General features: G+C 71.1%; 43 protein-coding genes and 1 pseudogene. 27 read left to right on the top strand and 17 right to left on the bottom strand.

The genetic code is table 11. The annotated features are described in order from the left end of the window. Positions 1–56: 56 nt before the first annotated feature. From M4J07_RS14850 to M4J07_RS14835, 4 genes are read right to left on the bottom strand one after another with little or no spacing between them, the layout of a single operon-like run. Positions 57–1,988: a hypothetical protein gene (locus tag M4J07_RS14850; protein WP_255971929.1), complete on the bottom strand. Its 1,932-nt coding sequence runs from the start codon at positions 1,986–1,988 to the stop codon at positions 57–59. Between the two features lie 2 nt (positions 1,989–1,990). Beyond that, positions 1,991–2,905 carry a carbohydrate ABC transporter permease gene (locus tag M4J07_RS14845; RefSeq protein ID WP_255971927.1) on the bottom strand — a complete coding sequence of 305 codons (915 nt, stop codon included), beginning with the start codon at positions 2,903–2,905 and terminating at the stop codon, positions 1,991–1,993. Next, positions 2,902–3,852, bottom strand: a complete 951-nt coding sequence (locus M4J07_RS14840) for a carbohydrate ABC transporter permease (protein ID WP_308284751.1) — start codon at positions 3,850–3,852, stop codon at positions 2,902–2,904. The genes M4J07_RS14845 and M4J07_RS14840 overlap by 4 nt, the downstream gene beginning before the upstream one ends. Then, the gene (locus tag M4J07_RS14835; RefSeq protein ID WP_255971926.1) at positions 3,849–5,102 is read right to left on the bottom strand and encodes an ABC transporter substrate-binding protein; all 1,254 of its coding nucleotides are present in this window, start codon (positions 5,100–5,102) and stop codon (positions 3,849–3,851) included. The genes M4J07_RS14840 and M4J07_RS14835 overlap by 4 nt, the downstream gene beginning before the upstream one ends. Before the next feature lie 257 nt (positions 5,103–5,359). Here M4J07_RS14835 and M4J07_RS14830 point away from each other — a divergent pair, with 257 nt between their 5' ends. Then, on the top strand, positions 5,360–6,607 hold the full coding sequence (locus tag M4J07_RS14830; protein ID WP_255971924.1) for an FCD domain-containing protein: 1,248 nt from the start codon (positions 5,360–5,362) through the stop codon (positions 6,605–6,607). 139 nt (positions 6,608–6,746) lie between these two features. Here the strand turns inward: M4J07_RS14830 and M4J07_RS14825 are convergent, their stop codons facing one another. From M4J07_RS14825 to M4J07_RS14810, 4 genes are all read right to left on the bottom strand, one after another. Next, positions 6,747–7,949, bottom strand: coding sequence for a hypothetical protein (locus M4J07_RS14825; protein ID WP_255971922.1), 1,203 nt, complete (start codon positions 7,947–7,949; stop codon positions 6,747–6,749). Positions 7,950–7,958: 9 nt separating this feature from the next. After that, entirely contained in the window at positions 7,959–9,485 is a 1,527-nt protein-coding gene (locus M4J07_RS14820; RefSeq protein ID WP_255971920.1) for a pectinesterase family protein, read from the bottom strand. Positions 9,486–9,690: 205 nt separating this feature from the next. Then, on the bottom strand, positions 9,691–10,614 hold the full coding sequence (gene kdgD, locus M4J07_RS14815; RefSeq protein WP_255971918.1) for a 5-dehydro-4-deoxyglucarate dehydratase: 924 nt from the start codon (positions 10,612–10,614) through the stop codon (positions 9,691–9,693). Between the two features lie 167 nt (positions 10,615–10,781). Beyond that, positions 10,782–11,963: an L-talarate/galactarate dehydratase gene (locus M4J07_RS14810; RefSeq protein WP_255971916.1), complete on the bottom strand. Its 1,182-nt coding sequence runs from the start codon at positions 11,961–11,963 to the stop codon at positions 10,782–10,784. 202 nt (positions 11,964–12,165) lie between these two features. Between M4J07_RS14810 and M4J07_RS14805 the strand changes: the two genes are divergently transcribed. From M4J07_RS14805 to M4J07_RS14795, 3 genes are all read left to right on the top strand, one after another. Continuing rightward, positions 12,166–13,044: a LysR substrate-binding domain-containing protein gene (locus tag M4J07_RS14805; RefSeq protein WP_255971914.1), complete on the top strand. Its 879-nt coding sequence runs from the start codon at positions 12,166–12,168 to the stop codon at positions 13,042–13,044. Between the two features lie 198 nt (positions 13,045–13,242). Continuing rightward, positions 13,243–14,646 carry an MFS transporter gene (locus M4J07_RS14800; RefSeq protein WP_305127717.1) on the top strand — a complete coding sequence of 468 codons (1,404 nt, stop codon included), beginning with the start codon at positions 13,243–13,245 and terminating at the stop codon, positions 14,644–14,646. Positions 14,647–14,795: 149 nt separating this feature from the next. Further along, on the top strand, positions 14,796–15,221 hold the full coding sequence (locus M4J07_RS14795; RefSeq protein ID WP_255971912.1) for a DUF7144 family membrane protein: 426 nt from the start codon (positions 14,796–14,798) through the stop codon (positions 15,219–15,221). A 37-nt stretch (positions 15,222–15,258) separates the two neighbouring features. On the opposite strand, the gene M4J07_RS14790 is transcribed toward M4J07_RS14795, so the two are convergent. Then, entirely contained in the window at positions 15,259–16,854 is a 1,596-nt protein-coding gene (locus M4J07_RS14790; protein ID WP_255971910.1) for an alpha/beta hydrolase, read from the bottom strand. Between the two features lie 257 nt (positions 16,855–17,111). Between M4J07_RS14790 and M4J07_RS14785 the strand changes: the two genes are divergently transcribed. Continuing rightward, positions 17,112–17,840, top strand: a complete 729-nt coding sequence (locus tag M4J07_RS14785; RefSeq protein ID WP_255971908.1) for a CPBP family intramembrane glutamic endopeptidase — start codon at positions 17,112–17,114, stop codon at positions 17,838–17,840. Here M4J07_RS14785 and M4J07_RS14780 read toward each other — a convergent pair. Then, positions 17,827–19,101, bottom strand: a complete 1,275-nt coding sequence (locus M4J07_RS14780; protein WP_374215039.1) for an MFS transporter — start codon at positions 19,099–19,101, stop codon at positions 17,827–17,829. The genes M4J07_RS14785 and M4J07_RS14780 overlap by 14 nt on opposite strands. Positions 19,102–19,506: 405 nt before the next feature. Between M4J07_RS14780 and M4J07_RS14775 the strand changes: the two genes are divergently transcribed. The 16 genes and pseudogenes from M4J07_RS14775 to M4J07_RS14700 all read left to right on the top strand — a co-directional run. Further along, positions 19,507–20,316, top strand: a complete 810-nt coding sequence (locus M4J07_RS14775; RefSeq protein ID WP_255971906.1) for a Rossmann-like domain-containing protein — start codon at positions 19,507–19,509, stop codon at positions 20,314–20,316. Positions 20,317–20,453: 137 nt separating this feature from the next. Beyond that, positions 20,454–21,338 (top strand): GHMP family kinase ATP-binding protein, encoded by an 885-nt coding sequence (locus tag M4J07_RS14770; RefSeq protein ID WP_255971904.1) that lies wholly within the window; start codon positions 20,454–20,456, stop codon positions 21,336–21,338. Then, positions 21,259–22,272: a pyridoxal-phosphate dependent enzyme gene (locus tag M4J07_RS14765; RefSeq protein ID WP_255971902.1), complete on the top strand. Its 1,014-nt coding sequence runs from the start codon at positions 21,259–21,261 to the stop codon at positions 22,270–22,272. Before M4J07_RS14770 ends, M4J07_RS14765 begins: the two co-directional genes overlap by 80 nt. Positions 22,273–22,328: 56 nt before the next feature. Beyond that, positions 22,329–23,483 carry a FecCD family ABC transporter permease gene (locus tag M4J07_RS14760; protein WP_255971878.1) on the top strand — a complete coding sequence of 385 codons (1,155 nt, stop codon included), beginning with the start codon at positions 22,329–22,331 and terminating at the stop codon, positions 23,481–23,483. A 1-nt stretch (position 23,484) separates the two neighbouring features. Beyond that, positions 23,485–24,258 (top strand): ABC transporter ATP-binding protein, encoded by a 774-nt coding sequence (locus tag M4J07_RS14755; protein WP_255971876.1) that lies wholly within the window; start codon positions 23,485–23,487, stop codon positions 24,256–24,258. 66 nt (positions 24,259–24,324) lie between these two features. Beyond that, a complete protein-coding gene (locus M4J07_RS14750; protein ID WP_255971874.1) occupies positions 24,325–25,341 on the top strand; it encodes an ABC transporter substrate-binding protein in 1,017 nt (338 codons plus the stop codon). Positions 25,342–25,504: 163 nt separating this feature from the next. Further along, entirely contained in the window at positions 25,505–26,287 is a 783-nt protein-coding gene (locus M4J07_RS14745; protein ID WP_255971872.1) for a GntR family transcriptional regulator, read from the top strand. Between the two features lie 62 nt (positions 26,288–26,349). Then, entirely contained in the window at positions 26,350–26,577 is a 228-nt protein-coding gene (locus M4J07_RS14740; RefSeq protein WP_255971869.1) for a 4Fe-4S dicluster domain-containing protein, read from the top strand. 15 nt (positions 26,578–26,592) lie between these two features. After that, positions 26,593–27,951, top strand: coding sequence for an ABC transporter substrate-binding protein (locus tag M4J07_RS14735; protein ID WP_255971867.1), 1,359 nt, complete (start codon positions 26,593–26,595; stop codon positions 27,949–27,951). Then, on the top strand, positions 27,948–28,766 hold the full coding sequence (locus tag M4J07_RS14730; protein ID WP_255971865.1) for an ABC transporter permease: 819 nt from the start codon (positions 27,948–27,950) through the stop codon (positions 28,764–28,766). The genes M4J07_RS14735 and M4J07_RS14730 overlap by 4 nt, the downstream gene beginning before the upstream one ends. Then, a complete protein-coding gene (locus M4J07_RS14725) occupies positions 28,747–29,538 on the top strand; it encodes an ABC transporter ATP-binding protein (RefSeq protein ID WP_255971863.1) in 792 nt (263 codons plus the stop codon). Before M4J07_RS14730 ends, M4J07_RS14725 begins: the two co-directional genes overlap by 20 nt. Before the next feature lie 10 nt (positions 29,539–29,548). Beyond that, complete coding sequence (locus tag M4J07_RS14720) at positions 29,549–32,251, top strand: fumarate reductase/succinate dehydrogenase flavoprotein subunit (RefSeq protein WP_255971861.1); 2,703 nt, start codon at positions 29,549–29,551, stop codon at positions 32,249–32,251. 295 nt (positions 32,252–32,546) lie between these two features. Further along, positions 32,547–34,055: an extracellular catalytic domain type 1 short-chain-length polyhydroxyalkanoate depolymerase gene (locus M4J07_RS14715; protein ID WP_255971860.1), complete on the top strand. Its 1,509-nt coding sequence runs from the start codon at positions 32,547–32,549 to the stop codon at positions 34,053–34,055. Positions 34,056–34,308: 253 nt separating this feature from the next. Then, positions 34,309–34,749: an Lrp/AsnC family transcriptional regulator gene (locus M4J07_RS14710; RefSeq protein WP_255971858.1), complete on the top strand. Its 441-nt coding sequence runs from the start codon at positions 34,309–34,311 to the stop codon at positions 34,747–34,749. Between the two features lie 67 nt (positions 34,750–34,816). Continuing rightward, the gene (locus M4J07_RS14705) at positions 34,817–37,774 is read left to right on the top strand and encodes an aminotransferase (protein ID WP_255971856.1); all 2,958 of its coding nucleotides are present in this window, start codon (positions 34,817–34,819) and stop codon (positions 37,772–37,774) included. Positions 37,775–37,799: 25 nt separating this feature from the next. Further along, positions 37,800–39,134: pseudogene (locus M4J07_RS14700) on the top strand (flavin monoamine oxidase family protein); the annotation flags it as partial. A gap of 74 nt (positions 39,135–39,208) precedes the next feature. On the opposite strand, the gene M4J07_RS14695 reads toward M4J07_RS14700, so the two are convergent. The 3 genes from M4J07_RS14695 to M4J07_RS14685 form a co-directional block, all read right to left on the bottom strand. Continuing rightward, the gene (locus M4J07_RS14695; RefSeq protein ID WP_255971854.1) at positions 39,209–43,309 is read right to left on the bottom strand and encodes a discoidin domain-containing protein; all 4,101 of its coding nucleotides are present in this window, start codon (positions 43,307–43,309) and stop codon (positions 39,209–39,211) included. Positions 43,310–43,574: 265 nt separating this feature from the next. Continuing rightward, a complete protein-coding gene (locus M4J07_RS14690; RefSeq protein ID WP_255971852.1) occupies positions 43,575–44,018 on the bottom strand; it encodes a hypothetical protein in 444 nt (147 codons plus the stop codon). 603 nt (positions 44,019–44,621) lie between these two features. After that, positions 44,622–45,200, bottom strand: coding sequence for a dihydrofolate reductase family protein (locus M4J07_RS14685; RefSeq protein ID WP_255971850.1), 579 nt, complete (start codon positions 45,198–45,200; stop codon positions 44,622–44,624). Positions 45,201–45,288: 88 nt separating this feature from the next. Between M4J07_RS14685 and M4J07_RS14680 the strand changes: the two genes are divergently transcribed. Further along, complete coding sequence (locus M4J07_RS14680) at positions 45,289–45,804, top strand: hypothetical protein (RefSeq protein ID WP_255971848.1); 516 nt, start codon at positions 45,289–45,291, stop codon at positions 45,802–45,804. A 107-nt stretch (positions 45,805–45,911) separates the two neighbouring features. Here the strand turns inward: M4J07_RS14680 and M4J07_RS48255 are convergent, their stop codons facing one another. Then, positions 45,912–49,631, bottom strand: coding sequence for a DNRLRE domain-containing protein (locus M4J07_RS48255; RefSeq protein WP_374215038.1), 3,720 nt, complete (start codon positions 49,629–49,631; stop codon positions 45,912–45,914). 425 nt (positions 49,632–50,056) lie between these two features. Between M4J07_RS48255 and M4J07_RS14670 the strand changes: the two genes are divergently transcribed. Both M4J07_RS14670 and M4J07_RS14665 read left to right on the top strand, forming a co-directional pair. Beyond that, entirely contained in the window at positions 50,057–51,217 is a 1,161-nt protein-coding gene (locus tag M4J07_RS14670) for a hypothetical protein (RefSeq protein WP_255971846.1), read from the top strand. After that, positions 51,210–51,362 carry a hypothetical protein gene (locus M4J07_RS14665; protein ID WP_255971845.1) on the top strand — a complete coding sequence of 51 codons (153 nt, stop codon included), beginning with the start codon at positions 51,210–51,212 and terminating at the stop codon, positions 51,360–51,362. The genes M4J07_RS14670 and M4J07_RS14665 overlap by 8 nt, the downstream gene beginning before the upstream one ends. Before the next feature lie 176 nt (positions 51,363–51,538). Here M4J07_RS14665 and M4J07_RS14660 read toward each other — a convergent pair whose 3' ends face one another. After that, complete coding sequence (locus M4J07_RS14660) at positions 51,539–52,000, bottom strand: MarR family winged helix-turn-helix transcriptional regulator (protein ID WP_255971844.1); 462 nt, start codon at positions 51,998–52,000, stop codon at positions 51,539–51,541. Positions 52,001–52,198: 198 nt separating this feature from the next. On the opposite strand from M4J07_RS14660, the gene M4J07_RS14655 reads away from it, so the two are divergent. Further along, positions 52,199–52,852 carry a RusA family crossover junction endodeoxyribonuclease gene (locus M4J07_RS14655; RefSeq protein ID WP_255971842.1) on the top strand — a complete coding sequence of 218 codons (654 nt, stop codon included), beginning with the start codon at positions 52,199–52,201 and terminating at the stop codon, positions 52,850–52,852. A 12-nt stretch (positions 52,853–52,864) separates the two neighbouring features. On the opposite strand, the gene M4J07_RS14650 is transcribed toward M4J07_RS14655, so the two are convergent. Next, positions 52,865–53,365 carry a DUF3592 domain-containing protein gene (locus M4J07_RS14650; RefSeq protein WP_255971840.1) on the bottom strand — a complete coding sequence of 167 codons (501 nt, stop codon included), beginning with the start codon at positions 53,363–53,365 and terminating at the stop codon, positions 52,865–52,867. Positions 53,366–53,447: 82 nt separating this feature from the next. Further along, positions 53,448–53,948, bottom strand: coding sequence for a GNAT family N-acetyltransferase (locus tag M4J07_RS14645; protein WP_255971838.1), 501 nt, complete (start codon positions 53,946–53,948; stop codon positions 53,448–53,450). A 146-nt stretch (positions 53,949–54,094) separates the two neighbouring features. Here M4J07_RS14645 and M4J07_RS14640 point away from each other — a divergent pair, with 146 nt between their 5' ends. After that, complete coding sequence (locus M4J07_RS14640; RefSeq protein WP_308284752.1) at positions 54,095–54,418, top strand: BACON domain-containing protein; 324 nt, start codon at positions 54,095–54,097, stop codon at positions 54,416–54,418. A gap of 268 nt (positions 54,419–54,686) precedes the next feature. After that, on the top strand, positions 54,687–55,418 hold a 732-nt coding region (locus M4J07_RS14635), incomplete at its 3' end, for an aldo/keto reductase (protein WP_255971931.1).

Genomic DNA, 55,418 nt, shown 5'->3' with positions numbered 1-55,418 from the left:
GGGGAACTGCGCGAGCAACCCCTGCCGGCCCGCTGTCGCAACCCCGGCGTGGTGGTCTAGACGGGAGCGGTCTGATGGGACGGCGGCCGGTGCCGCGGCGTCAGCCGGAGATCGAGACGGATGCGACGCCCCGGCGGCAGCTCCACCGTCAGATGACCGGCCTGCACGGCCAGCTCGGCCTTGCTGAGCACGGGTTCGGGCGCCGCATAGGCACGCGGATCCCCGGGATGGCCGGAGGCCGCGCTCTCCGTCACGACCCGCTCGATGCGGGCCTCACCGAATCCGCCGGCCTGGACGACGACCGTGCGCGGATGGCGGTGCCCGGTGTGGACCAGCTCGACCCGCACCCGGTCCGGGGTCACCGTGTCGACGAGCGCCGCGACGTCCGGCGGCAGTCCGGGGCGGCCACGGCCGGCGTCCCAGTAGGCGAGCCGGGTGGGCAACAGTCCCCCGTTGTAGAGGACTTGGGGCGTGCCGGTGGTCAGCTGGAGGAGCGCTTCGGTCAGGACGGGGTTGATCCGCTGCCAGTGGTGGATGTGCATCTCGGACGGGTCGGTGGTGTCGGCGGCGATGAGTTCGAGGCGCCGGGCCGCCTGGCCGAGGGCGACGCGCAGGATCTCGGCCGGGTAGTCCGGGTTGTCGCCGTTCAGGTAGGCGAGCCAGGGCGCCTCGTGTCCGGCCTCCTCCTTGTTGCGGAAGGCCCGGACCGTGCGCCAGTCGTAGCCGCTCGCCTTCCTGATGCGTTCGAGGCGGTCCCGGTCGCTCTCGGCACCCGAGGCGTGCAACAGCCAGAGCGGGAGCCCCAGTTGGGGCGGCTGGTGGTCGAACCAGCCGGAATCGGCGTGCCGGTTGGGAACGAGGAGGGTGGGCCGGTCGGCGTCGTCGCCCAGTTCGGCGAGCCATCGGTCGGAGATGCTCATGTCGGTTCCGGTGACGGGCGCCTCGATGCCGTGGTCGAGGACCGCGTCGAGCGGAGCCCGGCCCAGCGAGAGGAGCTCGTCCCCGCCGCCCAGCAGCACGGAGTTGACGGAGGCGACCACGGCGGCGTTGCCGACGCTGTAGAGGCCGTGCGGCCAGCTCCACCCGTACAGGCCTCCGTACCAGCGGCCGTCGTGCAGTTCGCCCACGGTGCCGCCCGGCCCGACGTTGTCGGGGAGCACTCCCCCGCACGCGACGGCGCGTTCGTGCCAGGCCCCGAGGTAGTCGAGGGCCCAGTCGCGGTAGCGGTCGTCGTGGTCGTACAGCCAGGCGTTGACGGCGAGGCTGGTGGCGGCGAGGTCGACGGCGGTGTCGCCGCGGCCGATCCGGGCGTTCATGGCGTCACCCATGCGGCGGGCGTGGGCGGAGTCGGCCAGGTCGTCCCACCGGGTGATGCCGTCGAGGTCGCGCAGCGGGAGGCCGAAGCGGCTCATGGACGTCAGGTCGGCGCCGTAGGAGGCCCATTCCTTCTGGAGGCCGAAGCGGGGGCCGCCCGCGCCGTTGTGCGGGGCGCGGATGATCCGGGCGACGGGGTCGTAGTTGCCCGACGGTGACCCCGGCAGGTAGAGATCGGCGAACTTCCGTGCCCGGGCGGCGAATTCGGGGTCGGCGGGGTCGGCGGCGCAGATGCCGTAGAACAGGAGCATGGACTCGCCGAGGTGGAACCAGTCGTAGCCGCGCTCGAACTCGTCGACGACCAGGCCGAGTTCGGTGAGCTGGGCGGTGACGCCGCGCCAGTGGTGCTTGCTCGCGTCGAGGAGGTCGTCGGCGCCGCCGAGCCGGTAGAGGACGGGCCAGTTGAAGAACGCCTCGTAGAAGTCGTCGCCGCCGTCGCGTTCCTCGACCCGTCCTGCGTAGCGCAGGCTGCCGTCGGGGGCGCAGTAGCGGTCGGCGAAGGCGCGCCAGGCGTCGTCGAGGACGTCGAACAGGCGGCGCTGGAGCAGTGCCCAGACGGGCGGGGTGCCCACGGGCACGGTGGCGGTCAGGACCACGGATCTGTCGGACGTCACGGTCAGCCTCTCGTCGCACCGGCCGCGAGGCCGCTGATGATGTGGCGTTGCATGAAGACGAAGAAGACGATCAGGGGGGCCACGGCGAGCAGCAGCGTCGGGAAGACCACGGTGTAGTCGGTCTGGTACTGACTGACCGCCGCGTAGACGCCGGTCGTCACCGTGTAGAGGCCGCTGCCGGGGCCGAGAATGATCTGCGGGTTCACGAAGTCGTTCCACACCGAGAAGGTGTTGAGGATGACCATGGTCGCGACGACCGGCCGCATCAGCGGGAACACGATGCGCCAGAAGGTGCGGTTGCGCCCGCAGCCGTCGAGCGCTGCCGCCTCGTCGAGCGCGCGGGGGACGGTGGTGATGTACCCGGCGTACAGGAACACGGAGAACGGGAGCGTGAGCACGGTCTCGAAGAGGACGAAGCCGCGCACGGTGCCCATCAGGCCGACGGTCTTGAGGACGTAGACGACGGGGATCACGAGGACCTGGCTGGGGATGAACGTCCCGGCGAGGAAGAACAGCATCAGCGCCCGGAAGCGGCGGCGCGGGCTGCGGGCGATGACGTAGGCGACGGGTCCGGCGAGGGCGATGGACAGGACGTTGACGCAGACGACGAAGAGGAGGGTGACCGCGTAGCCGCGCACGAGGTCGAACTCCTCGCCCTGCAGAGCTCGTCGGAGCGGTGCCAGGGTGCCGGAGGTGGGCAGTCCGAACGGGTCGGTGAGGATCTGCGACTGCGACTTGAATGCATTCACTACAAGGACGTAGAGCGGCACGAGCATGATCGTGGCGACGATCGCGAGGAACACCAGGCGCACGGTGCGTCCGGGGCGCGGGACCCGGCGCGGTGCCGGGGCCACGGGCTCGGGCGTCTTCGGCGGTGCGGTGGCGGGGGCCCTTTTCGTCAGGTTGTCGAGGCTCATGAGTACACCGCGCTCTCTCCACGCCTGCGCAGCTGGGCGACGGCCACGGCGAGTGCGGCCGTCACGGCCATGAGCACCACGGACTGCGCCGAGCCGAGGCCGAGCCGGCCGTCGTGGAAGGAGTTCCAGAGGATGAGGTAGGCGATGGTCTGGGTCTGTCCGGCCGGTCCTCCGCCGGTGAGCGAGACCACCAGGTCGTACGTCTTCAGGAGCGTGACCAGGGACAGCACGATGTTGACCGTGACGGAGGGGCCGAGCGCCGGGAGCGTGACGTGGCGCAGGACCTGCCACCGGCTCGCGCCGTCGATGCGGGCGGCCTCGGTGAGGGAGCGCGGCACGGCCTGGAGCCCGGCCAGGTACAGCACGACGTTCACTCCGAACGCGGCCCACACCACGACCCCGACCAGGGTGCCGAGCGCCCAGTCCGGATCGGCGAGGAAGGGCAGGACGTCGCCGCCGTGCGAGGTGATCAGTCCGTTGACGGCGCCGGTCGTGCCGAGGATGGCGCTCCACAGGAAGCCGACGACGAGGGCGCTGAGGACGTGCGGGTAGAAGAGCACCATCCGGAAGAAGGTGTTGACGCGTGAGCGGCCGTTGAGGAGGAGGGCGAAGCCGAGCCCGAGGACGTTCAGCCCCACGGTGCCGAAGGCAGCGAGCAGCAGCGTCACGACGAGGGAGCGGCCGAGACTCGGATCGTTCGCCAGGGCGCGGTAGTTGGCGCCTCCGACGAAGGACGGCGCGGCACTGAACCCGTCCCAGTCGGTGAGGCTCAGATAGCAGGCGAGGGCGACCGGCACGGCGAGCAGCGCCGTGTAGAGCACGGTCGCGGGCAGCACCATGACGGTGGTCGCGAGGCCGGCGCGGCGGTCGCGGGCCCGGCGGGTCGGTGCGGCGCCGCGGTGGGTCCGTGCGGCAGGGCGGCGGGGCGGTGCGGCAGACCGGTTCATCGGTGCGCCTCGACCCAGCGGTCGACGGCCTTGGCCACGTCGTCGGGCGAGCGGCCCGTGTACAGGCCCTGCACCTCGGTGTTCCAGGCGGTGTTGAAGCCCTTGGGGAGGGTGTCGTCGCCGTAGCCCTCGCCCTGGGCGACCCGGGCGGGCGCGTCGTCGAGGATCTTCTGGACGTCCCGCTCCAGCGGGGAGAGGTCGCGGTCGACGCCGCTGCGGAAGTTGCCGTCCTGCTTCAGCTGGGCGGTGACGGCCTTCTTGTCGGTGACGAGCCATTCGACGAGCTCGCGCGCGGTGTCCTTGCTGCCGCTCTTCTTGAGGATCATGTAGGGGGCGGCGAGCGTGGCGCCCTGGGGCCCTGGCGCCTTCTGCCCCTTGTCGACCGGGGCGGGGAACGCGCCGACCTCGAAGTCCTTGTCGTCGGCGGCGGCTTCGGTTGCGGTGAACCAGCTGCCCATCACGTACATGGCGGACTTGCCGGAGAGGAAGCTCGTCTCGCCGTCGGCGTACTTGAGTCCCAGGGCGTTCTTGTCGATGTAGCCGCGGTCGATCCACGTCTTGTACTGCTTGAGGTAGGGCCGCATGGTCTCGCCCACGGTGAGGTCGCCCGCCTGGACCTTCTGGTACCAGTCGGGGTGGCGCTGGGCGAGGGAGGGGTCGGTGAGCTGGAGCAGCTGGAGGCCGGTGGTGAAGTCGCCCGCGGTCTGCAGCGGCAGGTAGCCGGCCTTCTTGAGCTTGCCCATGGCGGCGGTGAACTCGTCGGTGGTCTCGGGGAGTTCGTCGATGCCCGCCTTGCGGAAGGCGTCCTTGTTGTAGAAGACCAGGGACTGGGCCTGTTCGCCGACGCCGACGGCGTACACCCGGCCGTCGAGGGACGCCTCCTCGACGAGCGGGGTGTCCTTGGTCCACGGCTCGTCCGTGAGGTCGAGCATCTGGGGGGCGAGGGTCTTGTCGGGCAGCAGTGTCTCCACGACGTCGGGGGCGTCGCCCGCGGCGAGCTGCTGCTGGAGGGTGTCCGCGACGCCCTTGCCGGTGGGAGCCTCGATCTTGACGTCGACGCCGGGGTGCGCCTTCTCGAAGGGGGCGACGAGGTCGTTCCAGAACGTCTTGGTGAGGTTGGGGGTGATGTTGACCAGGACCCGGACGGTGCGGTCGCCGCCGTCACCGCCCTTGCCGCTGTCGCCGTCGCCGCCGTCCGAGAAGCCGCCTCCTCCGCAGGCGGTGAGGCCGAGCAGCAGGGTCGCGGTCACGGACGCCCGGGCGAGCGAGCCGGTTCTTGCACTTGTTGCCGTACGCCGATTCCGCATGGGTTCTCCAGGTCGGCTCGGGGCGCCGGGGCGCGCTGGACCAGCATGGTTTATTGGGTCAATAATCGAGCAACGATTACTTCATAAATGCCTTGTGATACAGCGTCAAGACGGTGTGCTCACCCAAAAGTTGGTGATGTCCCCCGGGCCACCGCCGGTCGAGCGAGTCACAAGTCCGTGGCCTGCAGGGAGGGCAACGCATGACGGAGCAGCCTGAGTTCAGGACCCCGACCGAGGCGGACCTGGCCGTTCTCACCACCTGGACGCGGGACGGTTCCCAGGCTTTGCGGCTGCGCAGCAGCATCGTCCTCGCGCGCGCCGAGGGCCGCGGGGCGGGCGAGGTGGCCCGGGCGCTCGGGGTCAGTGCGGCGACCGTCGCCAAGTGGTCCAGGCGGTTCGCCGAGCGGGGTGTCGATGGACTCGCGGACGCCCCGCGGTCGGGCCGGCCGCGCAGCCAGGCCAGGCCGGACGCGGAGCGCCTGGTGGCCGAGGCCCTGCTCCGGGCGGCAGCCGGCGAACCGGCTCCTTCGACGCGCGTGCTGGCGGAGCGGCTCGGCCTGTCGCAGTCGACGGTGGCGCGGATCTGGCAGGAGCAGGAGCAGTTGCGAGTGCGCAGGCCCGAGGGCGGCGAGAGCGGCGCGCCAGAACCCGGCGCGCCGCAGGACACCCCCACGCCCCACCCCATGGCGCTCACTCCCACCGACCCGGAATTCCCTGTCGCGGAACCGCCCTCGCCGCCCTCCTCCCCCGCTGTGCGCCGCGCTTCCGGATCGGCCCGCACGGCGGCTCCGGCTCCGGCCGTCCCCCGCCGCCTCCTCTCGGACCACGTCTACGCCCTGCTGCGCGACATGATCGTGAGCGGTGAGCTCGCGCCGGGGCAGCGGATCGTGGAGTCGGACATCGCCCGCCGGGTGGGCACGAGCCAGGCCCCCGCCCGCGAGGCGATCAAGCGGCTCGCGCACGAGGGCCTGGTCAACTCCCAGCCTCACCGGGGCACTTACGTCACCGAGGTGTCCGACCAGCAGGCTCAGGACGTGCGGGAGATACGGGTGCTCCTGGAGATGTACGCGGCCCGGCGCACGGCGGGGCGCCTCACGGCCGAGTTCGCCGGGCGGCTCGGCCAGAGCGTGGACGCGATGCGGCGGGCCGCACAGGACGGCAGCATCGGCGACTTCCGGGACGCCGACATGACTTTCCACCGCACAGTCTGCGCGGCGTGCGGGAACGGACTCCTGCTGCGGCTGTGGCGCCTCATCGAGCCGAGCATGTGGGGTCTGCACGTGGTGAGCAATCCTCGGTACGGGGGCGACTGGCGGGCGATGGCCGAGCTGCACGTCGACCTGCTCGACGCGCTGCGGCACGGTTCGCCCGAGACGACGGCCGAACTGTTCGCGGCGCACGCGGCCGGCGAGGCGTCCCGCTACCGCCGGGAGCATCCGACTCCCTGACCGGACCGGGGCGAGGTGGCGTCGGTGCACGCCGCTGAACAGATCGGCCGGGCGCTCCCCGCCGCCTCGGCCGACCTGTTCACGGAAACGTTCCTGGCGAAGATCCGCCGGTCATGGCCCACCGGTCACGGCACGCCGGTCACGGCCGGCCGGCACTGGCCACGTCGAGGTCCCACAGGATCACGTCGAGCGCGTGGGGGCTGATGGTGTGCTCCCCGTGGGTGGCGTCCTCCAGCAGCTCCCAGTGGCCGTTGCCGATGACCTCGACCCGCTGGCGCACCACGGGTTCGTAGCTGCGGTGCCCCACGCCGTTGAAGCAGCAGGCGTCGAACCGGTTGAGGATCTGCATCTGCCGCCGGTCGCGGCCGACGGCGGCCAGGGCGTACAGGTCGGGCCAGTCACAGATCCCGTAGAACACCGGGTGCCGGTCACGTCGCTGCTCCCAGTCGCCGGTGGTCGGGCTGGGCTTGGGCGGCGCGGAGCGCAGGAAGAACGGCAGGGATCCGGCGGTGGGATAGCTGCGGGTGATCCGCGGGTCGAGCGCGGGGTAGACCGTGGTCGCCCAGCCGCCGCCGGAGAGCCCGATCATCTGCAGCGAAGGCGGGTCGTACGTCCGCACCAGGTGGTTGACGGCGACGGCGAGGGGTTCGAGGAAGAGGCGCAGGGTGGAGAAGGTCTCGCTCTCCCAGGGCTCGAACTCGTTGTGGTTGCCGACCGTCACCGTGGTGCCGGGGTCCGCCGGGTCGCGCATCTCCTTCGGGTTCCAGTGGTACAGCGGCATGGCGCACAGCAGGACTCCGTACCCGGCGTCGACGAGGGCCTGCGCGGTGCGCTGCATGGTGTCGAGGGGTTCGCCGTGCCCGTTGTGGTAGAGCGCGAACCGGCCGTGGGCGCCGGCCCGTCGGGGCAGCAGCAGATAGGCGTGCCAGCGCAGCCCGTAGGGCAACTCGACGGTGAGCCGGTCGATGCGGCGCAGTCCGGTGAAGGCGGGCAACTCCGGTGCGGAGACGGCCTGTTCGACGGTGGGCAGGGTGTCGGGCAGCCGTCCGTCGGCGGACTTCCAGACCTCGGCGACCAGACGCTGCCGCAGCGGTGCGATGTCGCTCGCGGTGTGCACGGTCATGAGCTGTTCGACGTCGACGCCCACGGCCTGTTGGGGCAGCGCCTTGTAGTCGATGCTGTGGGCCGCCGCGACGTCCTGGTCGACGGGGGCGACGGGGCGCGGCCGGGAGCCGGTGGCGGCCGATTGCGCGACGGCGGCGGGCGCGGTGGCGCCGACGAGTGCGCCGGTGCCCGCGGCGCTCACGGCACCGAGCAGGGTTCTACGGTTCAGGGCGGACATGACGTGGCCTCACTTCCCTTCCGTACGGGTGGACTTGGGGCGCGGGTCCCAGCCGTCTAGGAGCTGGGCCGGGTCGCGCCACCGGTCGGCCTCGGCGGCATCGAGCTGCCGGGAGCAGGCCAGGCGCGCGCTGGTGTCGACGGGCCGCCCGTCGAGGGTCCTGCTGCCGTACTCCCAGAACCGCAGTTGCTGACCCGACGTGCAGTCGAACCCGGTGAGCCCCCAGCCGACGGGTGCGATGTGGGCGTCCATGGCGGTGTCGATGAACACGGCCTGGCTGGCCGGGAAACGGCTGTCGATGCGGCTGAGCAGCACGCTGCCGTCGGCCACCGAACTCCCCCGGGTGAGGCGCGTGTTGACGAAGACGTTGCCGGGTCCTTCGGGTGCGTTGCGGACCTGGCTGAGGTAGCCGAGGTCGAGGGCCTTCAGCTCGGAGTCCTGCATGAAGACGCCGCCGGTCCCCCAGACGAAGTCGACGTCGCCCTCGATGTAGCTGTCGGTGACGAACGCCCTGCCCTGCAGCCGCAGGCTGTCCTGGAAGCTCAGCACACGGACGTGGTCAAGGACGATCCGGTCGCCGTTGCCGCGGAACGCCTCGGCCTGCGAGCCGCCCTCCGGGGTGAGGTTGTGGACGGTGACGTCCTGGATGCGGAAGTCGTCGGCGTCGACGCCGAACACGGCGCGCCAGCAGTTGAACCGGTCCGGCTGGGGCAGTACCCGGCGCGGGCAGTAGCTCTGCTCGGGCGGTACGTCGGCCATCGCCGAGTCGCCGTTGAGGACGCTGTTGTTGGGGTATCCGATGACGGTCCGGCCCGCGCCCGCGCCGCGCAGCCGCAGGTGGGGCCGGTCCTGGCCGACGTACACGATCTCCCGGTACGTGCCGGGCGCGACGTCGATGGTGACCTTGCGGGTGTTGCCGTGCGGGACAAAGTCGACGGCGCCCTGCACGGTGCAGAAGTCGCCACCGCCGGCCGCGTCCACGCTCAGCTCGGTGCTGCCGGGCCGCGGCCCGCCGGCCGTCCGGAACCGCCAGATGCGGGGCGATTCGATGCCCCGGTGACCGCGGAAGAAGCCCGGGTCGACGGTGACGTAGTACTCCTGGCCCGGGTCGAGGGGGTGGTGCGGCAGGACCGTGGCCGTACGGCCTTCCACGACCACGGGCTGGTAGGTCCAGCGGTGCGGCTCGCCGTAGTCGGACCGGGCGTCGCCGATCAGCCGCTGGTACGTCGCGGGATCGGCGAGGTCGACGACATCCGCGACGCTGCCGTCTGCGGCCCGGTGCACGCTCAGCCGCCCCTCCGTCCCGAGCTGCACCGCCGACCCGAAGGTGAGCCGCAGCGGGGTGTCGGCACAGACCGGCCGCGCGACTCCGCTGGGAGCGAGCCCGACCCGCGCGTCCGTGGCGACGGCCGGGGCGGCTGTGGCGGCCGTGACGGGAGGGGCGGTGGCCAGGGGAATCAGCAGGGCGGCCAGGAGGGGGCCCGCGCGCAGCAGGGGGCGGATCGGGGACACGAGCTGTCGGAACATCGATCTCATGGAAGCTGCTCCTCATCTCCGGCATGCCTGTGGCATGCCAGTGATGGAAGCACAGCGGAACGGTGCCTGAGAACCCCTGGGACGCGGGTCAACTAGGCGTTAGGTGCCGGGAGTTGCTGCGTCTGCCGTCGATGAACACCGCACCCGCCAGGTCCGTGGCAGTCGCGCGCGGTCTGGCGGGGTGAGGTTGCGGTCCGCGGCTGGATCAGGCCGTGGGGAGCTTGTGGATCAGGGTGGTGAGTTCCGCGAGCTCCGCCTCCGTGAGGTCGGTGAGCGGCGGGCGGACCGGGCCCGCAGGGTGGCCCGTGGCGGTCATGCCGGCCTTGACGATGCTGACCGCGTACCCGGCCTGCCGGTTGCGGATCTCCGTGTAGGGGAGGACGAAGTCGGTGAGCATGCGGGTGACGGCGTCGTGGTTGCGCGCGCGGACCGCGGTGTAGAAGTCGAGGGCGAACTCGGGCAGGAAGTTGAAGATGGCCGACGAGTAGGTGGTGACGCCCAGTTCGAGGTAGGGCAGGGCGAACGTCTCGGCGGTGGGCAGGCCGCCGATGAAGGTGAGCCGCTCGCGCAGTCGGGCGTAGATGCGCGTCATGGTGTCGATGTCGCCGACGCCGTCCTTGTAACCGATGAGGTTGGGGCAGCTCTCGGCGAGGCGGGCCACGGTGTCGGCGGAGTAGACGGCGTTGGCCCGGCTGTAGATGACGACGCCCAGGGACGTGGAGCGGCAGACCGCCTCCACGTGGCGGGCGAGCCCTTCCTGGTTGGCCTCGGTGAGGTAGGGCGGGAAGAGCAGGATGCCGTCGGCGCCGGCCCGCTCCGCCGCGGCGGCGTGCTCGATCGCGGCGGCCGTGCCGTATCCGGCCGGGGCCAGGATGGGCGTGTCGTCGGGGGCGCTGTCCGCGGCGGCGGCGACGACCCGCTCGACCTCCGCTGCCGTGAGCGAGAAGAACTCGCCGGTGCCGCCGGCCGCGAAGAGCCCTCCCACGTCGTACTTGGCCAGCCTGACGATGTTCTCCCGGTAGGCGTCCTCGTCGAAGGACAGGTCGCTCTTGAAGTGCGTCACGGGAAAGGACAGCAGTCCGGAGCCGAGGCGCGTGCGCAGGTCGGCCGGGGTGTAGGACGTGGTCATGGGTTACTGCTCCTGAGGATCAGGTCGGATGGGAGGACTGACGGCGCGTCAGGGCGGGCGCCGGTCGGGCGGTGTTTCCGGCGCGGGCAGCGCGGCTGTCCATGACTGCGCTGCCCGCACCGGGGCCATGGGGCGCCGGAGCCCGCCGTGGGCGGTGGGTGGGCCCGTCAGGGGCGCGAACCCACCTCGTGCTCGGCGACGGTCCAGGCCCTGGCCTGGTCGCTGAGGGTGAAGCCGAGTCCGGGCCGGGACGAGACGTGCATGCGCCCGTCGTGGATCTCGAGGCGCTCGTTGAACAGCGGCTCCAGCCAGTCGAAGTGCTCGACCCACGGCTCGATCGGGTAGGCCGCCGCGAGGTGGAGGTGGATCTCCATGGCGAAGTGCGGAGCGAGCTGGAGGTGGTGGTGCTCGGCGAGCGCGGCGAGCTTGAGGAACTGAGTGATGCCACCGATGCGGGGAGCGTCGGGCTGGATGACGTCGGCCGCGTTGTGCCGGATCAGCTCGACGTGTTCGGCGACGCTGGCCAGCATCTCGCCGGTGGCGACAGGGGTGTCGAGCGACGCGGCGAGCGCCGCGTGCCCCTGCGCGTCGTAGGCGTCGAGGGGCTCCTCGATCCAGACGAGGTCGAAGCCCTCCAGCGCGCGGCCCATGCGCTGGGCGGTGGGCCGGTCCCACTGCTGGTTGGCGTCGACCATGAGCGGGACGTCGTCGCCGATGTGCTCGCGCACGGCGGTCAGGCGCGCCAGGTCGAACTTGCCGTCGGGGTGCCCGACCTTGATCTTGATGCCGCCGATGCCGCTGCTCAGCGAGGCGCTCGCGTTGTCCAGGACCTGCTCGGTGGGGGTGTGCAGGAATCCACCCGAGGTGTTGTAGCACCGCACCGAGTCGCGATGGGCGCCGAGGAGCTTGGCCAGGGGCAGTCCGGCGCGCTTGGCCTTGAGGTCCCACAGCGCCACGTCGAAGGCGGCGACGGCCTGGGTGGCCAGGCCGCTGCGGCCGACGGAGGCGCCCGCCCACACGAGCTTGGTCCAGATCTTGCCGATGTCGCTGGGGTCCTCGCCGATCAGCGTGTCGGCTATCTCCTTGGCGTGGGCGAACTGGCCGGGACCGCCGGCGCGCTTCGAGTAGCTGAAGCCGACGCCCTCGTGCCCCTGCTCGGTGACGATCTCCACGAAGAGGAAGGCCACCTCCGTCATCGGCTTCTGACGACCGGTGAGCACCTTGGCGTCGCTGATGGGCGTGGCGAGCGGCAGCGTGACCGAGGAGAGTCGCAGCCAGGCGATGCGGTCCAGGGTGGCCTCACCTGCGGTGTGAGCGGTGTGAGCGGTCGTGTGTGTCGTGGTCACCACTTCGTGTCCCTTGGGTCGGTGCGGGTGGGGGGCGTTCGGGCCGGCGAGGGAGGACCCGCGAGACCGGCTGCGGCTCTCCCCGCCACCGCCGTGGCGCGGTGTGCGACTCGAGGAGCGCCTTGCCGAATACGGTCGACGCTACGTGTGTGATTGATTTACGTCCAACATAAGTTTTGGATGTACCCATACAAGGAGAGCATCATTGTTCACGCTGACCCAGCTCACCTGTTTCGTGGCCGTGGCGGAGGAACTGCACTTCACCCGGGCCGCGGAGCGTCTGAACATGACCCAGCCGCCGCTGAGCCGGCAGATCCAGATCCTGGAGGGGGAACTGGGGGTGACGCTGCTGGACCGCACCAACCGGACGGTGCGGATGACGCCCGCCGGCCGCGCCTTCCTCGCGGAAGCCCGCCGGATCCTCCGCCAGGCGGAGCACGCCGCCCTCGCGGTACGCCAGGTCTCCACGGGTGAGGCCGGTGCCATCGCCGTCGGCTTCACCGCCGCCAGCGCCTACTCCGCGCTCGGCGAGCTCCTCCAGAGCGCCCGCGCGGCGCTGCCCGAGGTGGAGATCGTCCTGCAGGAACTCGTCACCCGGGATCAGCTGGAGGCGCTGAGCGAGGGTTCGCTGGATCTCGGACTCATTCGCCCCTCGGCGGTCGGCGCCGATCTGATGGCGCGCACCGCGGTGCGCGAGGGGCTGGTGGCCGCCCTGCCGACCGGCCATCCGCTGGCGGCGGACACCGGCCCCATGGAGCTGCCGGACCTGGACGGCCAGGACTTCCTCATGTACTCCCCCGTCGAGGCCCGGTACTTCCACGAGTTGCTGCTGACCACCTTCCGCTCCGCCGACGTGCGGCCGGTGTTCACCCAGTACCTCAGCCAGGTGCACAGCATCCTCGCCCTGGTGAACACGGGTTGGGGGGTGGCGCTCGTCCCGGAGGCCGCCGCGAAGATGCAGCACTCCGGCGTCGTCTACCGCCCCCTGCACCTGCCCGGACAGTCGCGCCCTGTGGAGCTGGACTACGTGTGGCGGAAAACGAACGACAATCCGGCGCTGCTGGCTCTCCTGCACCACCTGTGAGCCACGACCACCCCTCCCTCCGACACGCGCACGGCATACGCACGACACGAGTTGGTCATACAGAAGCGGTATCGCACGCAACAAAATTCGACATGGACGTGTATCGAAAGGGTCTCTACGGTCAACTCAGCCACCACTTCTGTGGCTCGGACCACATACGGCAGTGCAGCCGTACCCTCTAGGTCTAGGAGACCGACCATGCCCGCTCTCGACCGGCAGGACATGCCGGCGACCGCCGTCCCCGTCGGCACCGCCAAAGCCGGCCGCATCAGGTATCTGATTCTGGCCATGCTCTTCATCGTCACGACGATCAACTACGCGGACCGCTCCACCCTGTCGATCGCCGGCGACTCCATGCAGAACGACCTGCACATCAGCTCGGGCGAGCTCGGCGTGCTCTTCTCGGCCTTCTCCTGGTCCTACCTCGTGGCCCAACTCCCCGGCGGCTGGCTGCTCGACCGCTTCGGCTCCAAGAAGGTCTACGGCATCGCGATCTTCCTGTGGTCCGTGTTCACGATGCTGCAGGGCGCCATCGGCTTCTTCGCCGGGGCCGCGGTCGTCCTGCTGTTCGTCCTCCGCTTCGCCGTCGGCTTCGCCGAAGCGCCCTCCTTCCCCGGCAACTCCCGCATCGTCGCCGCCTGGTTCCCGACGAAGGAACGCGGCTTCGCCTCGGCGCTGTTCAACTCCGCCCAGTACTTCGCCACGGTGGCCTTCGCCCCGCTGATGGGCTGGCTCGTCACCGCCATGGGCTGGGAGCACGTCTTCACGGTCATCGGCGGCGTCGGCGTCGTGCTCGCCCTCGTCTGGACCAAGGTCATCTACGCGCCCCGCAGCCACCCGCGCGTCAGCAAGGGTGAACTGGACTACATATCCGCCGGCGGCGCCCTGGTGGACATGGACGCTCCCACCGCCGAGCAGGACATGGCCACCAAGCAGGCCTCGTCCGGCAAGGAGAACCTGCGGCACATCGGCACGCTGCTGAAGAACCGCACCACCCTCGGCGTCTTCGTCGGTCAGTACTTCATCAACACCATCACCTGGTTCTTCCTGACCTGGTTTCCGGTCTACCTGGTCCAGGAACGCGACATGAGCATCCTCGAGGCCGGCTTCGTCGCGTCGCTTCCGGCGCTGTGCGGCTTCATCGGCGGCGTCTCAGGCGGCTGGATCTCCGACCGGATCGCCCAGCGCGGCACGAGCCTCACGGCCGCCCGCAAGATCCCCATCGTCACCGGGCTGCTGCTGTCCACGAGCATCATCATCTGCAACTACGTCAGCGCCTCGTGGCTCGTCGTCCTGATCATGTCCCTCGCCTTCTTCGGCAAGGGCATGGGCGCGCTCGGCTGGGCCGTCATGTCCGATGTCGCCCCGAAACAGATCGCCGGACTCGCGGGCGGCCTGTTCAACACCTTCGGCGCGGTCGCCGGCATCGTCACCCCCCTCGCCATCGGCTACATCCTCGACGCCACCGGCTCCTTCGACCTCGCCCTGGCCTTCGTCAGCGTCTGCGCCGCCTTGGCAGTGGCCAGCTACCTCTTCATCGTCCGAGAGATCAAGCGCGTCGAGCTTCCCGGCTACGAATCCGCCACGTCCGCCACCGTCTGAAACCTCCCTCCGCCACGCCCGGGGCCCCGCTGATTCCGACCCCTTGCAGTCGCACTGTCACGCGACTTCAACGAGACTGTGAGTGTCAGCTCCGCGGTCTGAGCCCAGGAACCGGGCGACGGTGACCGGAGCCCAGGAGGTCGGTGACGATGTCGGAATCAAGCGCCGGGCGACTACAGGGTTCGACGGGCGACCACAAGGACGCACCGGTGACCGGGGTGCCCATGTTCGCCGGGTTGGCGTTGGAACTGAGCGGCTCACTGAGCGTTCTCATGGGGATCGCCGGCATCGCCGGGGACAACCTCTTCCACGCGTCGCAGTACGCGTATCGATTCAACCTGACCACGTGGGGCTGGGCCCATCTGGTGATCGGCCTCGCCCTGATCGTCACGGGTCTGGCCGTGCTCCTGGGCAAGAGCTGGAGCCGAGGGGCCGGCCTGGTGCTCGGCGCCGTCAGCCTGATCACCCAGTTCCTCTTCGTTCCGTACTACCCCCTGTGGTCGATCAGCGTCATGGTGCTCGACCTGCTGGCGGTCTGGGCGCTCACCAGGTCCGGCACGTTCGCATCACGCTGAACAGCCTGGTGCAGCCGGCCCTCAGGTCCTCAGGCCCTCAGGACGTCAGGCGGCGTGCCAGGCGATCGGAGTCCGCCTCCGTCCAGTCCGGTGGTCCGGTGATCTCGGCCCATGCGCTGGTCGGCATGGCGCCGTACCGGTGTCCGTAGCCTTCGGGGACCTCAGCCGCACCGGCCAGGTCGCAGGCCACCTGCCAGAACGTGACCAGCGGATACCACCGCATGGCCGGGGAAACGTCCCTGGCCCGCGGCGTATGGAGCCAGTCCGGCTCGTGGAAGCCCAGACCGGGCGACCACCACACCACCGGATCCGAGCCATTCTGGAGATAGACCGCCCGCGGCCGCCCCCACCGGGTGTCCGGCACCGCGTAGTCCGCGGGGACCTGGGCGAACCGCACGCTCACCCCGTCGTCGAACACCGGCCGCCACTGCGGACTGCCGGGTTGGCGGTCGTCGGTCACCCGGTTCCACAAAGGGTTGCTGTAGGTGGGGCCGACGAAGAGCGCTCCGTCCACCTTCGACGTGAGGGCGGCCGGTGATCCGCCGAGCGCGTTCTCCATGGCGTACGAGCCCAGGCTCTCGCCGTAGACGAGGAGTTGAGGTCGGCTTTCCTCGGGCAGGGTGAGCCACTTGTCGTGCACCGCGTCGAACAGCGCGGCGCCGGCGTCCGCGGCCTCGTCCTCCGTGAGCGCCGACACCCAGCTGGGCAGGTACGAGTACTGCATGGCCACCAAGGCGCTGTCCCCGCCCCACATGTATTCGAGGGGCTTGCTGCCCTGCTCGTTGATCCAGCCGGTGCCGGTGGTGCCCATCACGGCCAGCACCTTGCGGGCGAACCCGCCGGTGCGTTCCAGTTCGCGCACCGCCAGGTCGGCCCGCTCCTGGAGCGTGTCGGCCGAGCGCAGACCCACGTAGACCCGTACCGGATCTTTGGCCGATCTCCCCGTGAACGCTTCGATGTCCGCGCGCCGGGCGGCCTCTCCGATGAAGTCCCGCCCCTTGGCGCCCAAGGTGTCCCACGCCGCCGCGGAGTGCGGGCTGCCGGACAGCGTGGACAGATCCGGCTGCACGATGCCTTCGGTGGTGCCCTGGTCCGTCAGGGAGGCGGCGCTCTCGACGATCCCCAGCACCCGGTTCAGCAGGAAGCCCTGGGCGAAACCGATGCCGACGAGGGCGACGAGCGTGATGCCGATGGCGTACGCGGCGGGCCGGGGCACATGGACTCCGGCGGCGTTCGCCACGACCCGGGTCGCCAGGCGCACCGTCCGGGCCGCTCCCAGCAGGAGCAACGCCAGCAGGGCGGCGACGAGCGGCACCAGGGCCCACTGCCACCACACCACCTCGGGCGTCATCGACACCGCGCGGCGCACGTCGCCCTGCCAGCGCACGCTCCACGCCGTCATCACCACGACGGCCCCGACGGCGAGCGCGGCCAGCACCCGCTGCGTCCATCGGCGGCGGCCCGAGGAGGGAAGCAGTCCCGCACGGCGCACCATGCCCTGCGTGGTCGCCTGCAGGATCGCGCCGACGGCATAGCCGAGCACCGCTGTGACACCCGCCGCGATCCCCTGCAGCCACCAGGCACGGGGCAGCAGGGACGGGGTCAGCGACAGGCAGTAGAAGGCCGCTGCCATCAGGCAGCCGCTCCAGCAGAGTCCTCTGAACACGACCCGTCCGGGCCCGGCGTGCCGACGGAACCAGGCCCGCGGCCTGCTGCGCACCTGATACGAGCTGTGCTCCACCACAGGCACCCCTCAGACCGCGCGTCACACCTTCACCGAGGTGTTCACGGCCACCCGCTCGGACGATTTGCCAGTAATGTCGCATTGTTCAACGCTTCGCACTACTGGAATACGCCTATCCGGTCCCCGGCCGACGAGGTGACCCACTCATGCAGGCCCCTTCCACCGGACGCCTCTCCCACGCCTCGGCCCTCGCGGGCGCGGTGGGCATCCTGGTGTTCGCCAACCTCGCCAACAACCTCTGGTTCCCGTCCTGGATCCTGGTCACCGCGCCGGTCTGCACCGGACTGCTGGTCCTGCTCCTGTTCCGGGCCGGCGGGGACCGGGCCGACCTCGGCCTGGCCCGGGGTTCCCTGGGTACCGGTGCGCGCTGGGCCCTCGCCCTGATCGGCATCGTCGCCGCCGGCTATCTGTGCGCCGCCGCCCTCCCTGCCACGCGCCACCTCTTCGAGGACACCCGCAACGAGGGCCTGACCGGCGCCGAGGTGCTCCTCAAGTCGTTCGTCATGGTGCCCGTCGGGACGGTGCTCCTGGAGGAGGTGGCGTTCCGCGGAGTCCTGTACGGGCTCATCCTGCGGATGCGCGGTCCGGTCCCGGCCATTGTGTGGTCGTCGCTGCTCTTCGGCCTGTGGCACATCCTGCCGTCGCTCGACCTCGCCAGCGACAAACCGGCGCTGAACTCCACGTTCGGCGGTTCCGTGATCGGGACCGTCCTGGTGGAACTCGGCACGGTCCTCTTCACCGCGGCAGCCGGATGCCTCTTCTGCCTCCTTCGCCGGCGCAGCAACAGTCTGCTGGCGCCCATGGGTCTCCACTGGGCGACCAACTCCTGGGGGTACGTGTTCGGGTACCTCATCGGCGCGCTCACCCACGGCTGACGTCCTCCGGGGGCGAGAACCGTCGCGCCGTGGGGACCAGGGCGGCCGCGGCCGGGGCCAGGAAGCACGTCAGCGCGCAGACCAGCAGGACAGGTCCGGCGCCGAACGCGTCGACGGCGGGGGCGATGAGGGCGAGGCCGAGCGGGGCCAGGCCGTAGGAGAGCAGGAAGTCGAGGGACGAGACCCGGGCCAGCTTCTCGGGGGCGACCTCGCGCTGCGTGGCCGTGAACCAGGGCACGTTGAACAGTTCGATGCCCATGCCGGCCACCGCGTAGGCGGCGACGACCACCGCGGGATGCACCGGCAGCATTAGGCTGAGCGGAGCGAGGCCGTAGACCGCCAGGCCCGCGAGGGCCGCCCAGCCCCGGGCGCGCGGCCGCCAGCGGGCGATGACCAGTGCGCCGCCCAGGGCGCCCACGGTGTACGCGGTGGTGGCGGCGGCGAGGACCACCTCGGTGCCGTAGCGGTCACGGCTGATCAGCGGCAGGGCCACGGCGGTGGCGGAGTAGCCCGTGGCGATCACCGCGGTGAGGGCGCCCAGTCCGGCGACGAACCACGGGTGGCGGCGGGCCTCGCGCACACCGTCCAGGAACTCCTGCCGGAACGAGGCCCGTGCGGGCGTCCGCGTGTCGGCGGTGGTCCCGGCGGAGGGCTTCCGGCCGCCGCGGCCCGGCACGAGTGCCGCGATCAGCCAGAGGGCTCCGATGCCCAGGAGCAGCGCCCGGACGTCGAGGACCGTGGCGAGCAGCGCGGCCAGCGACGGTCCCGTCAGGGTGCTCACGCGGACCGCCAACGTCGTTGCGGCGTTGGCCTGTTGGCGCTGCCCGGCTTCGACGATCTCCGCGGTGAGGGCCTGGAAAGCGGGTCGGCACGCGCCCTGTCCCGCGCCGGCGAGCAGGGCGGCACCGGACATCAGGAGCAGTGAGCGGCCCAGGCCGGCGGCCAGCAGTGGTGCGGCCACGGCCGCGGCCGTGGCGGACCACAGCACCACGGCTCGCCGCGAGTGACGGTCGGCCAGGACTCCCCCGACGGCGACCGCACCGAGGAAGCCGGCGGTCCGCGCCGCCAGGACGAGGCCCAGGCCGCCCGCGGTGAGGTCGCGCTCCAGTACGGCGAGCCCGAGGACGAACGGCAGGGCCCACGTGGCGAGGCCGGATGCCGTGGTCCCGGTCCACAGGCGCAGGAACGCGGAATCGAGCAGGACGGGGCGCGGGGGCGACGGGTCGGTGGTGGTGGGTGCCTGGGCCGGCGAGGTGGTCACGAGTGGGGCTCCTTCGGGGTCGGGGCGGCGGTCGGCGGGCGGCCCGTGATGTGTCGCGATCGGGAGTCGAGCAAGGCAGCGCCTCGCCAACGACACAAATTCACCTGCGCATTGGAGCGGGGACGAGAGCCAGGCCACAGATCGGATCTTGGGCACGGACTAGCTTACTGAAAACGATTGTCGTTACAGTACCTCTCGGATCCAGGCCTCCCGCATCGGGGGTGCCGGGGTTCCCCTGCTTCCCCCTGCCGTCATGCGCGCCACCGAAGCCGCGCCGATGTCGTTGACCCCTGTCGCCGCCAACACCCTTGAGGAGCAAGCCCCTTGGAACGCCGAACTTCCACCGGAGCCGCACTACCGAGTCAGCTGCCGCCGCCGCTGCCCCGACCCCGAAGGAGCCTCCGCATGAAGCACACCGACGACCTCTTCGCCGCCGCATTGGGCGGCGAACTCGGCCCCGATCCGGCGCAGTCGACGGCGACCAGCGTGTTCTGGATCCACCACGGCACCCGGCTCGCGGGCGGCGACGTGACGTATCTCAACCAGTACGTCCTCGTCCGGCTCGGCGGTTCCTTCGGCGGCTGCGCCTTCGAAGCGGGCGAGATCGGTCCCGAGGTGTGCCGTGCCGCCTCCGGCAGCCCTCTCGACGCACTGCTGCGGGACGGGCCCCGGCCGCTGCGGATCGCTGCTCTCGACGCCTACCTCGCCGAGCTGCGGCCGCACCGCGACGCCGCCGACGCCGAACCCGTGACGCTTCCCGCGGGCCCGCCCGAAGTACGTGCCGTCGCCCGGGACACCGCCATCGCCGGACTCCTCGACCTCCCGCCGGGCGCCCGGGTCGGTCTCATCGGCGTCGTCAACCCGCTGGTCGCGGCCATCCGGGAGCGCGGCGGGACACCGCTGCCCTGCGACTTCAACCTGCGCACCACGCAGTGGGGCGACGAGGTCACCGACGACATGCACCAGGTCCTCGACACGGCCGACGCGGTGGTCGCCACCGGCATGACCCTCGGCAACGGCAGCTTCGACACCATCCTGGAGCGCTGCCGCAGCCGCGCCGTCCCCCTCATCGTCTACGCCCAGTCCGGCAGCGCCGTCGCCCGCGCCTTCCTCGGCGCCGGAGTGACCGCACTGTCCGCGGAACCCTTCCCGTTCTCCCAGTTCAGCGCCGAGCCGAGCACCCTGTACCGCTACCGCGCCGCGAGCGGCTCGTGACGGCAGGAACCCGCCGCCCCGCCCGCGACGCCGTCCGGACCGGCACCGGGTACGCGCCCTGTCATCACGGCGAGATCCTGCAAGGCGTCTTCCGCGACGACCAGGGAGGTCACTGCCCGGGACTGGTCACGCTTCCCATGAACGAGCCGGGCACCCACGCCCGGTTCGTGCCGCGCCCCGGCACGCTCACCGTCACCCCGGCCGACCGCACGAAGGCGCTGCGCGCGGCCGCCCTCACCCTCGAGGAGTGCGCGGCCCTGCGCCAGCAGGACGCGTGCGGAGGTGAGTTGCGGCTCACCGGGAGCATTCCCGTCGGCCTGGGCATGGGCAGCTCCACCAGCGACGTGCTCGCCGCCGTGCGGGCCGTGGCCGACGCATTCGCGCTGCGCCTCGCACCCGGCACGGTCACCCGGATCGCCCTGCGTGCCGAGCTCGCCTGCGACCCACTGATGCTGGACGACCGCCCACGCCTCTTCGCCCAGCGCCACGGCCGGGTCCTCGAAGTCCTCGGCGAGGCGCTGCCTCCGGTCGTCGTCGTGGGCTGCGCCCTGGCCGGCGGCACCCCGGTGGACACCCTCGCCCTGCCCGCCCCCTCCTGCACCGACGACGACGTCGACACCTACGAAGCGCTGCGCACCCACATGCGCCGTGCGGTCCGCGACCGCGATCCCCGCCTGCTCGGGCACGTCGCCACGGCCAGCGCCCGGCTCGGCCAACTGCGCCTGCGGCAGGCCGGGTTCGACACGCTCACCGCCCTCGCCGACCGCGCGGGCGCCGTCGGCGTACAGATCGCGCACAGCGGCTCCGTCGCCGGAGTCCTCTTCGACCCCACCACCCCCGGCGCCCGCCGCCGCGTCCGCCGCTGCGCACAGGACCTGGAACGCGAGGGCCTGCCCGTCACCCGCACGTTCACGACCTTCCCCACCCCCGAGGAGTCCCCCCATGGACCAGCACATCGCCGAGGCGATCGGCCGCCCCGACCTGATACGTCTCGACGACCGGCTCGTCTGCCTGCGCTTTGAGACCATGAAGGTGGTCTCCGCCCTCGCGGCCGTGGAGCATCTGCTGGCCACCGGCACGGTGCGCCGCGGCGACACCCTCCTCGACAGCTCCAGCGGCATCTACGCCTACGCCCTGGCACTGGCCTGCCATCGCCACGGCATGCGCTGCCACATCGTCGGATCCACCACCGTCGACCACACCTTGCGCATCCAACTCGCCCTGCTCGGAGCGACGTTGGAACAGATGGAACCGTGCGCCGACCTCAAGCTCGACCAGAAGCGGCGCGTCGCCCGCATCCAGGAGATCCTCGCCGAGCACCCCGACTACCACTGGATGCGCCAGTACCACGACGACATCCACTACCTCGGCTACCGGGCGGTCGCCGACCGGCTGCGGGAGGAACTCGGCACGAGTGAGCCGCTCACGGTCGTCGGCGGCGTCGGATCCGGTGTCTCGACCGGGGCGCTCGCCCGCCATCTGCGCGAGTCGGGCGGCGACGTCCGCCTCGTCGGCGTGCAGCCCTTCGGGAGCATCACCTTCGGCAGCGAGCACGTCGCCGACCCGGAGATCATCATCGCCGGGATCGGCAGCTCCATCCCGTTCGGCAACGTCCGCCACACGCAGTACGACGTCGTCCACTGGGTCTCGTTCGACGCCGCGCTCAGCGGCAGCGTCGACCTGCTGCGCCGCCACGCCGTCTTCGCGGGCCTGTCCACGGGAGCCGGACACCTCGCGGCCCGCTGGGAACACGCCCAGGACCCGCGGCGCACCGTGGTGTTCATCGCCGCCGACACCGGCCACCGCTACGTGGACAGCGTCTTCGCCCGGCACCACGGTGCGGCCCCGATCGAGGACCTCGCTCCGCGCGCGATCACTTCCCGGGACGAACTCGGCCTGCCCTGGTGCCGGATGAGCTGGGACGGGGCGGACGCCCCCACCGCCGCAAGGGCGTAGCCGCGTCCGCTCGCCCCGTGTCACGACCCGCTCACCTCCATGGAAAGGGTGGCCGCATGCCCCCGCCCGTCACCTCCGAGCCGACCGCACCGACCGCACGCGCCGGTGACACCCCTCCGACACCGGCGCCGGTTGACCTCCCGACGGCAACACCGGGCAGGAAGCGGCTCCTTGCCACCGGCCCGGGGTTGCTCCTGACCTGCACGGTTCTCGGTGCGCTGCTCGTCGTCTCGGTCGTGGTCGCCATCGGCACCGGCGCGGCCGTGATCCCCCCGGGAGAGACCGCCCGCTACTTGTGGGCCGCCCTCACCGGCGGGACGATCCGGGCCGACGAGGCCACGACGTACCAGATCGTCTGGCAGATCCGCACCCCACGGGTCCTGCTGGCCGCGCTCGTCGGCGCCGGACTGAGCGCCGTCGGCGTCGCCGTCCAGGCCATGGTGCGCAACGCGCTCGCCGACCCGTTCGTCCTGGGCGTCTCGTCCGGGGCGTCGGTCGGAGCCGTCACCGTCACGGTCACCGGAGGACTGGCGGCGCTGGGCCTGTACGCCGTGTCGGCCGGGGCGTTCCTCGGCGCGCTGGCCGCGTCGGTCCTGGTGTACGCCGCCTCGACGCGCCGCGGCGCGCTCTCCCCGCTGCGTCTCGTACTGACCGGCGTGGCCCTGTCGTTCGGGTTCCAGGCCCTCATGAGCGTCATCGTCTACCTCGCCCCCGACAGCGAGGCCACCAGCACCGTCCTGCACTGGACGCTCGGCGGCTTCGGCGCCGCCACCTGGGGCGCGCTGCCGCTCGTGACGGCAGTGGTGGCGGCCGGTCTGTTCGTCCTGCAGCGGCACGCGCGCGCCCTCGACCTCCTCGCGCTCGGCGACGAGACCGCCACCAGCCTGGGCATCGATCCCGACCGGCACCGCAAGGCGCTGCTCGTCCTGGTCTCCCTCGTCACCGGCGTGCTGGTGTCGGTCAGTGGCGCCATCGCCTTCGTCGGCCTGGTCCTGCCCCATGTGGTCCGCATGGTCGTCGGCGCCACCCACGCGCGCGTCCTGGCCGTCGCGCCCCTGGCCGGCGCCGTGTTCATGGTCTGGGTCGACCTCGTCTCCCGCACCCTGGCCGCGCCGCGCGAACTGCCCCTCGGCGTCGTCACGGCCCTCGTCGGCGTGCCGGTCTTCATCACCTTGATGCGCCGCAACGGCTATGCGTTCGGGGGCCGTTGAGATGGAACTGCGACTGGACGGCCTCTCGGTCGTCACGGACGGCAAGAGCCTGGTGCGCGACTTGTCCCTCGACGTGCCCGACGGCACCGTCGTGGGCCTCGTCGGCCCGAACGGCAGCGGAAAGTCCACCGCTCTGCGCTGCGTGTACCGGGCCCTGCGCCCCACTTCCGGTGCCGTCCGGGTGAACGGCGACGACCTCGCACGCCTGACCCTGCGGCGCAGCGCGCAGCTGATCGCCGCCATGACCCAGGACGGCGCCGTCGACCTCGACTTCACCGTGGAGGAGGTCGTGGCCCTGGGCCGGGCGCCCCATCTCCGGGGTGCTCAGCGCCTCGGCCGGGACGAGCGCGACGCGTGCGCCGCGGCCATGGACCGGCTGGGCATCCGTCACCTCGCCGACCGCGGCATCCTGACGCTGTCCGGTGGGGAACGCCAGCGCGTCCTGCTCGCCCGGGCGCTCGTCCAGGACCCCGAGATCCTGGTCCTGGACGAGCCGACCAACCACCTCGACGTACGCCACCAGGTCCAACTCCTGTCGCTCCTGCGGCAGTCGGGACTCACCGTCCTGGTCGTGCTGCACGACCTCAACCTCGCCGCGGCCGCCTGCGACCGGATCGGCGTGCTGTCGCAAGGGCGCCTGGTGGCGGCCGGCACCCCCGAGGACGTCCTCACTCCCGAGCTCGTCCTGGACGTGTTCGGCGTCGGGGCCAGCGTCGTCCCCCACCCCCTGACCGGAGATCCGCAGCTCCTCTACTCGCTCGATCCCGCCCACTGATCCGCCCCGCCGTCCCTGCCATCCCCGGCCGTCGGCCTCCGTCATCCGCCGAAAGGTGCACCACCCATGTCCCGATTCCTCACCTCCCCCGCCTTCCGCCGGCGCACCGCGCTCGGCTCGGCCGTCGCCACCGCACTCCTGGTCAGCGGCTGCGGCGCCGCCGTGGATCCCGATCCCAAGGCGGGCGCCGCCAAGAAGGCCACCGTCGAACGCTGCGGCGAGCGCGTCACGTACACCGAACCGAAGCGTGCCGTCGCCTACGAGGGCGGCAGTGCCGACAAGCTGTTCAGCCTGGGCCTCACCGACCGGGTGCTCGGCTATGTGATGCCGCCCGCGAACCCGCCGGTGGAACAGTCGCCCTGGGCAGCGGAGTACGCCAAGGTCAAGAAGCTCAGCGACGACCTCCTCAACAAGGAGGTCGTGGTCGACGCCAAGGCGGACCTCGTGGTCGCCGGCTGGAACTCCGGCTTCAGCGACCAGCGGGGCATCACGCCCGAGATCCTCGACAAGCTGGGCGTGCAGAGCTTCATGCACACCGAGAGCTGCTTCAACTACCCGAAGTACCCGCAGAGACTGACGCCGTTCGACGCCCTCTACTCCGACCTCGACCGGCTCGGCAGGATCTTCGGCGTGCAAGGGCGGGCCGAGAAGGTCGTCGGCGAGCTGAAGCAGCGCGTGCGGGCCGTCGAAGCCAAGGCCCCCAAGGGCGAGCGCGTACCGGTCTTCCTGTACGACTCGGGCACCGACCAGCCGTTCACCGCGGGCGGTCAGGTGCCGCCCACCGACATCATCAGGAGCGCGGGCGGCCGGAACGTCTTCGAAGACCTCGACCAGCGCTGGACGCAGGTCAGCTGGGAGGCCGTCGCCACCAGCGCGCCCGAGGTCGTCGTGATCCTGGACTACGGCGACCGGCCCGCCGAGAAGAAGATCGAGTTCCTCAGGACCTCGCCCCACACGAAGAACCTGCCCGCGGTCAAGAAGAACCACTTCTTCGTCCTCGACTACAACGAGGGCATCAGCGGTCCCCGGAACATCGACGGCCTGGAGAAGTTCGGCACATACCTGCGCTCCCTGAAGGGCTGACGGGGGACGCCGCCGGCCCACCGGGCACCGGCCTGCTCCGCTCCTGGCGCATCTGACCGCCCCGCCGGCACAACCGCAGGTCACCGCCCCGGCGGCCCACCCCTTTGGTGGCGCAACACAACAGCAACACCACTGCCGTCCACCCACGGATATCGTCCGTCGCATGCCCGCCGCAGACCGCGTACGAGAAACCACCGGAGCCGGGGCGACCACCGTCGCCGCCCGGCGCCGGCGGCTGCGCGCCGACCAGGCCCGGCAACTGGCCGACCTGCTGCGGCACCAGATCCTCACGGGCCGCTTCCCCGACGGCGTACTGCCGCACGAGGAGTCCATCGGCGCGGACTTCCGCGCCTCGCGCAACACCGTCCGCCAGGCGCTGGACCTGCTCCGCGCCGAAGGACTCGTGCAGCGCAAGGCGGGCGTCGGCACCACCGTGTGCGCCCGCAAGTACCCGCACGCCCTCGACCGTCTGATGGGGCTCGCGGAGACCCTGCACGAACACGGGCAGGTCAGCAACGAGGTCCGCACCATGGGCCCCGTCACCGCACCCGCCCCGGTCGCCGAACGCCTCGGGCTGCCGCCGGACACCGACGTCCTCTACATCGAGCGGCTGCGCCGGCTCGGCGGCCTGCCGCTCAGCCTCGACCTCACCTACGTCCCGCTCGACATCGGCGAGCGGCTGCTGGGCTCGGACCTGGAGCACACCGACGTGTTCCGGCTCCTGGAGCTCCACACCGGACAACGGCTCGGTCACGCCGAGATCACCCTGGAGGCCGTCACCGCCGACGCGCACTCGGCCGCCGTCCTCCAGGCCCCGCGCGGCTCGGCCGTCCTGATGCTGGAGCGGCTCACGCATCTGGCCGACGGGCGCCCGGTCGACCTGGAGTTCATCCGCTTCCGCGGCGACCGCATCACCATGAGCGGCCAGCTGCGCCGCACGCACTGATCCACCGCGCCTTCCTTCGTTCCGCTCCCCTGCCTCGAATCCGCACTCCTCTGGAGACAGCCATGCCTCTGGCGCCCCAGCGGGCCGACGTGCCCGTGACCATCGACGAGTCGAAGTGCATCGACGGCTGCACCCTCTGTGTCGACATGTGTCCTCTGGACTCCCTCGCCATCCACCACGACAGCGGCAAGGCGTACATGCACGTCGACGAGTGCTGGTACTGCGGCCCGTGCGCGGCGCGCTGTCCCACCGGAGCCGTCACGGTCAACATGCCCTACCTGCTCCGCTGAGAGGCCCCGACTCCCATGAAACGTACGGCAATCACCGCTGTCACCCTCGCCGTGCTCGCCCCGTTGGCCGGGTGCGGCGGCGCGGCGTCGGCGGGCGACGGCTCGACGGTCACCGTGACCGTCGGCTACCAGTCCAAGACCATCAACACCGTCACCGCGGGCACGCTGCTGCGCTCCCTCGGCGCGTTCGAGCGGGAGCTGCACACGCTCGGCGCCGAGGACGGAAAGACGTACAAGGTGAAGTGGGAGGACTACGCGACCGGCGCCCCGATCACCGCACAGATGACCGCCGGGAAGATCGACATCGGGTCGATGGGCGACTTCCCGCTGCTGCTGAACGCCGCGCGCGGCAAGCAGCTCGGCCGGCCCACCAAGCTCGTGTCGGTCACCGGGTACAACCTGCGCGGTGGTCTCAACACCGTGGTGACCAGCCCGGACTCGACGATCGACGACCTCCGTGACCTGCGCGGAAAGAAAGTGTCCACCAGCGTCGGTTCCGCCGCCGACGGCACGCTCGTCCGGGCCCTGCAACGCGCCGGGATCCATCCCGCCCATGGCATCCGCAAGCTCAACCAGCAGCCCGCGGTGGGCGCTTCGGCGCTGGCGGCGGGCAGTGTCGACGCCCTGTCGCAGTTCGTCGCCTGGCCGGGACTGCTCGCCCACCAAGGGAAGGCGAAGGCGCTCTACGACGGTGCCGAACTGAACCTGCCGACCTTCCACGGGGTGACCGCACGCGAGGACTTCGCCAAGGAACGACCGACCGTCCTCGAAGCCTTCCTGAAGGCGCAGGCCACCGCGACGCGGTATCTGAACGAGCATCCGGCGACCGCGGCCGAGAAGGTCGCACGGGCCACCGGGCTCCCGGCCGAGGCCGTCTACCTCTACAACGGCGCCCACGGCATCGCCACCTTCGATCCGTCCCTCAAGCCGCGGCTCGTCGCCGCGCTGAAGAAGGACGTGCCGATCCTGAAGTCGGCGAAGCTGGTGGACGGCGTCGACGTGGACGCGTTCGTGGACGACCGCTACGTCCGCCGGGCACTCGGCTCGGCCGCGTACGCCGAGCAGGTCGCCGCCGAGCCGCCCGAAGGCCGTTCGGAGGTGTGGGCGAAGGGCTCCTCCCGCACCCGCTCCTTCACCTCCCCCAAGGACCTGCTGCGTCACGTCGCCGCGCACCGCTCCGCCGTCCGGGCCGCCTACGTTCCCGACGCCCGCACGGGCACCCTCTGGTTCGCGGACCGGGCCGTGTGGGTCGCGGACGGACCGGACCTCGTGCCCTTCGTCACGGCGGCCTCCGCCCGTGCCTACCTGGACGGACACGCCGACGCCACGCTGCTCGACTCGTACGCCGACGCCCTGCGGCGGGCCGCCTCATGAGCCGGTACCTGCTGCGCGTCGTCTCCCTCGTCGCCGCCCTCGCCGTCTGGCAGGTGCTGACCTCCCGGGACGTCGAACTGTGGCTGCGCTTCTCCCAGTTCCCCACGGTCACCGATGTGGCGCACTCCTTCGCCGACCGGATCGGCACCGGCACCTACTGGCAGGACGTGGCCGACAGCCTGCGCCGCATCGTGACCGGGTTCGTGGTCGCCGCGCTCGCGGGCGTCGTCGCCGGCACGGCCGTGGCCCGCTCGCGGCTCGCCGAGGACGTGCTCGGGACCCTGCTCGAAGTGGTCCGCCCGATCCCGGCGATCGCCCTCGTGCCGGTCGCGATCCTGCTGTTCCCCAGCAACGAGCAGGGCATCGTCTTCATCACCTGCGTCGCCGCGTTCTTCCCCGTGCTGGTCGCCACCCGGCACGCCGTGCGCGCCCTGACCCCCGTGTGGGAGGAGGCCGTGCGCACCATGGGCGGCGGGCGGTGGCGCGTGCTGCGCTCGGTCGTGCTGCCGGGCGCGCTGCCCGGCATCCTGGGCGGCCTGTCCGTCGGGATCGGCGTCTCCTGGATCTGTGTCATCTCCGCCGAGATGATCTCCGGCGAGTACGGCGTCGGCTACCGCACCTGGCAGGACTACACCGTCGTCGACTATCCCGGGGTGTTCGTCGGCATGGTGACGATCGGGGTGCTCGGCTGGGCGACGTCGACCGCCGTGGAACTGGCCGGACGGCGGGTCACCCGCTGGCTGCCGCGCCGTGCCGCAGGCACCGGCGGCGGACGCGGGAAGGGGGCGACCGTCCGTGCGACCGACCTCGTCTGACCGGCCGGGAGCCCGCATCGCGCTGCGCGACGTCTCGCTCGGCCACCCCGGGACGCCGGTCCTCTCGGGGGTACGGGTGGACGTCCCGGCGGGGCAGGTGCTGACCGTCGTCGGCCGCTCGGGCTGCGGCAAGTCGACGTTGCTGCGCACCCTCGCGGGCCTCCTCGCACCGCTGGCCGGGGACGTCGCGGTGGATCGCGCCGCGGTGCGCGGGCCCGGCGCCGATCGTGCCCTGGTCTTCCAGGAGGACGCGCTGCTGCCCTGGCGTTCGCTGCGCGCCAACGTCGAGCTCCCCCTGGCCATCGCCGGGGTGCCCCGCCCCGACCGGCGGGCGCGGGCCGCCCACTGGCTGAGCCGCGTCGGCCTCGACGGCCTGGAGCGACGGCTGCCGCACCACGTGTCCGGCGGTCAGCGCCAGCGGGTCCAGCTGGCCCGCGCGCTGGCAGGTGCGCCCCGTGCCGTCCTGATGGACGAACCGTTCGGCGCGCTCGACGCACGGACCCGGGCCGGGATGCAGGACCTCCTCGTCGACGTGTGGCGGGACACCGGCGTCACCGTCGTCTTCGTCACCCACGACGTCGACGAGGCCCTCTTCCTCGGCGACCGGGTCGCCGTCCTCGCCGACGGCCGGCTCACGGCGGTCCACGACGTCCCGCACCCGCGCGACCGCGCCGCCCGCGAGACCCCCGCCACGGCCGAGCTGCGCCGCACGGTCCTCGCCGCGCTCGGCGCGCACACCCCCGAAGAAGCCCCGCTCCGACCGTTCTCGTGAAAGGCCTGCCATGGACATTCCCGCACTCGCCGATGCCGAGGAACTGACCTGCGACGTCCTCGTGATCGGCGGCGGCACCGCCGGAACCATGGCCGCGCTGACCGCCGCCGAGCACGGCGCCGACGTGCTGCTACTGGAGAAGGCGCACGTCCGCCACTCCGGCGCCCTCGCCATGGGCATGGACGGCGTGAACAACGCCGTCATCCCCGGCCGCGCCGAACCCGACGACTACGTCGCGGAGATCACCCGCGCCAACGACGGCATCGTCGACCAGAGCACGGTCCGCCAGACCGCCACCCGCGGCTACGCCATGGTCCGCCGCCTGGAGTCGTACGGCGTGAAGTTCGAGAAGGACGAGCACGGCGAGTACGCGGTCCGCCAGGTGCACCGGTCCGGTTCCTACGTGCTGCCGATGCCCGAGGGCAAGGACGTCAAGAAGGTCCTCTACCGCCGGCTGCGGCGGCGCGAGATGCGGGAGCGGATCCGGATCGAGAACCGGGTGATGCCGGTGCGGGTCCTCACGGCCGGGGGGCGTGCGGTGGGAGCGGCGGGCTTCAACACCCGTACGGGACGGTTCGTATCGGTGCGGGCGGGCGCCGTGATCCTCGCGACGGGCGCCTGCGGCCGACTCGGCCTGCCCGCCTCCGGCTACCTGTACGGCACGTACGAGAACCCCACCAACGCGGGTGACGGCTACGCCATGGCCTACCACGCGGGCGCCGACCTCACCGGCATCGAGTGTTTCCAGATCAACCCGCTGATCAAGGACTACAACGGACCGGCCTGCGCCTACGTCGCCAACCCCTTCGGCGGCTATCAGGTCAACCGGCACGGCGAACGCTTCGTCGACTCCGACTACTGGTCGGGACAGATGATGGCCGAGTTCGCGGCGGAGGTGGCGAGCGACCGCGGGCCGGTCTACCTCAAGCTGAGCCATCTGCCCGAGGAGTCCGTCGCCGCCCTCGAAGGGATCCTCCACACCACCGAACGCCCCACCCGTGGCACCTTCCACGCGGGCCGCGGCCACGACTACCGCACGCACGACGTGGAGATGCACATCTCGGAGATCGGCCTGTGCGGCGGCCACTCGGCCTCCGGGGTGCGCGTCGACGACCACGCCCGCACCACCGTGCCCCGCCTCTACGCCGCCGGCGACCTGGCCTGCGTCCCCCACAACTACATGATCGGCGCGTTCGTCTTCGGCGACCTCGCAGGCGCGGATGCCTCCCAATTCACCTACTACGAGGGCGAGTTGCCGCTGGACCAGCTGCGCGAGGCGCACGAACTGATCTACCGTCCGCTGCGCCACCCCGACGGGCCTCCGCAGCCCCAGGTCGAGTACAAGCTGCGGCGCTTCGTGAACGACTACGTGGCGCCGCCCAAGTCCGGTGCGCGGCTCTCCCTCGCCGTGGAGCACTTCGAGCGGATGCGCGCCGACATCGCCGCGATGGGCGCCCGCACCCCCCACGAGTTGATGCGCTGCGCCGAGGTCTCCTTCATCCGCGACTGCGCGGAGCTGGCCGCGCGCTCCTCCCTGACGCGCACCGAGTCCCGCTGGGGCCTCTACCACGAACGCACCGATCATCCGCAGCGCGACGACACCGACTGGTTCCACCACCTGGATGTGCGCAAGTCCCCTTCTGGCGCCATGGAGTTCACGGCTCGCCCGGTCGCCCCGTACGTCGTCCCCGTGGACGGCTTCGCCCCGGTGGGCGGCCCGCCGCGACCGCTCGGCGAGGTCGACCTGGTGCAGGTCGCCACGGCGGGCGCACGCGAGACGGCGCCGGTCGGCTCGTCCACCGTCCGCACCGCCGACGGTCCGGGCGAGCGGACCGTGCCCGTCTCCCCGTCGCCCCGCATCCTCGAACTCAACGCCCTCGCCGAGCACGACCCCGAACTGACCACCCTCGTCCCGTACTTGAACGATCCCGACGCCACCGTGCGCCGGGCGGCCGTCGCGACCCTCACCGAGACCGCACCGCCCGGCACGGGCCCCGCCCTCGCCGCGGCCCTCGCCGACGACTCCCCCCAGGTACGTGCCGCCGCCTGTACGTCCCTGCGGGAACTGGTCGAAGTCCTGCCCCCGGAGGGCGCGTTGGGCTCGGCCCTCCGCGGCGCGCTCGACCACGGCGACCCCCTGGTGCGGGCCACCGCACTGGACGTCCTGCGGGCCCTGCGCCTGGGCGACACCGCCGCCTACACGCACGTCCTGACCGACCCGGACATCGAGGTCCGCATCGCCGCCGTCCGCGCGCTGGTCTCGGTCGACGCCCAGGACGCCCTCGCGTCGGCCGCCGCCGACCCGGCCCGCGAGGTGCGCGTCACCGTCGCCCGCGGGCTCGGCTCCCCGGCCGCGCTGAGGCCGCTGCTCGACGACGCGGACGCCCTGGTCCGCGCGGCCGCCTACACCACGCTGGGCACCACGAACTGCCCCGCACGCCTTGCGGAACTGGCCGTCGACGCCCTCACGGACCCGGCCTGGCAGGTCCGCGCGGGCGCGGCCACGGCGCTGGGCGGCGCGGCCCCCGACGACGGCGTCGACGCCCTCGCCAAGGCGCTCGCGGACGACAACGCGGACGTCCGCAAAGCCTCAGTACTGGCACTGCGCCGCCACGCCCCCGCCTCGGCCGAAGCCCGCGCGGCGCTGGCCACGGCGAGGACGGACACGGACGCGGACGTCAGGGCCTACGCGTCGCGGGCCTACGGCGCATGAAGCTCCGCATGCGCATGAAGCACCGCGTCCGCATGGAGCGCCCGTCTGAAACACCTGTCTGAAACACCCGTCTCGCCACGGCGACTGACAGCAATGAGCCGGCACGCACGCCAACGCCGTATCCAGGGCCCAACGTGTCGGCCATGGGTGGCCATCACACTGCACCTCCGCCACACCTGGCTCGCCCACACATGTCGCAGCCACCCCGACCGCCCAGATGATGCACGGCACACCGACGTTCCGGCCCGCCCTTCCCCACTCTCGGGCGTGTCCGTCTCATCTGGAGTCAGTCGTCATGACAGAGCCGCACTCCCCGTTCCGCCCCACCGGAAGCCGCAACCCCACCACAGGCCGCCGCATCACCGGAGGCCTGCGCCGCTGGGCCACTGCCGCCGTGGGAACCCTCGCGCTCACCGCGGGCCTGCTGGCCGCCGCACCCCAGGCGTCGGCCGCGGGCCTGACCCAGGTGACCGGGTTCGGATCCAACCCCGGGAACCTGTCCATGTACACGTACGCGCCCGACACCCTGCCGTCGGACGCTCCGCTCGTGATCGCCCTGCACGGCTGCACGCAGAGCGCGACCGACTACTACAGCAACTCGGGCTGGCCGAAGTTCGCCGACAGCTACGGCTTCGCGCTGGTCTTCCCCCAGACCAGCAGCGCGAACAACGCCAACTCCTGCTTCAACTGGTTCCAGACGGGCGACAGTGCGCGCGGTCAGGGCGAGGCGCTGTCCATCAAGCAGATGGTCGACAAGGCCGTCGCGCAGTACGGCAGCGACACCCGGCGGGTCTACATCACCGGGCTGTCCGCCGGTGCCGGCATGACCGCGAACATGCTCGCCGCCTACCCCGACGTGTTCGCGGGCGGCTCCATCGACTCGGGCCTGCCCGCGGGGTGCGCGACGAGCGTGTCCGCCGCGTACACCTGCATGTACAGCCCGGCGGACAAGACGCCCGCCCAGTGGGGTGACCTCGTGCGCTCTGCCGCGCCCGCCGGTACCACCTCCTGGCCGCGGGTGGCGATCTGGCAGGGCACCGCGGACACCACCGTCGCCCCCGCCAACGCCACCGAACTGCGCGACCAGTGGACGAACGCCTGGGGCATAGGCCAGACCCCGTCGCGCACCGAGAGCCTCGGCGCGGGCACCACGCTGAGCGTCTACGACGACACCGCCGGCAAGCCCGCCGTCGAGGTCTACTCCATCGCCGGCATGCAGCACGGGCTGGCCGTCGACCCGGGCAGCGGCGCCGAGCAGTGCGGCACCGCGGGCACCTACTACCTGGACACCATCTGCTCCAGCTACCACACCGCCCGCTTCTGGGGCCTCGACGGGGGCGGCGGGGAGACTCCCGGCACACTGCCCGCGCCCACGGGGCTGACGGTCTCCGGCACCACCGACACGACCGCCTCCCTGAAGTGGAACGCGGTGGACGGCGCTGCCTCCTACACCGTCTACCGGGGCGGATCGAAGGTGGGCACAGCGGCCTCCGGCTCCTACACCGACACGGGCCTGAACACCGGCACGGCCTACACCTACACGGTGGCCGCTGTGGACACCGCGGGAGCCACCGGCACGGTGTCCGCGTCGGTGACCGCCACCACCACCGGATTCACGCCCACGTGCTACACGGCGAGCAACTACCAGCACACCGTGGCCGGACGCGCCCACCAGAGCGGCGGCAACACCTACGCCAACGGTTCCGACGAGGCCATGGGCCTGTGGAACACCTTCACCACGCACACCCTCAAGCAGACGGCCCCCGACTACTACGTCCTCGCGGACTCCGGCTGCACGGCCTGACCTTCCGTGCGCGGCCCCGGAGGACGCTTCCTCCGGGGCCGCACTGCGTCGTGGCGCCATCGGCCACGGCCAGAGCCGTCCGTCCCTTCGCGATCCCTCGTTGCAATCCCTCGTCGCGACCCCGTCTCGCGATCGGGTCCTAGCGATCCCGTTTCGCGATTCGAGCATGGAGACTCTTGATTCGAGCGTCCGAAGCAGGCATCGTGCTCGCAACAGCATTCAGGGGCACTGTTCGGGCGGCGAGAGGCACCTCATGGACGAGATCGACCGGGCCATCCTGCGGGAGTTGCAGGTGGACGGCCGGATCCCGTACGCCGATCTGGGTCCGAAGGTGGGCCTGTCGCCGTCGGCCGCGCGGCTCCGGCTCCAGCGCCTGATCGACGCCAAGGCGGTTCAGGTCGTGGGCGTCACCGACCCGATGACCATGGGCCGTCAGACGATGGCCCTGCTCGGGCTGCACATCGACGGCGACCCCCGGGCGGTGGCCGACGAGCTCTCCCGGCACGACGAAGTCGTGTACGCGGTGCTGACCGCCGGCACGTTCGATCTGTTCGTCGAGGTCGTCTGTGCGCGGCCCCACGACCTGCTGGACTTCGTCAACGACGTCGTACGCACGGTCGAGGGCGTCACGGGCGTGGAGAACTTCCCCTACTTCGGGATCCACACCCACCGCTTCCTGTGGCACGTCGACTGAGGCGACCGCCCGCCCCGATCCACCACCGCCACCGCCACGCACCGCGCACCCCGTCGAGGACCTCGCCATGCCGCACCCGGAGCCCCGCACGATCGACTTCTTCGCCGAGGACGCGCTTCCCGCGCCGCGGACCAGCGCCGCCGAGGCCGAAGTCATAGCCGCTCAGCACCTCGGCATGAACGCCCGGGCGGAACCGCTGGGGAGCCAGCAGGACGCCAACTTCCGCTTGCAGAACGAGGACGGGGCGGTCCTGGCCGTCCTGAAGATCGCCAACCCGGCCTTCGGTCCCGTGGAGATCGAGGCGCAGGACACCGCCGCCGACCTGATCGCCGCCGCCCACCCCGACCTGCGCGTCGCCACGGTGCTGCGCCACCCGGACGGCAGTCCTCGTCGCACGGTGGTGGACACCGACGGCGGACCGGCCGTCGCCCGGCTCCTGCGGTACCTCCCTGGTGGCGCGCTGTCCGGGCCGCGGCACCTGTCCCCGGGCACGGTCGCGGCGATGGGCACGGTCACCGCGAAGGTGAGCACCGCCCTGCGGGAGTTCCGTCACCCGGGCCTCGATCGCGTCCTGCAGTGGGACCTGCGGCACACCGACCGCGTCGTCGCCGCACTCGCCGGACACGTCACCGAGACCGAGCGACGGGCCGCCGTCCAGGACGCCACCGCCGAAGCGTGGAAGCTCGTCCAGGGGATCGCCGACGTGCTGCCTCAGCAGGCCGTGCACCTGGACCTCACGGACGACAACCTGATCCGCCGGACCGGCAGCCGTGTGCCGATGCCCGACGGCGTCATCGACTTCGGTGATCTGACGACGAGTTGGGCGGTGAGCGAGCTCGCCGTGTCGCTCTCCTCGCTGCTCCACCACGACGGCATCGAACCGCACCACGTGCTGCCGGCCGTCCGCGCCTTCCACGCCCTGCGCCCGCTGTCCGCCGCAGAGGCCGAGGCGCTGTGGCCGCTCGTGGTGCTGCGCGCCGCCGGCCTCGTCGTGAGCGGCCGCCAGCAGGCCGCCGTCGACGCGGACAACGCCTACGCCACCGGCGCACTCGACCGCGAGTGGCGCATCTTCGAGCAGGCCGTCCGCCTGCCGATCCCCGTGATGACCCACCTCGTCCGGCACGCGATCGGTGTCACGGACACCCCGGCCGCACCCGGTGGTCCCGAACTCCCTCTGCTGCGCGGCATCTCCGCGGACCGCATCGCCGTCCTCGACCTGTCCGTCGACTCCGACGCCATGGACGCGGGCGCCTGGCTCGACGGCGATGCCGAGGAGGCGTGCTCGGCCGCCGCGCTCGCGAACGGCGCAGCCGTGACGGCCACCCGGTACGCACAGGCCCGGCCGAGCCAGGGCGCCGCGCTGTCGACGCGTTCCGGCGCGACGGTTCCCACCGGGATCGACCTGCGGCTCGGCAGGGCGGCGGTAGTCCAGGCCCCTGGTGCGGGGCGGGTCCGCACCGCACGGGCGGGAACCGTGGAGATCACCCACGGCTCGCTCGTGCTGACGGCGTCCTTCCCCACCACCGTGGCACCCGTCGTCGCCGACGGCGGGACGGTCCGGCCGGGCGACGACCTCGTCCACCTCCCCGCCGGCACCCGTGCCCACCTCTCCCTGCGCACACCCGACGGCCCCGCCGTCCCACCCCTCGTACGTCCCGAACACGCCGCCGGCTGGCTGCCGCTCACCGCCGACCCCGCCCCGCTCCTGGGCCTGCCCCCCGTCGACCGGACGCACGACGCCGACCTGCTGGAGCGGCGCGGCGCCGTGTTCGCGACGGTGCAGGAGCACTACTACGCCACCCCACCCCGCATCGAACGGGGCTGGCGCCACCACCTGCTGTCCACCGAAGGCCGCTCCTACCTCGACATCGTCAACAACGTCACCCCGCTCGGCCACGCCCACCCCCGCGTCGAACGGGCGGTGGCCGGACAGTTGCGGCGGCTGAACACCAACTCGCGGTTCCACTACGCCTCGGTGGTGGAGTTCACCGAACGCCTCGCCGCCCTGCTGCCCGACCCGCTGGACACCGTGTTCCTGGTGAACTCCGGCTCCGAGGCGGTCGACCTGGCCCTGCGGCTGGCCACCGGCGCCTCCGGCCGGCCCGACGTGGTCGCCGTCCGCGAGGCGTACCACGGCTGGACGTACGCCTCGGACGCCGTCTCCACCTCCCTTCAGGACAACCCCAACGCCCTTTCCACCCGCCCCGACTGGGTCCACACCGTGGACTCGCCCAACTCCTACCGGGGTCGCCACCGCGGACCGGACGCGGCCCGCTACGCACCGCAGGCGGCCGCCGTGATCGACGAACTGGCCGCGGCAGGGCGCCCGGCCGGGGCGTTCGTCAGCGAGACCTTCTACGGCAACGCCGGCGGGGTCGCCCTGCCCGACGGCTACCTGGCCGAGGTGTACGCGGCCGTGCGGCGGCACGGGGGCCTGGCCGTCGCCGACGAGGTCCAGGCGGGCTACGGCCGGCTCGGCCACTGGTTCTGGGGCTTCGAGCAGCAGGGAGTCGTCCCCGACGTCGTCTGCGTCGCGAAGGCCATGGGCAACGGGCATCCGCTGGGCGCCGTCATCACGTCGCGGGCGGTCGCGGACCGGTACCGCGAGCAGGGCTACTTCTTCTCCTCCACCGGAGGCAGCCCGGTCTCCAGCGTCGTCGGCCTCACCGTCCTGGACACGCTGCGCGACGAGGACCTCCAGGGCAACGCGGTCCGCGTCGGCGGGCACCTCAAGCGCCGGCTCAGCGCCCTGGCGGACCGCCACCCGGTCGTCGGCACCGTCCACGGCTCCGGCCTCTACCTCGGCCTCGAACTCGTCCGCGACCGCGGCACTCTCGAACCGGCCACCGAGGAGACCGCCGAACTGTGCGAGCGCATGCTCGACCTCGGCGTGATCGTCCAGCCCACCGGCGACCACCTCAACATCCTCAAGATCAAGCCCCCGCTGTGCATCGACACCGCCGCCGCGGACTTCTTCGCCGACACGCTCGACCTGGCCCTGACCCAGCTCGGCCACGCAGGCTGACCTCGAACTCCCCTGGAGCACAGTCAAGATGATGGACACGATCGTCGTCGGCGCGGGAATCGCCGGCCTCACCGCCGCGCGGCTGCTGCGGTCCGCGGGACAACGAGTGGTCGTGCTGGAAGCGCGGGATCGCGTCGGCGGCCGGATGTGGACGGACCGCACGGCAGGGTTCTGCGTCGACCGCGGCGCCTCGTGGATCCACGGCCTCACCGGCAACCCGCTCACGGACCTCGTCCCGGCGTTCGGGATGGAGACCCGCGAGTTCACCGTCGGGAGCTTCCAGGCGGGCGGGCGGCCGATCGCCGACTACGACGAGTCCCACCGGCTCCTCGACGACGACGCCACCCGGCGGTGGATCAGCGACGTCGACACGGCGGACGCGCTCTTCCAGCGGACCATCGCGGACTCCGGCCACGACGAGAGCTACGCCACCGCGGCCGAGCGGACCCTCGCCGCCGCCGGGTGGAAGCCCGAACGCGCCGAGCGGCTGCGCACGTTCTACCGGCACCGCACGGAGGAGCAGTGCGGCGCTGAGGTCGAGCAGGTCGCCGCGCACGCCCTCGACGAGGACGCCATCGAGGGCGACGAAGTGATCTTCCCCGGCGGCTTCGACGTGCTCCCCCACGCTCTCGCGGAGGGCCTCGACGTCCGTACGGGCAAGACCGTGACCTCGGTCTCCCGGTCGGCCGACCGGGTGCGGGTCGACACGGCGGACGAGTCGTTCGACGCCGCGCAGGTGATCGTCACCGTGCCGTTGGGGGTGCTGAAGACCGGGGCGATCGCGTTCACGCCCGCGCTGCCGGACGCCGTGGCGGGACCGATCGCCCGGCTCGGCATGGGCGTGTTCAACAAGATCTTCCTCCAGTTCCCCCGGCAGTTCTGGCAGGACGGCGTCTACGCGATCCGGCAGCACGGGCAGGCCGGCTTCCCCTGGCACACCTGGTACGACGTCTCCGTGGTGAGCGGCGAGCCGATGCTGCTGACCTTCGCCGGCGGGAACTGGGGCCGGGAGATCGAGGGGATGACCGACGCGGAGGTGGTCGCCTCGGTGCTCGGTTCGCTCCGGAAGATCTACGGCGCCACCGTCCCCGACCCCGTGGGCCACTGGCTCACCCGCTGGGGCAGCGATCCTCTGGCCGGCGGCTCGTACTCCTACGTCGCCGTCGGTTCCTCGCACGACGACCACGACGCGATGGCAGGTCCCGTCGACGGTGTCCTGCACTTCGCCGGAGAGGCGACGTACGGCCACGAACCGGCCACCGTGCACGGCGCCCTGCTCTCCGGGCACCGAGCGGCCGAGCGGATCCTCGGCACACCGATCCCCCTCAGCGAGCTCACCCGGGGTGTTCACGCTTCGTGACGCACCGCTCCCCGCCCCCGTACGTCGGGCGGGGAGCGGGGAGCGGTGATCCAGGCGGTCGGTCAGCGAGTCGGTCAGCCCTTCGCGCTCACCGCCGCCGTGTTGTAGCCCTCCGCCCGCAGGACCGGACGGTGGTCCTCACCGAGCGCGGAGGAAGGCCAGGAGACGGTGACCGTGCGGGACTCACCGGGCAGCAACCAGAGGTAGTTGTCGCCGTACTCGGTCGGGAGCACCCGCTCGCCGTGCTCGTCCAGGAGCGAGAGGCGCACCATCGCCGCAACGGACGAGCCGGTGTTGCGGAGCACCGCGGTCGCCTGCTGCCGGGAAGCGGACGGATCGGATCGCCGCAGGGACAGGGAGAGTTTCGTCTTCTTCGCGGAGTTGAGCGCCTTCATGGCGGACGGTTCGCGGTAGCGCCAGTACGTGTTGCGTGACAGGACGGTGCCGCGGGACGAGGTCAGGGTCAGGCGCAGCAGGTGGAGGTCGGGCAGCTTCTTGTCGAAGGGCACCGTGAAGGCCTTCGCGGTCGCCGATGGAGCGACGTCGAGACGGATCCGCTCGGTGCCGGCCACCCGCCTGCCGTTCAGGTCGTACGCCTCGGCGGTGACCACGGCGCCCTTCAGCGCGTCCGGGGTGTGGTTGAGCGCCGTCACCTGGCCGGTGGTCGGGTCGGCCTGCACGTGATGGCGCTCGCAGGCGGAACGAGAGCCGTAGTAGAAGCCGTTGACGTCGAAGTCGTAGTCGTACGTCTGCCAGACGGTGCTGTGCCAGGCCGGATGGGACATCCACAGCATCAGACCGCTGGCGTCGTCCCACATACGGGCGTTCCACGCCTCGAACATCGCGCGGCTGTTCTCGAAGTTGACGAACTGCGCCTTACGCACCAGGTCGTCCAGGCCGGTCGCCTTGCCCAGCCGCGCCTCGATCCCGGCCAGGTACTGCTGCGGCGCCTGGTTACCGTGCTCGCTCCAGTCGTGGTAGTACCACGAACCGCCGATCGGCCAGTCCGGCTGCTCGTCGCCGATCAGGTTCCGCATGCTCGCCCCGGTCGAGACGACCGGCATCCCGATCTCGGTGTGGAAGCCGAAGCTGTGGCTGCCGTAGAGCGACGGGTCGTAGTAGCGTTCCGGTTCCACCCAGTTGTAGGGGCCGCCGCCGTTGATGATCCCGCCGGCGGAGTTGTTCTGGTACAGGATGCCGGGCGCCTGCGACTGCACCGCCTGCCGCATGCCGTCGTCGATGGCCTTGGGCGGGTTGCCCTCGTTGGCACCGCACCAGACGACCACGCTCGGGTGGATGCGGTACCGCAGCACCGTGTCGGAGGCGATGGAGTTGTACGCCTCGTGGTCCGGCGGGTCCATGCCCCAGGCGTTCGGGAAGTCGTTCCACACCAGCAGCCCGTACTCGTCGCACTTCGCGAAGAACTCCTCGCGGTTGCTGGAGCCGACCCAGTTGCGGATCATCGTGAAGTTCATGTCCCGGTGCATGCGCACGGCGGTGTCCATCCGGGACAGCGGCATCCGGCGGAGCAGTTCGTCCCAGCCCCAGTTGCCGCCCCGGACCAGCACCCGGGTGCCGTTGACGCTGATCTTCAGCGGCTCGGGGGTGTTGTCGACCGTCTTGAGGTCGGTCCAGTTCTCGTTGTCGTCGGAGGACTGGATCACGTACGTCTTGGGATACGCCGCCTCCCACAGGACCGCGACCTCGTCGAACCGCTGCGCGGAGCCGAGGTCCACCGTGATCCACTGGTTGTCCTCGTAGGCGGAGGACCAGCGGGAGCCGGCATCGCCGTCGGTGGCGTTCGCGGCCGGATGCGACGACTCCTCGCTGGAGGCGCCGACCTTGGCGTGCAGCGCCAGATCGGTTCCCGGAGTGCCGCTGTGGATCACCGAGAACGTCCACAGCGAGTTGCCCCAACTGGTGTTCCGCTCACCGCACTTCAGCCGGACGTACCGGGCCGTGGTCTCCGGCACGGTCTCGCGCCGCAGGCTCGCGTCGCCGCCGTTGAAGGGCAGGGGGACGGCGCTGTTGTCGACGGCCTTGGCGTCCGTCCAGGTGTCGCCGTCCGTGGACGTCTGCACCACGTACGTCTTCGCGTACGCCCTCTCCCAGGTCACGTCCACCTGGTCGAAGGACTGGACTGCGCCCAGGTCGACCTGGACCCACTGGTCGTCCGCATAGTCGGACACCCATCGCGTCGTCGCATCACCGTCGCTGACGGCCGCGGGGTCGGTGCCGTCCGCACTGCTGGAGGCCGTGGCCTTGCCGTGCAGTGCCAGGTCGGTGCCGGCGTTCGCCCGGTCCACGACCGAGAGCCCCCACAGGGAGAAGCCCCAGTCGGTCGCGCGCTTCCCGCACTTGATGCGCACGTGGCGGGCCCGGACCGCGGAGTCGAGGGCGACCTGCTGCGTGTACGCGTCGGAGGAGGCGGTGAAGGGCAGCGGCACCGCGTACTCGTAGCCGAACTGCCGGATGCCGAACCGGGTGGTGCGGCGGTCACTCGTGCGTCCGGAGACCGCCGCGGTCAGGGTGAGGTCGTGCAGGACCGGGTCGCCGTAGCCGTTGGGCCACCACAGCTTCGGGTTGCGCAGCTTCAGCGCCGGGAAGTCGGTGGGGGCGAAGGTGACCTCGGTGCTCTTCCCGGCCGCGACGGTGACCTTCGTGCTGACCCGCACCCCGCCGAACGCGGCGGTGACGGTGACGTCGTGGTCCGTCGTGTCGGCGTTGCGCACCGGCACCACGATCGTCACCTCGGCGGTCGAGGTGTCCGGCAGCTTCGGCAGAACGGTGTCCACGCGGGGATCGCCGATCACGGCGTGCCCGGTCGAGCGCAGCCGCACGTGGTTCCAGATGCCGGCCGCCCGGTCGCGCACCGCGGGCATCCAGTCCCAGCCCGAGGAGGCGAGGTAGGTCGGCGAGTTGAGGTTCATCTGGCCCGCACCGGCGTCCACCCACGCCTCACCGGCCGGGCCCTTGTCGCCGGGGCTGCCGGGCACCGGCATGGGAGTGATCCGCACCGCCAGGGCCTGCGTGCCGCTCGTCAGCAAGCCGGTCACGTCGTACGCGGCACGGGCGAAGGGGAAGGTGAGCGTGCCGGCCTTGTGGCCGTTCAGCCACACCTCCGCCTCGTGGTTGACGCCGTCGAACTCCAGCCACACGTGCCGTCCCCGGCCCGTGTCCAGGCCGTGCGGCAGCTCGAAGTCCCGCTTGTACCACCAGGAGTGGCGCGACAGGGCCTCGGGAGCGTGCATGTTGCCGAATCCGGCCACCGGGTCGGGCAGCTTGCCCTGCTCGACGAGCGCTCCGTGCACCGTCCCGGGCACCACCGCGGGCAGCCAGCCGCTGGTGTCCACGCCCTGGCGCGACAGGTCGCTGCCCGCGCCGTCCGCCCAGTCGTCCATGGTCAGCACCCAGCCGGACTCCAGCGGCACCGTGCCGTCGGCGGCGAGTTCCAGGCGCGGCGGCCGGTGGTCGTGGCGGCCCCAGTCGGTCCACCCGGTGGCCGCGGGGCGGCCGGCGGGGCCGGTGCCGTGCACCTCGAACCCGTTCAGGCCCAGCGGGTTGGCGGAGGACCGCTTGGTGGACGTCATCCGCACCCAGCGCGCCCGCACCGGCTTGGCCGGGGTGATGTCCACCGTGCCGCCGGTCCCCGAGGTCGTGCGGTGGATGCTCGTCCAGGACTTCCCGTCCAAGGACGTCTCCACCGTGAACGCGGTGGCGTAACTGGACAGGATCTCCTTGCCGGTGGTGCCGTCCGACCAGTTGCCGGTCGGCTTCGGCACGAACACCGGGTCGCCCTCGGCGGCTTCGAACGTCAGCCGCACCGACGCCACCTCGCAGGGCGCCTGCAGATCCACCGACACCCACTGCGGATCACCGTCCGCGGCCCGCCAGCCGGTGCCCTTGACGCCGGCCGAGCTCACCTTGTCCACCACGAACTCCGCGGGCGTGGGCGCGTAGGCGGTGGAGGAGACACGGACCGGCCGGTACGCGGCCAACTCGCCCTCGGCGCCCGAGGACCCGTGCCCCGCGGGCGAGCCCGCCACGCTCGGCGCTGCGGCAACGCTCCGGCCGGGCAGCGCGGCGGCCAACCCGAACCCGGCGAGCAGGGTCGAACCGGCGGTGACGACCGATCGGCGGGAAGGACGGGAGGGCTGATCCGGTCTTGGTGCCATGGCTGAAGTCCCATCGGGATGCGGAAAGGTGAGGTGGGTGCGGCCCTGACCACCGCACCCACCGAGGTGACAACGTTGTCTGCGCATGCCCGGACGGAGCCGTCGAGACATGGGGGTGCCCCGGCGGCGAAGTCGCCGGAACCCGAACCTGAATGACAACGTTGCCAAGATTCCGGCCGAGCCTGCTCAAAAGTCAAGCACTGCGCCAGGATTGATTCACCGGAGAACACCTGGCCACCCGGACCGACCTGCGGAATACCGAGCCTCACGCGGACGGGTCGGCCGCCGAACCGGGAACGGCCCGCTGCTGCTGCTCCCGGCGGTCGCGGGCGATGGTGGCGAGGACGACGGCGATGCCCAGCAGCGCCACGGTGGCGTTGGCGGCGGTGAGGGCGATCGCCTCGCCGACCGCGGCGCCCCCCAGGTGGGTCACGTGGAAGAGGAAGTGCGGCACGGAGAAGATCGAGAAGGCGAGCGCGGCCGGAACGACGAAGTGCGCCCCGGGAAGGACGAACGCGATGACCAGGAACAGCGCGATGCCGAGGGTCGCGCCGCCGAAGTCGCGGGCGTAGTGCTCACTGAACGGCGGAGTCAGGTCCACGGTCGGGAAGTTCCGGTAGAAGCTCCCCGGCGCGATCGCGTTCCATCCGCCGACGACGAGTTCGTCGAGGAGGAGGACCGCGAGTCCGACGCGGATGAAGACGGTCATGGACGTTGCTCCTTCGATCGCCGCGGCACGTGCGGTGAGCCGGCGCCCCGCCGCTGAGGGGCGGCCACCGGACATGACCGTGCAGCACCCTCTTTCGTGAGGTTTCGTGAGGTCACGCCCAGGCGCCTCCGCGTCCGCCTCACATTCCGGTGCGCTGCCCGGTCGTGATCCGTGAGGCCGGGGAGCGGGTCCACACCAGCTGACGGATCCGGGCGGAAGAGGCGAGATGCGTACAGCAGCAAGGGCGGTGGGGCGGGGCCACGGTCGATGCGACCGGGCTTCCGACAGAGGGACGGCGTGACACCGGTAAGCCCCCCATCGGCATAGCGGGCATTACATGACGACGGATGCGGCCTTGCTGCGGGAGGCGCGATGCTTGCGGACACCCTGAGGACATGGGTGGCGGGCTGGGCGATGTCACGGCGCACACCCCCGCCGGTCGAACACCGCCTCCCGCGGCAATGGTCCGCAGCGCCGCCGCTTCGGTGACGGTGCCGCGGACCTGGATGAAGATGCCTGCCGAGCCGGACGAGGTCGAGCCCTGGCTTTCACCGGGGTGGGTGGTGGCCCGGGAGGAGACCGGTCATCTGATGGACACCGAGCTCACGGCTTGGCGTGGCGCACCCGGTAGCGCAGGTGCGTGACGTCCCGTCCCTCCAGCCGGCGGACGGGGTCGAGCTCGATGTGGTCACTGCCGAGGTGGTCGAAGAGGCGTCGGCCGGCGCCGAGGAGCACCGGAACCAGGTGGATCTCCATCTCGTCGAGCTGACCCGCTCGCAGCAGTGCTTGTGCCGCGCCGGCGCCGTGCACCATGACGGGAAGGTCTCCGGCGGCCGCGCGGGCCCGATGGGCGCAGTCCTCGACGTCAGTGACGAACTGGGCGTGGCCGGGCGGTACGTCGCCGTCGGACACGTGATGGGTGAGGACGAAGATCGGTACGCCGTCGTGGTGGTCGCCCTGCCAGCGCCCGGCGAGTTCGAAGGTCCGGCGGCCGGAGATCACCGCGCGGGTCGCCAGTGCTTCGCGGTAGACCTGTCCGTTGGGGCCGTCGGACTCCCGGTCGTCGAGCCAGTTGAAGAGGCGTCCGCCGTCGCGCCCGAGCTCCTGGCCCGGTTTGTCGTCCGGGCCCGCGATGTAGCCGTCGAGCGACATCGACATGTACAGCCGAATCGGATTGCGCATCCTGGCCTCCTTCTCTCCCCGGGATGACGGTGTGCTGCAAGGGAAGACCGCGGGCGACCGGCGAACTCATCGGCCTACGATGCCGTCCATGAGTGAAGCCATCCGATGGAGTCCGGACCTGCGTGGTGATGCGTGGGTGACCTACGCCCGTGGGCTCACGCCGAGTCAACTGCTCGCTCGCCTGCCGCAGGGGGCGATACCGGTCGCGCTCGGCGAGCAGGGCGGGTGGGCCTACGCGGTCGAGGAGGCGGCGGCCGGCACGGCCCGAGGTGACGACGTGTCCGGGCCGGCGATCACGGCTTCGGCGGACGGCGCGGAGCTCTTGTTCTTCGAGACGCGTTCCTGGGACCCGCCCGCGCAGTTCACGTATGCGCGCGGCGGACGCTGCGTCACCAGTTTCGGCCTGGGATGCGGAGGCGAGGAGGACGAACGGTCCGGGGACGCGGACGTGCTCGCCGCTTCGCTCAGGGTCGCGGGAATCATCGGTGACGATCGTTCGCGGTACGAGGCCGACGAGGAGTTCAACATGGAGGGCGAGGTGACCATCGAGGTCATCCTCGACCACTTCGACGCCCCACGGCCCCCGTTCGCCCCGACCAGCTGACCTGAAGGCGACCGCATCACGCACGTCGGGCCCGAAGGGAGGAATGCAGGAATCCTTCGGGCCCGACGCTCAGCGTCCGCGCGTCAGAACATCAGAGCGTCAGACGGCTACGGCCGCTGCGTGCAGACCACGGTGTCCGCCAGCGGGTCGCAGTCCTCGAACCCCGGCACGTCCACCCAGTAGGTGTCCTTGTCCAGGAGCCGGAAGGTCGGAGCGAAGCTCAGACCGAACCGGTTCATGGAGCCGGAGTTGACGTTCCTCGACATCGAGGAGCGGCCACACGTCTCGTCCCACGTGGGCGCCGGGTCGTTGAGGTTGTCGTACAGCTTCCACGTGCCGTCGGGCAGCTTCGGCGCGTACGTCTGCACGCACTCGCGGCCCTGTGTCGCGTCGGACACCGGCTTCGGGTTCAGGCCGCCCTCGACGGCCGGCATCCCGGCGGAGTCATAGGTGGCGTTGAAGGGGTACTCGTCGCACGAGCGCACGTCGTTGCCGGACGTCGCGAGCTCGGGGACGAGGCCGGTGTCGGACGGGTGCACCATCTTGTTCGCCTGCGCTCCGGCACAGACGCGGTAGCGGTTGGCGGTCTCGCTGCGTCCGGTCTTGTTGGCGCCCGCGATGTTGCGCGTCTTGCCCGGGAGATAGGTGAGCGGTGTCACCGGAGTGCGCCCGAAGTACTCCGGCGCGAGCTTGCTCTGGATCAGCCAGGCGTGGGCGGCCGCGGCCGGGTACTTCTTCGAGTTCATCGCGTAGCCCGGGCTGTACTCGGGGAACACGCAACCGGGGTCCTTGTGGACCTTGTCGCAGCGGCCCAGCACCGCGGAGGGCGCGGCCCCGTGGTTGTCGGTGACGACCATGTTCGGGGTGGTGGTCGAGAGAATCGCCTCGACCTGGAGCGGCATCTCCTTGGACAGGTCCTTGTCCTTCGCGCCCGAGGCGTTGTTGACGCTGCCGTTCCAGGTGGTCTCGGCGTTGCCCTGGGCCATGTGGTCGTCGAGACCCGACGACCAGGTCGGCGAGCGGTCGGACTCCCAGTCGAAGCCGGCGCCCGAGTCGGCGCAGGCCCCGTTGCCGCAACTGGCCGTGAAGTTGAAGCCGAGCGCGCCCGGGGAGCTGGGCCAGGGCAGGCCCGGCTTGTACGAGCCGGCCACCGGGATCATCTGGATCCACTGCTTGACGCTGTTCCCCTTGGGGTCGAGCTTCAGCTGCCACAGGAGCTCGAAGTCCTGCGTGTAGGTGCTCTTCCCGTCGTTGCCCTTGACGCCCCAGTTGAAGATCAGGCAGGCCTCGCTGCGCCGGATGTACGACTTCTGGGCGGTCAGCGTGGTGTCGCACCAGGACTTGTCGAGGATGGGGCCGGTGTAGGCGCGGGTGCCGGGCAGCGCACCCTGCTTCTCGACCGCCTTCTTGATGGAAGCGGCGGCCTCGGGCGTGCGCTGCTTGAGCGGCGTGATGGTGATGGTGGCGTCTCCCGCGTCGACGACCTTCTTCTTGGTCGGCAGCAGGGCGGGGGCGTTCACGGCACGCCCGTCGGTCGTCCGGGACTCCCAGCCGCCCCAGCCGAACGCCGGGTAGGGGTTGTTCCAGTCGGCCGGATCGGCGGCGTTCGGGTCGGGCGCATTGAGCGTCATGTCCACCTTGTGGGCACGGGACGGGACCGGGGCGCCTGCCACGAACCCGTAGTCGTTGCTCGTGCCGACGTTGTCGGCGCGGTCGACGGCCCGGGTCTCGACGTGGTGGGCGCCGTCGACGGCGGGGGTCACGTCGAAGGACGCCTGCGTGCCGGTGGAACCCGACGACGTGGCGGTGGAGGCCCAGGTTCCGCGCCCGGTGGCGCCGGAGTCCGCGTCGGCGTCCTCACCGTCCACGCGGTACTCGACGGCGCGTGCGTCGGAGGCCGCCGTGGCGTTCCAGGTGCCGGCCTGGCCGGCGCCGCCCGATCGGGTTCCCTCCGGGTACTGGGCCGACGTCACGGGAGAGGGCTCGCCCGGTGCGGTGGTGTCCACGACGAACTGGGTCCACGGGGACCAGCTGAGGTTGTAGTGGGTGCCGTCGTAGGCGTTGGTGCGGAACTTGTACGTCTTGCCGTCCTTCAGCTGGCCCGCGGGCACGCTGACGGACGCGGGCTTCCCGGAGTCCACGAAGTCGGACACGATCAGGCCCTCGCCGGAGGGCGTGGTGATCGGGGTGTTCGTGGCGGCGTCGTACACCTGGAAGGTGCCGTTGACCTTGTCGCCGTCCGGGTCGGTGAAGGTGTCCCGCAGGGTCGGGGTGGTGGTGTTGACCGCCCACACTCCGGCGTACGACTTGAACGGGGCACCTGCCTGCCGGTTCGTGCCGTCGGACGGCCGGTAGTTGTAGGTGACGCTCAGCTTGGGCTGGTTGGCCGCGTTGTTCGCGGAGTTGACCCGCTTCCACGCCTTCACGTCGTCGGTGGCCGCGCGCAGGCCCATGTGGCCGCGGGTGGCCTTGGCCGACGCCCAGGTCTGGACGAGGGTGTCGACATCGGCGTTGATCCAGCCGTCGGGCTGGCCGGCGGCGCAGTCCGGGTTGCCCTTGGTCTGCGTGGACGAGTGGTACTGCTGGTTCCAGGCGGGCTGTGCCGTCCACCGTGAGGATGTGGAGGGGGCGCCGGTGTCCCAGACGGTCCACTCCTGGGCGACGCAGTCGGTGTTGCCGGAGTGGAAGTTCCACAGCGCCAGGTTGGTGTCGACGATCAGCGCGTCCTGGATCGGCGTGGTGTTCCACGTGATGAAGGAGCGCGCGGTGCGCGGGGTGCCGTCGGCGTTCTTCGTGCCCGGGTTGCCGAGGTCGAGTTCGACGTCGGTGGACCAGTCGACGGTCTCGCCCTGCTGTACGTACGTGTCGAAGGTGTTCGCCAGCGCGGAGGTCGACGGGTCGACGGTGACCGGGTACTTCGTGTCCGGGTCGGCGAGGAAGCCGGCGTCCGGGGTGACGACGAGATCGACCTCGCCGGGGCCCTTGTCGACGACCTTCATGTCGACGCGGGAGCGGTTGGTGTGCTCGCCCGACGTCTTGTCCACGGCGGCGTCCCACATCACCGGCGCGGGCATGGTGGCGCGCTCGGTGCCGCTCTTGGCGTCGGTGAAGGTGACCGAACCGTCCTTGTTCGCCTTGGCCTTCAGCCCCTTGGCCTGCACCGGGAGGGTGTAGGAGTAGGCGCCGGCGGGCTTCTCGGCGAGCTCGACGAACTGCTCGAAGCCGGTGCGGGTGGCTTCCACGATGACGTCGGCGCCGGGCACGGCGTTCGCGTAGCGGGCGCGGGTGCCGTCGAGTTCGGGCTGCGGCAGGCCGCCCTTCCACTGCAGCGTCAGCTGGTCCTTGCCGGTGCCGAGGGTGACCAGGTCACGGGCCGTGTCGTCCTGCGCGGCGCGCAGCGACTTCGGCAGGGAGCCGCCCTTGCCGCCCAGGCGCAGGCCGTTCGGGTGAGCCTTGGGGGCGATGCTGCCGTCGGCGTTCTGGGTGAGGGTGGCGTCGGTCTTCCGCCACTTCCCGTTCTTCCAGACGCGCTCAGGGCCGGCGGTCAGCTCGGTGGTGAGCGTGCCGTCCGGGTTGGCGACCGTGTACGTGGCGGGGGTCGTCTCGTCGGTGGCGACGACCTTCTTCCCGGTCTTCCTCGCCTGGACGATCGCCCAGGCCTTCGACCCCTTGGTGTGCTGGGCGGCCCAGGCGAGGTCCGACTCCCAGATCTCCTTCTTGGAGGGCGAGTTGGCGGAGGTCTTCGCCGAGGGCGTGGCCGGTTCGTCCGGTGCCGCGGATGCCGGCTGACCGGATATCAGCGCGGCCTCGGCCGCCAGGAGCAGCACGGAGGCTAAGGCGATACGGGCTTTGTGACGTCTCAGGCGGACTTGCTCATGGGTGTGTCTCGACACGGATGTGTCATCCCTTCCGATCCTGCCGGGCGGCAAGATCACCAAGGGACGGTAAAGCCGAACTGTGCGGTAACTGTGTGCGGAATTGAAGGTTCCGTGTGATCGTCAACACGGTTGCACAACCGGAGGTGAGACTTCCGTGAAGATGATCCAAGTCTCGTGCCGATCTTGCGGAACTTCGAGCATAGCGATCATGAATTCACGCCAACTGGGTAGCTAGCCAAGGTCACTTGGGGAGCAGCACGACACATTGACGTGACGGGCATCACATGCACTCCGCTCAGAAATATTGTCCCTCCCCAGGGTGTGCCACCGCCGATAGGTGAAAGCGTTCTTTCAGCATCGGGAGGAAGCACACCATGTCCGGCAACACCACTCCGCACAGCACGGCCTTTCCCGCTCGAAGGCGCACCGATCCACTGATCGACGTCCCAGCCCCCACCGGGCCAACGGCCGAGCCTGCTTCGCAGGCATCCCGTCCCCAAGACGCCTCCGTGGACAGGGATTTGCTCAAGGCCCTCCTGGCGGGGCTCGAGGACCTCGTTGCCGGTCGGAACGCGGCCGACACCGCACTCGTCGACCTCACGGATGAGCAGGTCGTCGAGCTCGCCGAGGGCGCATTGGTAGACCTGCTGGCGACCGCGTTGCCGGGCGCGGACGCGTCGAAGGCGACGAACAGCCTCACCTTCGAGCGCGTGCGGTGCGGGGTCTACTCCGTGCGCGTCCACAGTGCCGTGACGGTCCGCCCCTTCGAGGACTGGCCGCACCTTCGGTCGACCGTGGCGACACAGCTCAAGGGCATCGCCTTGAACGTCGAGTTCGTCGCTCAGATGCGGCTGGCATCGGACGGCCGGGCCCATGGGAATCTCGAAGTGGCCGCCGTGCACTTCGACGCCATCGCGGCACTGCAGGCGCGTGAGGCTGCCCTTCAGGGCCAGACCGAACCCGTAGCCGGCCTCGCCTCGCTCGTCCTGGGACTGCACCGTTCGGAGCGATGGAACGAAGCGCTGTCCACCGCGCTGCTGGGAAGCTGGGCACAGCCGCTGCTGAGCGACACGGGCAACAGCCGGTCGGCCATGGAACGGCTCGAGGCCGAGGCCCGGACCATTCACACCCAGCTCGTCCCCCTGTGGCGGCGTGAGACAAGTGGCGCGCGCGTATTGCTCCTCGACGCCCCCGCGGGGAACGGCTCGACCCTCTACGACCTGGTGGTCAGCGGCGCGGTCAGGGAGGACACAGCACCCTTCGACGCGGCCGATGACGCCCGCCTCGGCGTCCTGCTCCGCGCCCTGCGGCCCGAGGAACGCGCGGTGGTGCTGGCCCGCGCCTGCCCGGGGGTGGCCTCCTGGGAAGAGGCCGCCCTCGTCGCGGGCGCCGCCGACCCCGGCGCCATGGGCAGGCGGGTGCGCCGCAAGGTCAACCGCATCAAGGCCCGCCACAAAGCACGGGCCGCCGCAGCACTTCGACAGGGCTCGGAACGCCGGTCGGACCGCCCGGAGCCGGGTGGGCGAGGTGAATAGCGACCGGCGGGTCAGCCTGCGCACGATCGTCCTCCTCCTGGCAGGCGCGGTCACCGTCCTGGTGGCCGAGCGAAATCCCCAGCTGGGCATGGCCATGGGGATCGCAGTCGCCGTGGTCACCCTGCTGGATCTGCTGATGGAGTAGCCAGGAGGCATGGCTCGGTCCGGCACCCGCCAGTCGGTGGGCCGGCCCAGCGGGGCCAGAGCGGCCGGCAGGCCTTCGGCCACGAAGATCTGCCGGTCCTCCGCCACGAAGATCTGCCGGTCTTTCGCCACGAAGATCTGCCGGCGGCCCTCCACCCGCTGTAGGAGAACGCCCCCTCAGGGAAGGTCGCTGCTTCCGCCCAGGTTCGCGATCATTCGCCGCAGGACGTTGAGCGCCGCCACATACTCGGCCGTCGGGATTCCGTCATGCATCTGGGCGTGAGCGCGTGCGTTGCGCTCCTTCGCACGGAGCCGCCCGGCCTCCCCGGCCTCGGTGAGCGTCAGCGTCCCGCCCTTCTCTTCCATCCAGCCACGGGCGATCAGGTCGTCAAAGACACCGCCGAAATCGATCCCGAGATCGTCGAAGGGGACCAGCCGCTCGCTGAGCGCCCCGCGGTTCCAGGCGCCGGGAGACCCAGCGACATGGTTGAGCGTCCACCAATGCGGCTGCGTGAGGTCTTCCACCGCCAACTCCGCACGAATACGACCCACCACGGTGCGGCTCGCCACCCCGCTCCAGTAGCCGATGGGCTGGGAGGCAAGCTCCTCCTGGGAGTAGTCCTTCATGATCACGCCCATGCGTTCCTTCTCTCTCCGACGAACCAGCGAGAGCACGCTAAAAACTCAAGTGCGCTTGAGGTCAAGGTCCGATCGCCGAAGCCCGATCATCACGACCCGGCGGGCCACGACCTGGTGGTCACGGCCCGGTAGTCACGGCCCGGTGGTCACAGCCCTCCGCGCTTGTGGCGATCCCCCGGCGTTGAGAACATGCCGATCATGTCCAGTTCAGTGGTGACCCAAGGCGACTTTGACGTGCAGGAGTTCCGCAGTCACGGCCGGGTCGACATTCGCAGCACGGTAGACCCGATCTCGCTTCAGGCCAGTCCGGTCCGAAAGGCCGAATTCAAGGCCGCACTCGGGTCAGCCGTCCAGAAAGCCACCCGAGGGATCTTCACCCACGACGTCGAGGTGACGCTGGTGTGGTTCCTCGAGGAGTCCCGCCGCTACCAGACCCACCTGGTGGCCGATCTCGACAACGTCCTCAAGCCGATCCTCGACGCGGTCACCGGGCCCGTCGGCATCATGATCGATGACAACCAGATCCAATCCATCCGCGCCTCCTGGATGACCCCCGGACCACCGACGGGCTTCGAGCTGCAGTTCGCCGCGTTGATGGGTGACGACTACCAGGATCGTGAGGGGCTGTCCTTCGTAGAGTTCAGCGCAGACCGCTGCTACAGCTTGCCGCAGGCCGAGCCATCCGTTCAGGCTTCCCTCGTGCGCGCATACGGAGCAGGTCTCGCGGAGTACCGGAAGATGCTCGACGCAGGAGTCTCCGAAAGCGAGGCGCGGATGGTGCTGCCCATCGCGCGGCCGTTCCCGCGCGCACGTCTGGGCAAGTTCGAGGTTGCCCACCATACGGATTTCTGACCGCCCCCAGGGTCAGTGGGGAGCGGGTGACCTGAGGCGCCGGCGGGCCAGGTAGAACCCCACGTAGACCGATGTCACCGCGAACATCAAGGCGAGTCCGCCCGCCGTCCAGGCCAGCGCGATCGCGCCGCCGCCTCCGAGGTCCGCTTCACGGACGGCGGTCTCGGGGTCCTCTGCCCGGTATCGGACGACCCATCGAGCGCCGTCGGAGCTCTTTCCGCCGCTGCTGCCGACCGGCAGCGTGGCCACCACCGTCCGCCCGCCAGCCGTGAACTCGACCTGGCAGTGGCCGATCATGCAGGAGCCTGAGTGGATGAGCGTCGCCTGCGCCCGCTCCCCGTCCCGCAGGGACCGCAGGTGCTCCACCGCCGGGAACATCACCAGCAGCGACAGCGCCCCCAGAAGCAGAGCCATCACCAACGACACCACGATGCCCACGCGCGGCGACGGCTTGCCCGTGGCCGCAGCGTGGTCGTAGACGCCGGGTCCCGTCGCTCTCGATATGCCGTCCACGTCTCTCGTCATCCGATTCCGAGTTGATTCCTCACGCCGCCCCGATGCGCCCGCGCACACGCGAACGAGGGACGCGTGCCTCTTACGGCAAGGAGCGGGTGAGCCACAGGAGTTCGCCACGGTCGTCCGCCGCAGCGTGGTCGTGCTCGAACCCGAGCTTCTCCAGGACCCGTAAGGAGGGCGCGTTCCAGGGACGGACGGTCGACCAGAGCCGCGTCCGACCCGTCGCGATCGCGGCGTTCAGCACGGCGGAGGCCGCCTCGGTCGCATAGCCCTGTCCGTGCACGCGCCGGAACAACTCGTAGGCGATCTCGGGCTCGTCGACAGAGGCCCGGCCGACCGTCAGCCCGCAGTACCCGATGAAGTCGCCCACGTCCCGGCGGACGACGGCCAGCAGAGCGATTCCCGTCCGTGCCGATGCGGTGCGCTGGTCCTCGATCATCCGCCGGTTGTCCTCGATGGACGGCACGTCACCACCCCGCTCGGCGACGAGCGTTCGATGGGCATCCGCATCGGACTCGGTCCAGGGCCGCAACGTCAGTCGTGCCGTGTCGAGTTGGAACGCCATCGGCGGGTACGGCATGGGGCCACCCTATCGGCGCTCCGGTCGAGGCCCTGTGTCGCGACCACGGGCCGCGGCAAGGGCGCGATCCGGTCGACCACGGCGGCCGATCCCGCGAAGCGCTGTGACGGTCCTGGCCGGCGCGGCGCGACGCCAAGGCCACCGGGATCACCACGGCCGACGCGACGCTGAAGACCGGCCGCGTCACGGCGGACCGTTCGTCGCTGACCGAGATCGTCCCGGCGGACCAGAGCCGCGCACGGGCGATCACGCTCACGAACGACGGCTCGGCGACGCCGTACACGGTGAAGGAGAAGGGCGACGCGTCCTGGCTGAAGATCGCTCCCGCCTCGGGCGACCTGGCGTCGGACGGCACCCAGAAGGTGGCGCTCACCCTCGACACCAAGGGCGCGACCCCGGGCTCGGTGCTCACCGGCACGCTTCAGGTCGCCTCGGAGTCCGGCCGCACCCCCTCGTCGAACTGCCGCTGAAGATCGTCGTGCCCGCCTACCAGGTGGGCGTCGGCGCCGGGGCCGGCACCGCCTCGACCGACACCCGCCCTTGCGACGGAAGGACCCGGGGTCGGGCCCAGTGGCCCGGTGGCGGACCGCGATGACGTGCGACGCTATGCAGCGTTTGCATTTAACCCGCGCGTGCAACTATTGTGGTCGCTCGTAAGGCGCTACCGCATCGACGTCAACGATCAGGGACCACACCGTGACCTCCACCCCCACCGTCACCCTCAACAACGGCGTCACCATGCCGCAGCTCGGCTTCGGCGTCTTCCAGGTCCCCGACGAGGAGACCACCGCCGCCGTCGCCACCGCCCTGCGGGCCGGATACCGCAGCATCGACACCGCCGCGATCTACGGCAACGAGCGCGGCGTCGGCCAGGCGCTCGCCGACTCCGGCATCGCCCGCGACGAGCTGTTCGTCACCACGAAGCTGTGGAACGCCGACCAGGGCTACGACGCCACGCTCGCCGCCTTCGACGCCTCCCTCGACAAGCTCGGCCTGGACCACGTCGACCTGTACCTCATCCACTGGCCGACCCCGGCCCGTGACCTCTACCTCGACACCTGGCGCGCCCTGGAGAAGCTGTACGCCGACGGCCGCACCCGCGCCATCGGCGTCTCCAACTTCCAGCCCGCGCACCTGGAGCGGCTGCTCGGCGCCGCCTCCGTCGTACCGGCCGTGAACCAGATCGAGCTCCACCCGGGCCTGCAGCAGGCCGAGTTGCGCGCGTTCCACGCCCGGCACGGCATCGCCACCGAGGCCTGGAGCCCGCTCGCCCAGGGCGCCGTCCTCGGCGACGAAGCGGTCACCACGATCGCCGCCGCCCACGGCAAGAGCCCGGCGCAGGTCGTCCTGCGCTGGCACCTGCAGACCGGCAACGTCGTCATCCCCAAGTCCGTCACCGAGACCCGCATCCGGGAGAACCTCGACGTCTTCGACTTCGAGCTGAGCCCGCAGGAGATCGAGGCGCTCGGC

Origin of the sequence: Streptomyces longispororuber (genome assembly GCF_024448165.1) — a bacterium.
Taxonomy (GTDB): Bacteria; Actinomycetota; Actinomycetes; order Streptomycetales; family Streptomycetaceae; genus Streptomyces; species Streptomyces longispororuber_A.
This window is presented reverse-complemented; position numbering and strand designations above follow the sequence as displayed.

Coding starts and splice junctions, on each gene's coding strand:
- M4J07_RS14705 (WP_255971856.1), top strand. CDS start 34,817: ATGCCGCACCCGGAGCCCCGCACGATCGACTTCTTCGCCGAGGACGCG.
- M4J07_RS14655 (WP_255971842.1), top strand. CDS start 52,199: ATGTCCAGTTCAGTGGTGACCCAAGGCGACTTTGACGTGCAGGAGTTC.
- M4J07_RS14790 (WP_255971910.1), bottom strand. CDS start 16,854: ATGGCAGCGGCCTTCTACTGCCTGTCGCTGACCCCGTCCCTGCTGCCC.
- M4J07_RS14685 (WP_255971850.1), bottom strand. CDS start 45,200: ATGCGCAATCCGATTCGGCTGTACATGTCGATGTCGCTCGACGGCTAC.
- M4J07_RS14795 (WP_255971912.1), top strand. CDS start 14,796: ATGTCGGAATCAAGCGCCGGGCGACTACAGGGTTCGACGGGCGACCAC.
- M4J07_RS14670 (WP_255971846.1), top strand. CDS start 50,057: ATGTCCGGCAACACCACTCCGCACAGCACGGCCTTTCCCGCTCGAAGG.
- M4J07_RS14800 (WP_305127717.1), top strand. CDS start 13,243: ATGCCCGCTCTCGACCGGCAGGACATGCCGGCGACCGCCGTCCCCGTC.
- M4J07_RS14785 (WP_255971908.1), top strand. CDS start 17,112: ATGCAGGCCCCTTCCACCGGACGCCTCTCCCACGCCTCGGCCCTCGCG.
- M4J07_RS14715 (WP_255971860.1), top strand. CDS start 32,547: ATGACAGAGCCGCACTCCCCGTTCCGCCCCACCGGAAGCCGCAACCCC.
- M4J07_RS14840 (WP_308284751.1), bottom strand. CDS start 3,852: ATGAACCGGTCTGCCGCACCGCCCCGCCGCCCTGCCGCACGGACCCAC.
- M4J07_RS14820 (WP_255971920.1), bottom strand. CDS start 9,485: ATGAGATCGATGTTCCGACAGCTCGTGTCCCCGATCCGCCCCCTGCTG.
- M4J07_RS14730 (WP_255971865.1), top strand. CDS start 27,948: ATGAGCCGGTACCTGCTGCGCGTCGTCTCCCTCGTCGCCGCCCTCGCC.
- M4J07_RS14645 (WP_255971838.1), bottom strand. CDS start 53,948: ATGCCGTACCCGCCGATGGCGTTCCAACTCGACACGGCACGACTGACG.
- M4J07_RS14765 (WP_255971902.1), top strand. CDS start 21,259: ATGGACCAGCACATCGCCGAGGCGATCGGCCGCCCCGACCTGATACGT.
- M4J07_RS14680 (WP_255971848.1), top strand. CDS start 45,289: ATGAGTGAAGCCATCCGATGGAGTCCGGACCTGCGTGGTGATGCGTGG.
- M4J07_RS14690 (WP_255971852.1), bottom strand. CDS start 44,018: ATGACCGTCTTCATCCGCGTCGGACTCGCGGTCCTCCTCCTCGACGAA.
- M4J07_RS14830 (WP_255971924.1), top strand. CDS start 5,360: ATGACGGAGCAGCCTGAGTTCAGGACCCCGACCGAGGCGGACCTGGCC.
- M4J07_RS14760 (WP_255971878.1), top strand. CDS start 22,329: ATGCCCCCGCCCGTCACCTCCGAGCCGACCGCACCGACCGCACGCGCC.
- M4J07_RS14775 (WP_255971906.1), top strand. CDS start 19,507: ATGAAGCACACCGACGACCTCTTCGCCGCCGCATTGGGCGGCGAACTC.
- M4J07_RS14750 (WP_255971874.1), top strand. CDS start 24,325: ATGTCCCGATTCCTCACCTCCCCCGCCTTCCGCCGGCGCACCGCGCTC.
- M4J07_RS14770 (WP_255971904.1), top strand. CDS start 20,454: ATGAACGAGCCGGGCACCCACGCCCGGTTCGTGCCGCGCCCCGGCACG.
- M4J07_RS14710 (WP_255971858.1), top strand. CDS start 34,309: ATGGACGAGATCGACCGGGCCATCCTGCGGGAGTTGCAGGTGGACGGC.
- M4J07_RS14695 (WP_255971854.1), bottom strand. CDS start 43,309: ATGGCACCAAGACCGGATCAGCCCTCCCGTCCTTCCCGCCGATCGGTC.
- kdgD (WP_255971918.1), bottom strand. CDS start 10,614: ATGACCACGTCCTACACCCCGGCCGACCTGCGCACGCGCCTCGGCTCC.
- M4J07_RS14755 (WP_255971876.1), top strand. CDS start 23,485: ATGGAACTGCGACTGGACGGCCTCTCGGTCGTCACGGACGGCAAGAGC.
- M4J07_RS14745 (WP_255971872.1), top strand. CDS start 25,505: ATGCCCGCCGCAGACCGCGTACGAGAAACCACCGGAGCCGGGGCGACC.
- M4J07_RS14660 (WP_255971844.1), bottom strand. CDS start 52,000: ATGGGCGTGATCATGAAGGACTACTCCCAGGAGGAGCTTGCCTCCCAG.
- M4J07_RS14720 (WP_255971861.1), top strand. CDS start 29,549: ATGGACATTCCCGCACTCGCCGATGCCGAGGAACTGACCTGCGACGTC.
- M4J07_RS14740 (WP_255971869.1), top strand. CDS start 26,350: ATGCCTCTGGCGCCCCAGCGGGCCGACGTGCCCGTGACCATCGACGAG.
- M4J07_RS14735 (WP_255971867.1), top strand. CDS start 26,593: ATGAAACGTACGGCAATCACCGCTGTCACCCTCGCCGTGCTCGCCCCG.
- M4J07_RS14825 (WP_255971922.1), bottom strand. CDS start 7,949: ATGTCCGCCCTGAACCGTAGAACCCTGCTCGGTGCCGTGAGCGCCGCG.
- M4J07_RS14845 (WP_255971927.1), bottom strand. CDS start 2,905: ATGAGCCTCGACAACCTGACGAAAAGGGCCCCCGCCACCGCACCGCCG.